The organism is Kitasatospora griseola (assembly GCF_014648555.1).
In the GTDB taxonomy this organism is placed as follows: Bacteria; Actinomycetota; Actinomycetes; order Streptomycetales; family Streptomycetaceae; genus Kitasatospora; species Kitasatospora griseola.
The window spans coordinates 1-46,921 of sequence record NZ_BMRI01000014.1 but is presented as its reverse complement, the minus strand read 5'-3'; the positions used below and the strand labels follow the sequence as shown (position 1 = coordinate 46,921).

Sequence of the window (46,921 nt, the reverse complement as noted above, 5' to 3'; positions counted from 1 at the left end):
CTGTGGGCGATGCTCGCCGCCGGCGGCGTGGTGCTGCTCACCCTGTTTGGCCACGGCGAGTCCGGCTCCAGCCTGGACCCGGTCGGCCTGGCCTGCGCCTTCGGTGCGGCCGCCTGCTACGCCGGCTACATCCTGTTCACCGACAAGGTCGGCGCGGCGTTCCGCGGGTTCGAGGGCCTGGCGGTCTCGTTCACCGTCGGTATGGTCGTGCTCGCCCCGTTCGGCGCCGCCGAGGCGCTGCACGGCCTGTCCGGCGCCTCCTCCCCCGCGCTGCTGCTGCTCGCCGTCGCGGGTGTCGCGCTGCTCTTCCCGGTGCTGCCGTACGCGCTGGAGATGGTCGCGCTGCGCCGGATGTCCCAGCGGGTGTTCAGCGTGATCGTCAGCCTGGACCCGGCGGTCAGCGCGCTGGTCGGACTGCTGGTGCTCGGCCAGGTGCTGGGCCTGCCGCAGCTGATCGGCATCTGCTGCGTGGTCGCCGCCAGCGTCGGGGCGACCCTCACCGCCCGACGGTAGGGCGGCTCCTCCGGTCGGAAAACCCCTCGGGGGCGCGGCGGTCGCCGCGCCCCCGAGGGGTTTTCCGTTCGTCTGTGCTGCCCCGAGGCGGGTGACCCTTTCCACTCCCGGGTGCTCCGGCGGCAGGTGCTCCGGCCGGTCCGGCGCCCCCGCCGGTCCGGCCGCACCTCCCGCCGGGAGGTCAGTGGCGATGGACCGGCGCGAGGACGGCGCCGGCGTCGGAGGCCGCACCGCCGATCGGGCCGTGGCCTGCGGCCGGGCGGGTGGTGCGTAAGTGCGTCATGGATTCCTCCGTGCTGCCGATGGTCGCTCCGGTCACTGCCGATGACCGTGAATCGCTGCCATTCACTTCCGAGGACCAGAATTCCGCAACAAATCGACAAAGCACCAGCACCGCTGGGCCTTTTCCCTCATTAGCGTGATCCGCGCACCCCTGCGCATGCCCCTGCACGGGGGCTCCGGGCCTGCGGAACACCTGCACGGAGCTGGCCTTTTGCCCGACCTCGGGCGATCGGCGGCCCCGGCCGGGCGGGAGCGCGAGCCGCCGGTCCACGGCGAGTCGCGCCACCCCTCGGGCGCGCGCACGGCGCACCCGCGCCCCGTTCCGGTGCGCCGACCGTCGAATGTCGATATTCCAGCGGGGTGGTCGGCCCGGCCTGATTCCAGGGAAATCCGATCCGAATTCCGAACGATCCTCAGATCATCTTTCCCGGGTTGAGCAGGCCCAGCGGGTCGAAGACCGCCTTGATCTGCCGCTGCAGCTCCAGGCCGACCGACCCCAGCTCCCGGGCCAGCCACTCGCGCTTCAGCAGCCCGATGCCGTGCTCGCCCGTCACCGTGCCGCCCAGCTCCAGGCCGAGCGCCATGATCTCGTCGAAGGAGACCCGGGCCCGCTCCGCCTGCTCCGGATCCCGGGCGTCGAAGATCACCACCGGATGGGTGTTGCCGTCGCCGGCGTGCGCGACCATGCCGATGGTCAGCCGGTGCCGCTCGGCGATCCCGGCGACGCCGTTCAGCATGGCGGCCAGCGCGCTGCGCGGCACCGCCACGTCGTCGATCATCGTGGTGCCCATCCGCTCCAGCGCGGGCAGCGCCAGCCGGCGGGCCTGGAGCAGCAGTTCCGACTCCGCCCGGTCCTCGGCCGGCACCACCTCGATGGCCCCGGCGGCCGTGCACAGCTCGCCGACCGCGGCCAGCAGCTCGCGCTGGTCCGGGCCGTCGAAGGCGACCAGCAGCAGCGCCCGGGTGGACTCCGGAAGGCCCATCTGCGCCATCTCGTTGACCGCGCGGACGGTGGTGGCGTCCATCAGCTCCATCAGCGAGGGCGTGAACCCGGCGGCCATCACGTCGCACACCGCCCGCCCGGCGGCGTCCACCGAGTCGAACTCGGCCGCCAGCACCAGCTGCGGGCCGGGCGCGGGGCGCAGCGCGAGCACCGCCTCGACCACCACGCCGAGGGTGCCCTCGGAGCCGACCAGCAGCCGGGTCAGGTCGTAGCCGGCCACGCCCTTGGCCGTTCGCCGTCCGGTGCGCAGCAGTCGGCCGTCGGCCAGCACCACGTCCAGGCCGAGCACGTACTCGCCGGTCACGCCGTACTTCACGCAGCACAGGCCGCCGGCGCCGGTGCCGATGTTGCCGCCGATGGTGCAGGACTCCCAGCTCGACGGGTCCGGCGGGTAGGCCAGCTGCCGGGCTTCGGCGGCCCGGGACAGTTCGGCGTTGACCACGCCGGGCTGCACGATCGCGATCCGGTCGACCGGGTCGAGGTGCAGGATCCGGTTCATCCGGGTCAGCGAGAGCAGGATGCAGCCGTCGACGGCGTTCGCGCCGCCGGACAGCCCGGTGCGCGCGCCCTGCGGCACCACCGGGACGCGCAGTTCGGTCGCGGTGCGCATCACGAACTGCACCTGTTCGACCGTCTCCGGGAAGACCAGCACCGCCGGCTCGCCCGCGTCGCAGAATCCCGCCATGTCGCGGGCGTACGCGCCCGTGACGTCCGGGTCCACCGCGACGGCGCCGTCCGGCAGTCCCGCGCGCAGCCGTTCGACCAACTCACCCACGACGACCTCCACTCGTTCCGCCCGCACTCTCCTCCCCCGTCCGGCTCCGAGCAAGCGTCGCCGCCCCCTGTCGGGCTGTCGGTCGGTTCGGGCACCCTGGTACCCATGCGCGCACCCCGTGTCCAGTGCCCCGCCTGCGACCGCCCGGTCGCCCTGATGCCCACCCGCCGCACCGGCTACGGCGTCATCCACGACCACAAGCGCGACCGCCGCTCGTTGCAGCTGTGCGACGGCAGCATGCGCCAACTCCCGCTCACCGACGCCGCCCTGTGGCAGGACGCGCTCCCCGGGCTGCCCGCCCCGGACGGGCCGCCGACGCTGTTCTGACGGCCCGTCGGCCCGGGGGTGGTCAGCGCCGGACGCCGCAGGTAGCGTCCCGGTGCGACGGCTCGTCCTGGGGGGACACGGCATGGTGTACGACGACGGCAGGCAGTACCAGTATCTGGAGTCGCTCGACTCGGCCCGGACGGCCGGGCCCGGGGACGGCCGGGGCGAGGAGCTGCAGCTGCAGATCTTCACCGAGGTGCTGATGACGCTGGCGCTCGGCCGCGAGGTGGTCGTCCCGCAGTCGTTCGCCTTCGACTCGTTCGGGTTCCACCGGGTCGCGGCCACGGTCCTGCGTGCCCGGGACAGCAGCGCACCGGGCGAACACCCGTTCCGGCTCCACCTGTTCGGTGCGCGCTCGTACGAGGAGGCGGTGGCGGGCATGCTCGCCAGGACGGTCGATCCGGCCGGCCCGTTCCTGAGCCTCCTGCTGCCCGAACTCAGCGACCCCGCCGCCCACGGCCTCGACCCCGGCGAGGTGCGGGAGCAGGCCGCCGACTTCGACCGGCTGCTGAGCGCCGAATGGCTCGACCCGGAACGGGCCGACGGGCTGGCGGTGGTCCGCGACGAGTTCCGGCACCTCCCGCGGGTGGCGGCCCGGCCGCCCGCCCGGCTGTACGCCCTCGGCGAGCTGGTGGTCGCCGCCGTCGACCCGGCCTCGCCGATGGGACGGGCAGTGGCCGACCTGCCCGAGCCGTACCGGGAGGTGCACGCCACGCTGGCCACCGCGATCCGCCGCCTCGGCGTCGACCGGCCGCAGGCCTTCCACCACCGCAGCCGGCTGCGGCTGGCCCGGCCGTGGCCCGGCGACGCCGCCGGGCGGACCCCCGAGGAGATCGTCGGCGGGCCGGAGACCCTCGGCCTGGTGATCGAGTTCGTCGACACCCTCTACAACCTGATCGTGGTCGACTCCATCGGCGTCGCCGACACCACCCTCAGCACCGGTCAGGGCCTCGACGACGGCCGACTGGCCGCCCGCGCCACCGCCCAGGAACTCGCCCTCGCCCAGTACCGCCACCGGGCCGGGCAGACCCTCCCGGAACCGGACCGGGCCGGCTCGGGGCCGCTGTTCGAGGTCAGGCTCGGCGCGGCGGCCGGCCTCGCCGACGACCGGGTGCGCGCCCGGATGGCGGCGCTGCGCACCGACGCCGGCGACGCGATCGCCGCCCTGATGCAGGCCCGTGCCGAGCGCGGCCGCACTGCCGAGTCGCCGTTCTGGAAGGGCATCGAGCGGTTGCGGACGGCCGAGGACCCGCTCGCCGCGCGCAAGGCGCTGGACGCCCACCTGGCCCGGGTCGCCGCCGTCCTCGGCGACCGGACCGGGCTGGCCCCGATCGGCGGGTTCGCGATCGAACTGGTGCTCACCGCCGCGGGCGCGGTCGGCCCCGCGCTGGCCACCGAGGTGTGGCGGCTGCCCGGGCTGGTCGGCTACCCGGCGATGGCGGCCGGCGCGGTCGGCAACGTCCTGTACCGCAAGGGCAAGGACAGCGTGGCGCGCCGACTCTCCACCAGACGGCTGGCCTGCGCGCTGGGACGAGTCGTCGACCTGAGGAGCTGACACCGTGACAGAGCCCGAGCACCCGGACGCGATCCGCCGCACCCGGGAGGTCCTCGCCTACCGCAACCGCTTCGTCGACGTCTACGACGACGAGGTCGCCTTCCCGAGCGGCTCCGCCGGCCGCTACCTGAGGATCCGTCACCGCACCGAGGGCCTCGGCGTGGTGGTCCTCCCCGTCCACGGCGAGCTCGTCGGGCTGGTCCGCACCTACCGCTACCCGCTCGGCCGCCTCCAGTGGGGCCTGCCCCGCGGCTTCGCCCAGGACGCCGACCCGCTGGTCACCGCGCGCGCCGAACTGCACGAGGAACTCGGCGTCCCCGACGCCGAGTTCCACCTCCTGGGCACCATGACCCCGGACTCCGGCCTGCTCGCCGGCGCCGTCGCCGTCGTCCACGCCACCGTCCCCGCCCCCGTCCCCGCCGGCGCCCCCCGCGACCCCGACGAAGTCGTCGAGACCCGCTGGCTCCCCCTCCCCGACCTCCACCACTGGATCACCACCGGCCGCCTCGACGACGGCATGACCCTCGCCGCCCTCACCCTCGCCCGCGCCCACGGCCGCCTCCCCTGACGCACCGTCACCCGCGAACGCCGAACGGCCCCCGACCGGATGCACAGGTCGGGGGCCGTTCTCAGGCGCGGAGGGTGTGGGATTTGAACCCACGGTGGCGCGAAGCCACGACAGTTTTCAAGACTGGTCCCTTAGGCCGCTCGGGCAACCCTCCTCGGCGGAGGCCAGCCTAACGGGTCGGGGCGGGTTCGGTGCACACCGTTCCGGTGGGGTGGGTCAGTTGTCGCCCTTGCGTTCGCCGAGGGTGACGGTGGTCTTGGCGGCCTTGCCGTCGCGGGTGTACTCGACCTCGACCTTCTCGCCGGGCTTGTGCGTCCAGATCTCGCTGACCAGGGTCGGGCCGCTGTCGATGGCGATGCCGCCGAGCTTGGTGATGACGTCGCCGGCCTTCAGGCCGGCCTGGTCGGCGGGGCCGCCGGGGGTGACAGCGGGGGTGTCGCGGACCGGGGCGGTGGCGATCTGGGCGCCGTCGCCGCGGTAGTCGTCGTTGCGCAGGACGCCGAGGATCGCGTAGACCGGCGTGCCGTCCTTGATCAGGGTCTGGGCGACCCACTTGGCCTGGTTGATCGGGATGGCGAAGCCGAGGCCGATGGAGCCGGCCCGGCCGGAGCCGCTGGTGTTGGACTGGATCGCCGAGTTGATGCCGATGACCGAGCCGGAGCCGTCCAGCAGCGGGCCGCCGGAGTTGCCGGGGTTGATCGAGGCGTCGGTCTGCAGGGCGTTCATGTACGAGGACTGGGCGCCGGTCTCGTCGCCGGAGGCGACCGGGCGGTCCTTGGCGGAGATGATGCCGGTGGTGACGGTGCCTTCGAGGCCGTAGGGCGCGCCGATGGCGATGGTGGCGTCGCCGATGGCGACCTTGTCGGAGTCGCCGAGCGGCAGCGGGACGAGCTTGTCCTTGGGCGGGTTCTCCAGGCGGATGACCGCGACGTCGTAGCCCTCGGCGCGGCCGACCACGGACGCGTCGTAGGAGGAGCCGTCGGAGAACTTGACGCTGAGCTTGCCGCCCTTGGCGGCGGGCGCGACCACGTGGTTGTTGGTCAGGATGTGGCCCTCGGTGTCGAAGACGAACCCGGTGCCGGTGCCGGACTCGCTGGAGTTCGAGGCCTTGATGGTGACGGTGGACGGCAGCGCCTTGGCGGCGATCCCGGCGACGGACTCGGGAGCCCGGTCCAGGTTCTGGTGGGTGTTGCCGACGGTGACGGTGGTGCTGCTGTGACTGGCGCCGGTGCCGCCGCTGCCGCCCTTGTCGGAGACGGACGCGCCGATCGCGCCGCCGGCCAGGCCGGCCACCAGGGCGACCGCCGCGACCAGGGCGACGAATCCGCCGCGCTTGCCCTTGCCGGACCCGCCGGGGGCGGGCTGCGGGCCGCCCCACGGCGCACCCGGCTCGCCCGGTCCGCCGACACCGCCGGTGCCGCCGGACGGGTGGCCCCAGCCGCCCACCGGGTGGCCGGCGCCGAACGGGTGCTGCGGCTCGCCGGGGACGCCGGGCGTACCCGGGGCGCCGGGCGCACCGGCCTGGGCGAGCGGCGGCGGCACGGCCGGGGCGGCCGCGGTCGGCGCGTAGGGGTTGACCGGCGCGTCGGCGGCGGGCTGCGCGTAGGGGCCGGCCGGTGCGGCGACGCTGCCGTACGGGTTCTGGAACGGCGGCGGCGCGTCCACCGGGGCGGCGGGCGGGGCGGCCGGCGCCTCGGGCACCTTCCCGAGCTGCATCGTCCCGTCGGAGACCGGCGCGGCCGGGGCCGCCGGCAGCACCGGCGGCGGCGCGTCGAGGTAGGCGGGAGCGGGCGCGGGCGTCCCGGAGCCGGCGGAGGCCGCCTCGGTGCCGGTGGCCTCGGGGGCCTTCTCCGGCGGGGTGGTACCACTCGCGTGCTCGGTGCTCACGGACGACCTCCATCGCTGACAGAACCTTGGGCGGTGGTCCGTCGCGCCGGCGGCGCGGCCACAGCCTCGGGGCACAGTTTTTCCTATGCCGGATTCGGACACCGTAAGCGGGCCCCTGAAGAAATCATGAGAAGCCTTAGGCCTCGCTGACATGCACATCAGTGGTCCCGCGGTGCGGACGCCGATCCCCCCGGCCTTGGCGTTCCCCAGCCCGGAGGCTAGCCTGTCGCTCCTGTAAACCGAAGAACGTCGCGGGAGCTTGGACCAGCCAGGCTGAGAGTGCGCCGGATCGACCGTAGGGCATGGCGGTGACGCCGCCCCGGTCGAGGGGGCGCTGACCGCCTGAACCTGTCCGGATAATGCCGGCGTAGGGAGTATCGGCCATGACGGCTGTTCCGTCTGCCCAAATTTCCGATCATGAGGCTGCCGCGCGGGCCGAGGCCCCGCTGACCCTCGACACGGCGCCGCCGCGCACCCTGGACTTCCGGGCGCTGTTCGCGCTGTGGGCCAACCTCGGGGTGAGCCTGATCGGCTTCACCAGCGCCGCGACGGTGCTGGGCAAGCAGGGCCACGAGCTGGGCTTCACCGCGGCGGTGACGGCGATCGTGGCGGGCACCGCGATCGGCACCGCGATGCTGGCGGTGGCGGCCCTGGTGGGCGCCCGCACGGGTGCGCCGGCGATGGCGGTGCTGCGCGGCCTGTTCGGCACCCGGCTGTCGTACGTGCCGACGGTGCTGAACATCCTGCAGTGCGTCGGCTGGGGCGTGTACGAGCTGACGGTGATCGCCTGGGGCGCCCAGACGGTGGCCGGCACCGAGGGCTGGCGCTGGCTGTTCGTGCTGCTGGCGGGCGTGCTGACGACGGTGCTGACGATCTGGCCGCTGGGCGCGATCGCGGTGCTGCGCAAGTACGTGGCGGTCGCGGTCGGCGTGGCGATGGTCTACTTCACGGTCCAGTTCGCCCGGCTGGGCTTCCCGGACCCGGGCGCGGGCAACTGGGACGGCTTCCTGTCGGCGACGGACGCGGTGATCGCGGTGTCGATCTCGTTCGTGCCGCTGGCCGCCGACTACACCCGGCACGCCCGCAGCTCGGCGAAGGCGTTCTGGGGGACGTTCTCCGGCTACACGGTGGCCCAGGTGTGGTGCTACGTGCTGGGCGTGGTGGCGCTGCTGCAGTCCGGCGGCGACCCGGACAAGATCCTCGGTTCGTTCACCGGCGTGGCCGCGGGCTGGGCGTTCCTGCTGGTGCTGGTGCTGCGCGAGTCGGACCAGTCGTTCGCGAACGTGTACTCGACGGCGATGTCGATCCACAACCTGTGGCCGAAGGTGGACCGGCGGGTGCTGACCGGCGGCATCGGCGTGCTGGTGACGGTGCTGGCGCTGCGGATCAAGGAGTTCACCGAGTCGTACTACGCGTTCCTCGGCCTGATCGGTTCGGTGTTCGTGCCGCTGTTCGCGGTGCTGGCGGTGGACTATTTCCTCGGCGCGGGCCGGCGCGGCTGGAACCTGGCGCAGGACGCCCCGGCCCGCTGGGTGATGCTGCTGCCGTGGGCACTGGGCTTCGCGGTGTACCAGTTCCTGGCGCCGACGGCGGTGGCCGGCTGGTGGACCGACCTGTGGGCGAAGGCGCAGGAGGCGGTGCACTTCACCCCGCAGGCGTGGAGCTCGGCCTCGCTGTTCTCGTTCCTGGCGGCGGCCCTGGCGACCGGCGCGGTGACGGCCCTGGAGCGCCGGCGGGCCTGACCGCCCGCGGGCGGTCGACGAGCCGCCCGGCGAGCTGACGGACCGCCACCCGGCCGCCCCCGGCGAGCTGTTCACCGGAGCGTTGCCGTGCCGGAAGCGGGCCGTCATCCGGTGCCGCGTAGGGTGGTTGACGTGAACACCCAGCACAGCGCCTCGGCCCCGCTCCCCGCTCCGATCGACCGCTCGTCGGTCAAGGTGATCGCCCACCGCGGGTCTTCCGCGGCCCTCCCGGAGCACACCGAGGAGGCGTACCGGCAGGCGCTGGAGGAGGGCGCGGACGGCCTGGAGTGCGACGTCCGGGTCACCGCCGACGGGCAGCTGGTGTGCGTGCACGACCGGACGGTGGGCCGCACCTCCGACGGGCAGGGCGTGGTGTCGACCATGACGCTGGCTCAGCTGTCCGAGCTGGACTTCGGTTCGTGGAAGCACCCGAAGCAGCCGCAGCGCAGCGCGGTGCTCACCCTGGAGCGGCTGCTGGAGCTGGTCGCGGACACCGGGCGGCGGGTGGAGCTGGCGATCGAGACCAAGCACCCGGTGCGGTACGCGGGCCGGGTGGAGTCCGAGCTGCTGCGGGTGCTGGGCCGCTTCGGTCTGCTGCCGGCCGCGCCGGAGGAGTCCACGGTGCGGGTGATGAGCTTCTCGGAGCTGGCCCTGCACCGGGTCCGCCGGGCCGCCCCGGCGGTGCCCCGGGTGTACCTGTGGGAGCGCTCGGTGCCGCTGCTGGGCCGGACCAGGTCGCTGCCGGGCGGGGCGTCGATCGCCGGCCCGGGCATCTCGCTGGTGCGCCGCGACCCGGGCATGGTGGCGGCGCTGCGCCGGGCCGGGCACCGGGTGCACGTGTGGACGGTGGACCGCCCGGAGGACGTCGAACTCTGCCTGGAGCTCGGCGTGGAGGCGCTGATCACCAACCGACCGGCAGACGTGCTGGCCCAGTTGGGCCGCTGAGCGGGCCGGTCGGCCCGGCGCCCGCCGGGTGGCACGCGGGCTCCATTGACGTGGCATAAATACCGAACGGGGTATTTCCCGTTGCCCATTCGGACAACCCTCGGGACGCGACAGAAAGGTGAGACGCTCCTCACCTTTCGGCCGCGAGCCGTGCGGATCCCGTTAATGCCGCGATCGGATCGTCGAACGCCCGTTTCCGATGCATTAACGGCGGGCATCCATCCCTCGGCAGAAGCTGAAGGAGGTCCGGGGGTGGCGTTGATGGTGGCGCGAGCTGTGCCAGTTCAGGCCGGGTCGACCTCATCGGCCATGGCCGTTCCGCACGGTCCGGCCAGTGTCTCGACCGCGCGGCGGAGGCTGCGCAACGATCTCGGTGATCGCTCGATACCGGATGCGGTGATTGACGACGCGGTGTTGATCCTCTCCGAACTGCTCAGCAATTCCTGTCGTCATGCCAGGCCGCTGCAGGCCGAAGATCCGGAGCCCGGCGACAGACCCGGAAGATCCGCAGACCGTCGCCCGCACGTCGCCGACGACGACGCGGAGATCGGTACCGTGCTGGTGAGTTGGCGGATGCGCGGGGACGGCCTGCTGACCCTGGAGGTCACCGACGGCGGGGCGACCACCCGGCCGGTGCCGGCCAGTCCCTCGGTGTCGGCGCACGGCGGCCGGGGGCTGAGCATCGTCGGCAAGCTGGCGAGGGACTGGGGAGTGCGGCACGCCCCCGGTCAGGTGACGGTGTGGGCGGAGCTGCCCGCGTTCGAGCAGGTGAGGGGCGGCGGGGAGCGGCGCAGCGCCTGAACGGCGGGCCGCGGGCGAAGTAGGCTGCGCGGTGCAACGTCCGACGTCCCCGGGAGAGCCGCACCATGGCCAAGAAGGCCGCGAAGAAGCAGCCCAGCCAGTCCACCGTCGTCGAGGGCGAGATCCCGGTCGTCGGAGCGCGCGAGGCGTGCCCGTGCGGCTCGGGCCGCCGGTACAAGGCCTGCCACGGCCGTCAGGCGGCGCACGCGGTGCAGGAGTTGGTGCACCGCCCGTTCGAGGGCCTGCCGGGCGAGGCCGACTGGGTGGCGCTGCGCGAGCTGGTGCCGGCCGCCACGGTGCCGCTGACGCTGGCCGCCGGGGTGGCCGAGCAGGCCGTCGGCGAGGTTCCGTCGGTGACGCTGGCGACGGTGCTGCCGCTGGCCTGGCCGGCGCTGCGGCGCGCCGACGGCTCGATCCTGCTGGGCCTGCAGACCCAGTCGTCCTCGGGCGACCTGAGCCGTGACCTGGCGGACGCGCTGGAGCTGGCGCTGGCCACCGAGCCGGGCACCCCGGTGCCGGCCCGCCGGACCGACCCGGGCGCCCGCCGACTGCAGGAACTGCTGGACACCACGGCCGAGTTCGTGCCCGCCGTGCACACCGGCTTCGAGTTCTGGCTGGAGGACGCCGAGTCGGCGACCGGCGAGGTCGCGGCCTCGCTGGAGCGGGCGAACGCGTCGGCGATCCCGACCGAGAAGCTGGCCGGGGTGGACTCCGCGTACTGGTGCGGCACGCCGGACAAGAACCACCTGCGCTGGGTGATGACGGTGCCGGAGGAGCAGCTGCTGGACGCGCTGGCCCGGCTGTCGGCGTCCGGCGAGAGCTCGCTGGGCGAGGGCACCAAGCTGGTCGGCTCGTTCCGGGCGCACGGCCTGACCGTGCCGGTGTGGGACCTGCCGGTCGACATGGCCGCCGCCGAGGTGGAGAAGCCGGCCGTGGAGTTCGCCGCGAAGCTGGCCGAGGTGCTGGCCGCGCCCGCGCCGCTGACCGCCGACGAGCGCCGCGCCCGCGCCAACCTGGTGAACCGTCAGATCACCCTCAACTAGCCGGAAGTGACCCGCGTCACATTCGCGTCCGGGCGCCAAAAATCCCAAGGGCCTTTCGGCGTGGACAAATTGGCGCGGAGCCGGATCTTTGTTACTGTTTGAACAGTCCGACCGCTGGTGCATCCCCCGTCGCCAGCGGTCGGGCCTTTTCTGTTTCCGGGCCTGTGGCGCAACTGATCTGACGATCGGTCAGCAGTGCGGCAGGGTGACGGCACTGGCGGTGATCAGCCCGCCCAGCAGGGTGCCCACCTCGGGCAGCCAGGGCCGGCCGGGGCCCGGGCGGCGCACCCAGTGCACTTGGCCCTCGCCGGTCCGCGAGGGCGGCAGCACCAGGTAGCCGCCCGCCCCGTGGTACCGCAACACGCCCGGCACCCACGGCCGTTCGGACAGCAGCGCGCCGAGCTCCGGCAGCGTGTAGGGCGCCGTCAGCAGCACGAACCGGCCGGGCGTGCCGAGCACCGGGCCGTACGGGACGCCGGTCTCGTCCAGGTGCCGCAGCAGCCACGGACCGGCCGGGCGGGGCAGGCTCACCGCGCACAGCGACCGGCCGGTGGCGGCCAGCACCGGCGCGCCGGGCGCGCGCAGCTCCCACCAGTGCCGGACCATCCGCGGATCGGTGGTGGCCGCCTCCAGCGGCGGGTCGCACGGGTGCGCGCCGGGCGTCGGGCAGAGCCGGTCCGGGCACGAGCAGGCCGGGCCGCGCAGCGCCCGCGCGCCGGGCACCACCGGCCAGCCGCAGCCGACGGCGGCCTGCAGTGCGGCGGTCAGGGCCAGCGTCCGGCCGCGGCGGCCCGGCCACCACTGGCCGACCCGCTCGGTCAGCAGCTCTCGGCGGTGTCGGCGCATGGCGGCTCGTTCCTCTCCGCGTCGGTCGGCCTGGGCCGGGGGTGCGGGCGGTGCGGTTGCGCTCAGGGCCTGTTCGGCCGAGCCCGCGCTGCGCCGCTGGAACGAGAATCCCCCATACGTCCGGATGGACGCGGGTCGGTCGACACCGGTTCCACCGTACGAGTGAGTGCCCGGCGCCCCGGGTGGCACCTGCGGGGCCCCGCCGTACGATCCCTGGCACGTTCGGCCCGTCGCTCTCCTGGACATGCCCCGATCGGCCTGTGTACAAGTGGGGGAATCGTGCCGAGTAGTGAGTAAAGACATCGTTTTCGGTCGGTCTCGGGGGTCCTGCGTGACACGTTCCGGATTGTGGGGAGTTGCGACATGACCGACGTCCAGCCGCTGGCGGCGGAGGCCCTGAGGTTCGAGCAGGCGCTGCTGCCGGAGCTCGGCGAGGCGCCCTCGGCGGACCTGCAGGACCGTTTGGCCGGATGGCTGTCCGATTTCACCAGCCTCCAGGAGCACCTGGAGCTGCTGGCCAGGGCCGACGGGCTGGCCGGCACCCTGGACGCGCTGCTGGACTCCGGCGCGGCGCTGCTCGGCGCCCGCCGCGGCCTGGTGGTCACGCTGCGGCCCGGTCCGGCCCGCACGCTGGCCCGGCCGGTCGGCCTCGGACTGGACCCGGCGACGCTCGGCCAGCTGGAGACCATCCCGGCCGAGCACGGCCCGTTCGCCGACCTGCTCAGCCTGCCCGGCGCGACCGGCCGGCTGCTGATCTCCGACCTGGCCACCGACCCGACGGTGGGCCCCCGGTTCCGCGAGATCGCCGCCCAACTGGGCCTCGGCGCCTGCTACGCGCTGCCGCTGGCCACCGAGCGCGAGGGCGCGCTCGGCGCCGCGGCCTGGTTCTACGAGGAGCCGGGCCGCCCCGGCGAGCGCCGCGAGCACCTGGTGCGCCGCTACTGCGAGTTCGCCGCCCCGCTGCTGGCCCGCCAGTTGGAGGCCGACCGGGCGGTGCGCGCCACCGCCGCGCTGCGCCGCTCGCTGCTGCCCGACCACCTGCCGGTCCGGCCCGGCCTGCGGATCGCCGCCCGCTGCGTGCCCGCCGCGCTGGAGCACTCCGCGGGCAGCGACTGGTACGACGCGGTCCCGCTGCCGGACGACACCCTGGCGCTGACCGTGGGCAGCGTGCTCGGCGGCGGCCCCAGCGCCGGTCCGGGCGCGGGCGCCTGCGCGGCCGCCGCGATGGGCCGGGTGCGGGCGGCGCTGCGCGCGTACGCGGTGCTGGAGGGCGAGGACCCGGTGTCCGTGCTCGGCGACCTGGAGCTGCTGCTGAAGACCACCGAGCCGACCCGCTCGGCGACCGCCGTGTACGCCAACGTCGACCCGGCCGAGCGCCGGATCGCGCTGGCGGGGGCGGCGAACTGCCCGCCGGTGCTGCTCACCCGGTACGGGGCGAACTTCGTGGAGACCTCGCTGTCCGCCCCGCTGGGCATGCTCAGCTGCTGGGAGGCGCCCGGGGTGGAGCTCACCGCGGAGCGCGGCGACGTGCTGGTGCTGTACACCGAGGGCCTGGCCCGCCGGTTCGGGGCCAACCTGCACGCCGGGCAGAGCGCGCTGCGCCGGGCCGCCGCGGACGCCCCGCGGGACGTCCGGCTGGATCCGGAGCGGCTCTGCGACCACCTGCTGGCCGAGGCCGGCGGCGAAGGCCAGGGCGAGGACGACCTGGTACTGCTGGCGGCCCGCTTCGAGTGACCGCGGGCCGGCCGCGAACCGCAGGTCGAACGGCCTTTCTTCCCTCGAACGGCCCTACGTACCATGGGGGCGACGTCCGCCCTCGCGCCCCGCGACCCGGGGAGTGCGGGGCGGTACCACGCGCAAGGAGGCGACGTACGTGACCGAGGACCGCAGCCCGGCGGTGTCCGAGAACCCCGAAGGGGCCGCCGAGGGCGAGGAGGACGAGCCGATCAAGAGCCGCAAGAACGGCCTGTACGGCGACATCTCCGACGAGCTCGCCGCGTCCATGCGCACCGGCTGGGCCGACACCGAGCTGCACGGCCTGCAGCCGGTCGCCCAGGCCCCCTACGCGGCCGAGCGCCGCGCCAAGCTCTCCGCCGCCTTCCCCGGCGAGCGGCTGGTCGTGCCCGCGGGCAACCTGCGCACCCGCGCCAACGACACCGAGTACGCGTTCCGCGCCGCCAGCGAGTACGTGCACCTGACCGGCAACCAGACCGAGGACGCGGTGCTGGTCGGCGAGCCCGTCGAGGGCGGCCACCGGTTCGCGCTCTACCTGCTGCCGCGCTCCGACCGGGAGAACGGCGAGTTCTGGCTCAGCGGCCAGGGCGAGCTGTGGGTCGGCCGCCGCAACTCCCACGCCGAGGCCGAGAAGCTGTACGGCCTGCCGGTGCGGGACGTCCGCAAGGCCGCCGAGGAGCTGGCCGCCGACACCGTCCCGACCCGCCTGGTGCGCGGCTACGACGCCGGCCTGGAGGCCGCCCTCGCCGAGCAGCTCGACGAGGAGAAGGACCAGGAGCTGACGGTCTTCCTGTCCGGGCTGCGCCTGGTCAAGGACGAGTGGGAGATCGGCGAGCTGCGCGCCGCCTGCACCTCCACCGTCAACGGCTTCACCGACGTGGTGCGCGAGCTCGGCCGGGCCGTCGCCACCTCCGAGCGCTGGATCGAGGGCACCTTCTGGCGCCGCGCCCGGGTCGAGGGCAACGACGTCGGCTACGGCACCATCGCCGCGGCCGGCCCGCACGCCACCACCCTGCACTGGGTGCGCAACGACGGCGACGTCCGCCCCGGCGAGCTGCTGCTGCTGGACGCCGGCGTGGAGACCCACACCCTCTACACCGCCGACGTCACCCGCACGCTGCCGATCAACGGCACGTTCACCCCGCTGCAGCGCAAGATCTACGACGCGGTGTACGACGCCCAGGAGGCGGGCATCGCCGCGGTCCGGCCGGGCGGCAACTTCCGCGACTTCCACGACGCCGCGCAGCGGGTGCTCGCCGAGCGCCTGCTGGAGTGGGGCCTGATCGACGCCTCGGTGTACGACGTGGAGAAGGTGCTGGAGCTCGGCCTGCAGCGCCGCTGGACCCTGCACGGCACCGGCCACATGCTCGGCCTGGACGTCCACGACTGCGCGCACGCCCGCCGCGAGAACTACGTGGACGCGGTGCTGGAGCCCGGCATGGTGCTGACCGTCGAGCCCGGCCTGTACTTCCAGGCCGACGACCTGACCGTCCCCGAGGAGTACCGCGGCGTCGGCGTCCGGATCGAGGACGACATCCTGGTCACCGCCGACGGCAACGAGAACCTCTCGGTGGGCCTGCCCCGGCAGGCCGACGAGGTGGAGGCCTGGATGGCCTCGCTGAACAGCTGACGCAGCCTCGCACCGAAGCCCCCGTCCGATCCGCCGGCGGGGGCTTCGGCGCGCTCAGTGCCGTCGGCCCCACCCGGAGCGGGCGGCGGCGAGCACGACAATCTTCTCGAAACGGGCACGACCGGGCGTGAACATGGCTGCTCTCCGGGAAAAGGGTGTGGTGGACGTCCGCGGGAGGCATTCTGCGGCCTGCGCGTGTTGACGCTCCCATCCTCCCGGGAGGTTGCAGATCAGTTCCAAAGGTTTTCCGCCCCCGTCCGATCACCCGTCGCCGCCGCCCGTACGCACCCGGTCCGCCCCGGCCCGGCGCGCGGCACGGCGATGGGGCGGACGGCTACACTCGCCGCGAACCCGCCACCGGCCGCACCTGGAGCACCACATGGCCGAGCCCGTGCCCGTCACCATCGGAAAGCGTCCGGCTCCCGTGCACACCGTCGCGGTGTACGCCTTCGCGGGCATGGCCCCGTTCGAACTCGGCGTGGTGGTCGAGGTGTTCGCCCTCGCCCGCCCCGAGCTCGCCGGGCTGCTGGCCGCCCCCTGGTACGACGTGCGGGTGTGCGCGGAGCGGCCCGGGCACCCGCTGGAGGCGGTCGGCGGATTCACCCTGACGCCCCGGCACGGCCTGGAGGAACTCGCCGCCGCCGACACCGCCGTGGTGGTCGGGGTGCCCGACCCGTACGGCCAGGTGCCGCCCGCCGTGGTCGCCGCGCTGCGCACCGCGCACGCCCGCGGCGCCCGGGTGGTGTCGATCTGCTCCGGCGCCTTCGCGCTGGCCGCCGCCGGCCTGCTCGACGGCCTGCCCGCCACCACGCACTGGCGGTGGGCCGAGGAGCTGCGCCGCCGCCACCCGCAGGTCCGGGTCGACCCGGACGTGCTGTACGTGGACAACGGCCAGGTGCTGACCAGCGCGGGCAGCGCCGCCGGCATCGACCTGTGCCTGCACCTGGTCCGGCAGGACCACGGAGCCAAGGTCGCCAACACCGTCGCCCGCCGGTTCGTCGCCCCGCCGCACCGGGACGGCGGACAGGCCCAGTACGTCGAGGCGGCGGTGCGCCCGATGGACGAGCCCGAGGACGGGGTGGCCCGGTCGATGCGCTGGGCGCTGGAACACCTCGCCCGGCCGCTGACCGTGCCGCTGCTGGCCCGGGCGGCCGCCATGTCCGACCGCTCGTACCTGCGGCACTTCACCGCCCGCAACGGGGTCAGCCCGATGCGCTGGGTGGCGATCCAGCGGATCGCGGCCAGCCTGCCGCTGCTGGAGTCGCCGGAAGGCAGCGTCGAGGAGATCGCGGCGGCGGTCGGCTTCGAGTCGGCGGCAACCTTCCGCCACCACTTCGGCCGCACCATGCGCACCTCGCCCACCGCCTACCGGCGCACCTTCGGCCGGGCCGCCTGACGATGCGTCAGGACTGCTCCTGCCGGTCCGCGTTGGCGTGGATCGCGTCCCGCAGCCACCCGGCGAGGCCTGGGGCGAGCTGCTCGTAGGTGGCGGTGAACCGCGGGTCGGCGACGTACATGTCGCCGAGGCAGCGGTGCATCTGCGGGGCGCACTCGTAGAAGTTCAGGCCGATGTGGCCCCGGTGCTGCTCGGCGGCGTCCATCGCCTCCGGGCTGTCGGGGGCCGCGCCGGCCGTGAACGCCGCCACCAGGGCGTCGTTGACGGCGTCCGTCTCCTCCTTGATCCGCTCCCAGTCCGCCTTGGTGTACTTCGCCGTCCGCTGCTGGGACTGCTTCCAGGCGTCGGTGTCGCCCCAGCGCTGCTCGGCCTCGTCCTCCCAGTCCTCCTGGTAGTCCTTGCCGAACACCTCGAACTTCTCCTCCGGGGTCAGCTGAATGCCCAACGTCCTTGCCTCCATCGCTCGTTCGACTGCCGCGGCGAGGTTCTCCAACTTCCTGATCCGGTCGCCGATCAGCTCGCGCTGCCGGCGCAGGTGCTCGGTCGGGCTGACCGAGCGGTCGTCCAGGATCGCCGCGATCTCCTCCAGCGGGAAGCCGAGTTCGCGATAGAACAGGATCTGCTGCAGCCGGTCCAGCTCGGCGTCGTCGTACCGCCGGTAGCCGGCCCGGGTGCGTCCGCCGGGCGACAGCAGCCCGATCTCGTCGTAGTGGTGCAGGGCGCGCACCGTCACTCCGGCGAGCTGGGCGAGCTGCCCGACGGTGTACCCGCTCATCGCGTCGCCTCCTTTCCTTCCCGCTGCGCACCAGCCTCCGGCCTCACGTCGCGTGAGGGTCAAGTCGGCCCGGCTGGACGGCTATTCGGACGCGCCGTAGCGGACCAGGTAGTCGGCGAACCGGTCCAGGTCCTCGTCGTCCCAGGAGGTGAAGCGGTCGGTGAAGGCCCGCCGGCGCTGCTCGTACGCCTCCGCCAGCAGCTGCTCGCCGGCGTCGGTCAGGTGCAGCAACTGCCCGCGCTGGTCGTCCGGATCGGCCTGGCGGCCCAGCAGCCCGAGCCGCTCCAGCGCGCCGACCTGCCGGCTGACGGTGGACTTGTCGAGCATGAAGTGCGCCGCCAGGTCCGCGGCCCGGCAGGACCCGCGCTCCTTGACCAGGTCGAGCATGCTGTACGTGACCAGCGAGAGCTCGGGGTGCAGCTGGGCTGCCTTGTGGCGGGCCCGGCGGGCGAACGCGGTGAGCTCGCGCTGAATGGTCTCCAGCGCGGCGTCGCGGTCGGGCATGGCGGTGGCTCCTTCGTCGTGCGGTGTTGCGACCCACGGTAGGGGCAGCAGTCCTCAGACGCCGACCGCCTCCTCCATCTCCTCCTCCGCCGGCTCCCCGGCGTCCGGGCCGGGGGCCGCGGCGAGGGCCCGGGCCCGCTCGGTGCGGGCGGCCAGGACGAGCAGCGCCGCACCGGCCGCGAGCCAGCCGAACAGGGTGGCGACGTGACCGCCGAGCCCGGCCCGGCCGCCGAAGTGGACGTGGTCGCGGACGCCCTCCAGGAAGCCCGCGCCGTTCCAGAAGGAGTGCAGGGCGCCGTAGAAGCCGTTCTGCAGCTCGGGCTGGAAGATGCCGCCGGAGCTGGTGAAGTTGAGCATCACGAACAGCACCATCATGGTCAGCGTGGTCCACCGGCCGAGGAAGGTGTGCAGGGCGGTGCCGATCGCGATGATGCCCGCCGAGTACAGCCAGCCCATGGCCCAGAGGCCGAACAGGCCGTGGTCGACCAGGTGGAACACCGGCCCGGCCAGCGCCGCGCCGAGCAGGCTGACCACCAGCGCCACGCCGAGGCCGAGCAGCGCCCGGGCCCGCATCGCCAGCGCCGCACCGGCCGCGCCGAGCACCGCGACCGAGCCGTAGGAGCCGATGCTCAACGCCACCAGCAGGAAGAACAGGCCCTGCCCGGTCGGGTCGCCGGCCGGCAGCGGGGTCAGCTCCTGGACGGCCAACGGCTTGCCCTGGTGGGCGGCGACCGTGGTGAACACCTTCTCGGCGGCGCTCGCCGAGGTCTCCGAGTTCGCGGTGGCCACCAGCAGGGTCGGCGCGTCGCCGCCCGGCACGTACGCGGCGACCAGCTCCCGGTCGAGCAGCCGGGTGCGGGCCGCGTCGGAGTCGGCGACGGTGGTGACGTCCAGCCGGTCGCCGGCCTTGTCCTGGAGCGTCTGCGCCAGCTCCCGGGCCTGCGGGCCCTGGCCGACCACGGCGACCGGCAGCCGGTGCGGGGCGGGGGCGTGGAAGGCGGAAAGGTACGCGACGCCCATGCCGAGGCACATCAGCAGCGGGGTGACCAGGTGGGTGAGGACGTGCCGCAGGGCGAGGCGGGACGCCGCGGGCAGCGAGGACATCTCTGACTCCATGGTTGATAAATACAACTAATATCTAGTTGCACTTTACAACGCACAAATGCTTCGCACCCAGACTCCCGCCCGCCCCGTGACACAGCTCACCCGCCTACAGCAGGTCGTCCAACTCCCGCAGCAGTCGGGCCTTGGCGCGGGCCCCGACCATCGAGCGCACCGGCTCGCCGCCCCGGAACACCATCAGGGTCGGCATCGACAGCACGCCGTACGCGGCCTGGGTCTCCGGATTCCGGTCCACGTCCAGCGCGACGACCTTCAGCCGGCCCGCCTGCTCCTCCGCCACCTCGACCAGCACCGGCGCCAGCTGGCGGCACGGCGGGCACCAGTCGGCGGTGAACTCCACCAGCACCGGGCCCTTCGCCCCCAGCACCTCGCTCGCGAAGTCCTGGTCGGTCACTTCCTGTACGCCGCTCATCGGGTCCCCTCTCCTCGTTCGATCGTTCGGTCGTCCGTGCGGGCCAGCTCGCAGCGCGGCTCCCGGTCCGCCGCGGCCAGCGCGTCGCGCGCCGCCTCGGCCTGCGTCAGCTGGGCCGCCACCTGCTCCCGGACCTCGGTCAACCGGGCCACCATGGCGTCCAGTTCGGCCAGCTTCGCCCGGTACACCTCCAGCGAGGCCGGGCAGGAGTCGCCGGCCGGATGCCCGGCCTGCAGGCACTCCACGAACGGCCGGGTCTCCTCCAGCTCGAACCCGAAGTCCTGCAGCACCCGGATCTGCCGCAGCAGCCGCAGGTCCTCCTCGTCGTACGCCCGGTACCCGTTGCCGCCGCGCCGCGCGGGCAGCAGCCCCCGCGACTCGTAGTACCGCAGCGCCCTGGTGGTGGTCCCCGCCCGCTGTGCCAGCTCGCCGATCCGCATGGCCACGACGCTAGACCTTCACCCCGGCGTCAACGCCAGGGGCAGTCCCGGGCGGCCCCGGTCCGCAGAATGGCCGGAAAGCGCTTGCCAAGATCCTCTACCCTCGCCTGATGACCGACCTGAACAAGGCCCTGCTCGCGGCCTACGACGAGCACCTGCGCGGCCTCGGCCCCGTCCGCGACGGCGAGATCCGGGACGCCGACGGCCCGCTGCTGCGCAAGTGCGGCGGCTTCCGCGGCTTCGTCACCTCGCCCGCCGCCGACCTCGGCCTGCGCGGCGCCGAACTCGACGACCTGATCGCCCGCCAGCGCGACTTCTTCGCCGCCCGCGGCGAGTCCGTCGAATGGAAGACCCGCGGCCACGACCTGCCCGCCGACCTGCCGGAGCGGCTGACCGCGGCCGGCTTCGTCGCCGAGGACCCGGAGACCGTCCTGGTCGGCCTGGCCGCCGAACTCGCCACCCAAACCCCCGCCCCCGAGGGCATCACGCTGCGCCGGGTCACCGCCCGCACCGACATGCGGCGGATCGCCGCGCTGCAGACCGAGGTCTGGGGCGAGGACTGGAGCTGGCTGGTCGGCGACCTGACCGACAACGCCGCCGCCGACCCCGAGGGCTTCCTGGTGGTGGTCGCCGAGACCGACACCCCCACCCCCGAGGTGGTCTCCGCCGCCTGGCTGACCCGCACCCCCGGCACCGAGTTCGCCGGCCTGTGGGGCGGCTCCACCCTCGCCGCCTGGCGCGGCCGCGGCATCTACCGCTCGCTGGTCGCCCACCGCGCCCGCTGGGCCGTCGAACGCGGCATCCGCTACCTCCAGGTGGACGCCTCCCCCGACAGCACCCCGATCCTGCGCCGCCTCGGCATGCACGCCGTCACCACCACCACACCGTACGTGTGGACCCCGCCCGCCTCCTGAGAATCTCTCGAAGACTCCGCTCCGCCGTGTAGAGGAGCCGCTCCCGGCTCCGACCACCGGACGCAAGCACCCGACGAGCACAGAGGACGTGGTCCCCGTGAAGTACCTGCTGATGACGTACGGCAACCAGGAGAAGTGGGCGTCCGTCTCGGCCGAGGAGTGGCCGGAGGCGATCGCCCGGCAGGACGCGTTCAACCACCGCTACCGGGAGACCGGGGAGCTGATCGGCGCGTACGGCCTGGGCGACGCGGCCGCCAGCCGGCTGGTGCGCCGCCAGGACGGGCTGCCCGCGGTGAGCGACGGCCCGTACCTGGAGACCAAGGAGTACATGGCCAGCTTCTACCTGCTGGACTGCGAGAGCGAGCAGCGGGCGCTGGAGATCGCCGCCGACATGCCGTGGGCGGACCAGGAGCCGGTGGAGCTGTGGCCGATCCTGCACGAGACGCCGATGGAGGACTGAGCCGCGTGGACGACCGGACGGCCGCCGACCAGGACCTGCTGCGCACCCTCGCACCCCAGGTCCTGGCGGCGCTGCTGCGTCGCCACCCCGGCGCGTTCGACAGCTGCGAGGACGCGGTGCAGGAGGCGCTGCTGGCGGCCGCGGTGCAGTGGCCGCAGCAGGGCCGTCCGGAGAACCCGCGCGGCTGGCTGGTCACCGTGGCCTCGCGCCGGCTGGTGGACCTGGTGCGCGCCGACCGGGCCCGGCGCGAGCGCGAGGAGCGGCTGTTCCTGGCGACGCCGCAGTCGGAGCTGCTCGGCCGGGCCGCCGACGCCGGCCCCGAGGCCGACCGGGACGACTCGCTGACGCTGCTGTTCCTGTGCTGCCACCCGGCGCTGACCTCGCCCAGCCGGATCGCGCTGACGCTGCGCGCGGTCGGCGGTCTGAGCACGGCGCAGATCGCGGCGGCGTTCCTGGTGCCGGAGGCGACGATGGCGCAGCGGATCAGCCGGGCGAAGCAGACCATCCGCTCGTCGGGGCTGCGGTTCGTACGGCCGGAGCCGGGCGAGCAGGCGGAGCGGCTGCGCGAGGTGCTGCAGGTGCTGTACCTGGTGTTCAACGAGGGTTACACGGCCACCTCCGGCGAGGACCTGACGACCCCTCGGCTGTCCGACGAGGCGATCCGGCTGACCAGGCTGCTGCACCGGCTGCTGCCCGAGGATGCGGAGGTGATGGGCCTGCTGGGGCTGATGCTGCTCACCGACGCCCGGCGGCCCTCCCGGACGGGCCCGGCCGGGGAGCTGGTGCCGCTGGCCGAGCAGGACCGGACGTGCTGGGACGCGGCGGCGATCGCCGAGGGCGTGGCGCTGGTGGAGCGGGCGCTGCCGCACGGCCGGGTGGGGCCGTACCAGTTGCAGGCGGCGATCGCCGCGCTGCACGACGAGGCGCCGGACGTGGCGACCACGGACTGGCCGCAGATCCTGGCCCTGTACGACCTGCTGGTGCGGGTGGCGCCCGGTCCGATGCCGGAGCTGGGCCGGGTGGTGGCGCTCGCGGAGGTGCACGGCGCGGAGCTCGCGCTGAAGGAACTCCACGCGCTGGAGGCGGCGTTGGGCCGGCACCACCGCTTCCTGGCGGTTCGGGCCGAGCTGCTGGCCCGCACCGGCGAGGCGGCTTCGGCGGCGGAGGCGTTCCGCCGGGCGTCCGCGCTGGCGCCGAGCCTGCCGGAGCGGCGTTTCCTGGCGGAACGGGCCCGGACGGTCGGCTAGTTGGGGCCGACCGCGGCGGCCACCGCGGCGTCGACGGCTCCGTACAGTTCGGAGCGCAGGCCGAGCCGGCTGGCGCGGATCTCGACGGCCTCGGCGACGGCGGGCTGCGCGTAGCGGTCGACGGACTCCCGGATGCCGTTGATCAACGGTGCTCCGGCCAGGCCGAGTTCGCCGCCGATCACGATGGCGGCGGGGTTGAGGCAGTTGACCAGGTCGGCGAGGACGCGTCCGATGGTGCGGCCGGCTTCGCCGATGACGCGGGCGGCGGCGGGGGTGCCGGCGAGTTCGCCGAGCGGCGGCAGGTCGACGGCGTCGTCGGGGCGGGCGCCGGGGGCGAGCACGTGGGCCAGGCGGCGGCGGACCTCGACGATGGAGGCGACGGACTCCAGGCAGCCGCGGTTGCCGCACCGGCACCAGGTGCCGGTGTCGGGGAGCTGGATGTGGCCGATCTCGCCGGAGATGCCGCTGGCGCCCCGGTAGATGCGGCCGTCGAGCAGCAGGCCGGCGCCGATGCCGGTGGAGGCCTTGACGTAGATCAGGTCGTTGACGGCGTGTCCGCCGCTGTGGGCGCGTTCGCCGCGGGCACCCATCTCGGCGTCGTTGCCGACGGTGACGGGACGGTCGAAGAGCCGGCCGAGTTCGGCGGCCGGGTCCATGCCGATCCACTGGGAGAGGGTGGAGGGCGCGCGGACCACGTTGGTGCGGGTGTCGAGGGCGCCGGGGATGCCGGCGGCGACGGCGGCGATCGCGTCCAGCGGGTGCCCGGCGGCGGCGAGCGCCCGGTCGGCGAGGGCGCGGGCGGCGGCCAGGACCTCGCGGGGGTGGTTGTCGACGTCGAGGTGGGCGGTGGCCTCGCCGAGCACGGCGCCGGTGGTGTCGGCGACGGCGGCGGTGACGTGGGTGTGCCCGAAGTCGAAGGCGAGGACCAGGGCGTGGGCGCGACGCAGGGTGACGGCGGCGGCGCGGCGGCCGCGTCCGGTGGTGGCGGCGGCGGTGGTCTCGCCGGCGAGCCCTTCGTCGATCAGGTCGGTGACGGCGCTGCTGACGGCCGAACGGGAGAGCCCGGTGAGCCGGCTGATCTCGGCGCGGCTGAGCGCGCCGTGTTCGCCGAGGACGGCGAGCAGGGCGGCCCGGGTGCGCAGGCGGCGGGCCGAGGGGGCCGGGTGGGCGGGGGCGGTCATGCCGGGAACGGTAGCGGACAGCGACCGGATATACACCGTTGAACGGATTATTTACTGGACGACTTGTCCTCTTGACGGAGGAATTGGCCTATACCTATGGTCGAAGCCAGCTCCCTGTCGCCCAGGAGAGCAGCAGCACCTCATGTGCGGGAGAGGAAGGCCGATGGACGCCCCCCAGAGCCGGCACCGCTGGTGCGTCGAGATCCCGCACGCCAACGAGATCCGCGCCGGCCGCCACCTGTTCATCGTGGACGCCCCCGCCGAGGACGACGCCCGCCGCGCCGCCATCGAACGGGCCGAGTCGGTCGAGGCCCGCCGCCACCGCCGCGGCGCCACCCTGGACCTCGCCCGGGCCACCGTGGTCCACCTGGCACTGCTGCGCGTGCACTGACCCCCCCGCTTCCCGATCCCCCGACGGCCGCCCGCCGTCGGGGGATCGTGCGTTTCCGCCGGGGTGTGACTTCACTGGACCGAATTTGTATGCTTCGCTGAACCTCTACAGCTTTGTAGAAGTTCGGGTCGGCGCACCGTCGGCCACAACGGGGAAGGGTGCGTCATGTCTGCACGCAGGGCGGGGGGCCGCGGCACCGGATCCGGGCGCGGCCGCAGGATCCGCCGGATCGCCCTGTGGAGCACCGCCGGCGTCGCCGCGCTCGCCGTCACCGCGGGCGGCCTGGTGTACTACCGGCTCAACGGCAACCTGAGCACCTTCGACTCCTCCGGCATCAGCAAGGACCGTCCGGACGCGGCCAGCGCCGACGCCCAGGGCCGGGTCCCGGTCAACCTGCTGCTGATCGGCTCCGACTCGCGCTCCGGCGGCAACAAGGACCTCGGCGGCGGCGAGGAGGACGGCGCCCGCTCGGACACCGCGATCCTGCTGCACGTCTACGCCGACCACAAGCACGCGGTCGGCGTCTCCATCCCGCGCGACTCGCTGGTCGCCGTCCCGCCCTGCCTGCTGCCGAACAAGAGCTGGACCAAGCCGCAGGCCGGCGCCATGTTCAACAGCGCCTTCTCGGTCGGCGACAGCGAGCAGGGCAACCCGGCCTGCACCCAGAACACCGTGGAGAAGCTCACCGGGCTGCGCATCGACCACACCATGGTGATCAACTTCCAGGGCTTCTCCGACATGACCTCCGCCGTCGGCGGCGTCGACGTCTGCCTGCCCAAGCCGGTCTACGAGGGCGACCTCAACCCGAACCTCGGGCACCGCGGCAAGCTGCTCTTCAACCAGGGCCACCAGAAGATCTCCGGCCAGGCCGCCCTCGACTACGTCCGGATCCGGCACGGCCTCGGCGACGGCTCCGACATCGGGCGCACCAAGCGCCAACAGGCCTTCCTCTCCTCGCTGATCAAGCAGGTCAGGGCGGAGGGCATGAACCCCGTCGCGCTGCTGCCGCTGGCCGACGCCGTCACCAAGTCGCTCACCGTCGACGAGGGCCTCGGCTCGGCGCAGAAGCTCGTCGACTTCGCGATGTCGCTCAAGGACATCGACCTGCACGACATCAAGTTCCTCACCGTGCCCTGGCGCTACCAGGGCGAGCGGGTCGCCCTGGTGCACCCCGACACCGACCAGCTGTGGGCGGCCCTCAAGGCCGACCGCACCCTGGACGGGCAGGACGCCTCGGCCGGGGCGAGCGCCCCCGCCGCCGAGAGCCCGAGCCCCGGCCCGACCACCGCACCGGTCAAGGTCGACGGGGCCGGCATCCGGGTCTCCGTCTACAACGGCACCGACACCTCCGGGCTGACCTCCAAGGCCGCCGAGGCGCTGGAGGGCTCCGGTTTCACCGTCACCGGCCGGGCCAACGCCTCCTCCCGCACCCACGCCACCACCCTCGTCGAGTACGGGCCGGGCGAGAAGGCCAAGGCCGAGAAGGTCGCCGAGCTGTTCCCCGGCGCCACCCTGCAGGCCGGCAGCCACGCCGGCATCGCCGTCACCCTCGGCGCCGACTACGCGGCGGGCAACGGCACCACCGCCGCCCCGCCGCTGCCCACCGGCCCGCTGCCCACCAGCGTCAGCCAGGCCCGCTCCGCCGCCGACGACGTCTGCTCCGACCTCACCTACGGCTGACCGGCACTCGACCTCCACGGGGGACAGCAGCGATGGACCCGCTCACCGGCCACGGCCCCACCCAGCAGGACCGCGCCGACTTCGAGTACGCCCTCGGCCGGGCGCTCGCCGACCCGGCGGTGCGCGCCGCACTGGCCGCCGACACCGCGCAGGCCGCCCGGCTGCGGACCCTGGCCCGGCAGCGCACCGCGGAGATCCTGGCCGCCGCCGAACCCGAGTACCTCGCCTACCGCCGGCTCCGCGGCACCGCGGCGGACGCACCGGACCCCGCCGCCGCACCCGGCGAGCGGCTGTCCGGCTGGTTCGGCGCACTGGCCCTGGTGGCGCCGATCGTGATGGGCAGCGCCGCCGCAGTGTTCTTCCTGCTCGGCGCCGTCATCGGCCTGTCCGGCCCGCACGCCGCCTCCGCCGACGTGCTGCGCACCGCCGCCTGGAGCACCGTCGCGGCCGCCGTCGCCAGCGCCCTGATCGGCCTGCTCGGTCTGCTGTTCAGCGCCGCCCGCCAGCGCGCCGTGCCCGGCGAGGAGCCGCAGCACGCCCAGGACCTGTCCGCCGCCCGCACCGCCTGGCGCACCGCGCTGCTCCACCGCGGCCTGATCCCCTTCCTGCTGGCCGACCTGCGCACCGCCGGCCCCGGCCGCTGAGAACGCCGACCGCACCGGCCCGGGCGGGCGCTGCGCAGGGCTCCGCACGGGCTCGGCACGGGCTCGGCGCAGGCTCCGCGCGGGCGATATGGAGGCGATAACGCGGTGATGACGTGCCCTTCTAGGGTCGGCCCGTAGGCGGTCCCGGAGTGGGCCCGCACCGGGCAGGGAAGAGGGCGACGCCATGGAGTTCCGGATGCTCGGTCCGGTACACCTGCTGGCCGACGGCCGGGAGGACACGCTGAGCGGCACCAAGCAGCGGACGATGTTCGCCACGCTGGTGCTGGCCGCCGGCCAGGGGGTCTCGGACGAGCACCTCGGGCGGATGCTCTGGGACGAGCGCCCGCCCGGCACGGCCCCCGCGCAGCTCCACACCTACGCCTCACGGCTCCGGCGCCGGGTCGGCCCGGACGTGCAGCTGGTGCGGATCCGATCGGGGTACCGGCTGCTCGCCGAGCACGTGCCCTGCGACCTGACCCGGTTCACCGATCTGTCGGGCGGCGGCTTCCGGGCGCTGCGCGAGCAGCGCTTCGAGGCGGCGACCGACCTGCTGCGAGCGGCGCTGGAGTGCTGGAACGGCGAGGCGCTGGCGGATGTGACGGACCATCTGGCGGCCGCGGAGCGCCCGCGGCTGGAGGAGGCCCGGCTGGCGGCCCTGGAGGCCCGGATCGAGGCCGACCTGATCACCGGCCGGCACCGTCGGCTGATCTCCGAACTGACCGGCCTGGTCGCCCGGCACCCGATGCGGGAGCGGTTCCGGGCGCTGCTGATGACGGCGCTGTCCCGCTCGGAGCGGCAGGCCGAGGCGATGTCGCTCTACCTGGACGGTCGGCGGCTGCTCGCGGACGAGCTCGGCGTCGAGCCGGGCCGGCTGCTGGTGCGGACGTACCAGGAGATCCTGAGCGGCGAGGCGCGGGCCGTCATGCCGCATCGGCCTGCGCACTGATCTCGTCGACGGTGCGGAAGGTGAGCAGCCGGGCCCCGGCGCCGAGCGCGATGGCCAGCAACTCCTCGGCCGGGTAAGGGTCGAGGACCGGAGGCGGCTCCAGCAGCAGTCGGTGCAGGCGGACCAGCAGGGCGCGCAGGGCGGTGCGCAGCCACAGCGGTCCGACCGCCACGCCGGCCGCCCACAGGGTGAGGCAGGCCGTCGCGGCGTACAGGGTCTCGTAGGCGGCGGCCAGTTCGCGCCCCGTCGGGCTGCCGGCCGGTTCGGTCGGCAGTTCGGCCATCCGCCGGTGCAGCTCGTCACCGGCGACCAGCAGCGACTTGGCCAGGCCCTGCACCTCGGCGCCGGCGGCGTCGAGCGCGGAGCCGCCGACCAGTCGGGGCAGCGCCTGGACGGGGCTGCAGCCGCCCCGGGGGCGGGCGTCGGCCCCCGGGGCGTCCACCGTCGCGGGCAGCGGCGCGCCCAGCCGGACGGCCTCGGCGAGCCCCGCCCCGTCCACCGTCTCGGAGGCGAACCCGTGGACCAGCCAGGGGAATTGGGCGGTCAGCGCGCCGCGCAGGCGTTCCGCCTTCGCCGCCTGGGGGGCGGCCGGGTGGTCCAGCGCGGACGTCGCCTCGGCGACCAGGGCCGGTACCAGGGCCGAGACCGCCGTGAGGGTGAGGTCCGCCTCGGCGGGGAGCACGTGCGCGCTGCGGGCCGCCAGCACGGTGGCGGCCTCGGCGGCGCCGAGCAGGGCGGCGGCCCGGCCCAGCGCGTGCGCGCCGGCCGCGCCGACCGCGCCGTCGTGCAGCGCCGCCCGCAGGGCGCGGTCGCCGGCGTCCAGGCTCTGCGCCCAGCCCGGGACGTGCAGCGGGAGCGGGCCGCCGCCGGTGGCGGCCGGGTCGAGGCCGAACAGCGCGTGCAGGCTGCTCGTGGTGCGGGGAGCGGACGGCGGGTCGGCGGGATGCGGCTCGGAGGCGCTGGTCATCGCCGGCTCCTTCGGGGAACGGGGCAGCTGCGTCCCACTGTGCCCCGGCGGCCTATACGCCGCCGATATCGCCGCCGGGCGCTTCGCCCGCGGCCGGCCCGAGGGCTGCCAGCTCCTGTGCCGCCAGCTCCAGATCGCGTTCGGCACCGCCGGCCCGGAGCAGCTCGGCCGCACGGTTCAACCGCTCCCGCGCCTCGTCGGTGCGGCCGAGGGCGGCCGCGGCCCGCCCGAGCGCCACGCCGACCCGGCCCTCCGCGACGACGGTCCGGCACCGGCCGACCAGGTCCAGGGCGATCAGCAGCTCGGCGTGCGCCTCGGCGGCCCGGCCGCGCCGCAGCATCGTCTCGCCCAGGCCGAGCCGGGCGTGGGCGGAGCCCAGCAGGTCGCGCCTGGCCGTCACGACCCGGAGCACCACCTGGAGTTCGCGCTCCGCGTCCGCGAACCGCTCCAGCTCCGACAGCACCCGGGCGTACCGGAAGTGGACCTGGGCGGTGACCCCGGTCTCGCCGATCCGCCGGGCGACCGCCACCGCCTGCTCGGCGTACGCCAGCGCCGCGTCGGGCCGGCCGAGGTCCAGCTCGCCCTGCGCCAGGAAGCCGAGCACGTGCGCCTCGCAGGACAGGTCGCCCGCCGCCCGGAACAGTTCGACGGCCTCGGCGAGCCGGGCCCCGGCCGAGGTCGGATCGCCCTGGACGCGGGCCAGCACGGCCAGTGAGCGCACCGCCAGGGCGCGCCCGTGCTCCTCCCCGATCTGTTCGAACAGGGCCTGGGCGCGGAGCAGCGGTTCGGCGGCCGCGGAGACGTACTGGGTGCCGATCCAGCGTTCGCCCAGCGACTCCAGCACGGCGGCCTCGCCGCGCAGGTTCCCGGCCGCCCGGGTCGCGGCCAGCGCGCGGTCGCAGCTGTCCTGCCAGTCGTCGAGGTACGCCCTGGTCCGGAACAGCACGACGGTGCAGCCCAGCAGGTCCCAGGCCAGCTCGTCCAGGCCCAGCCGGGCGGCCTGGTGGATCGCGGCGACCAGTGACAGCCGCTCGGCCTCGAACCACTCCAGCGGGTCGGCCGTCAGCTCCTCCAGCAGCAGGGCGTCCAGTTCGAGGCGCGGGGCGGAGCCGTGGATCAGCGCGAAGTCCCCGCCGTACTCCACCCGGTGGGCGTGCTCGGCGACGGTCAGGTAGCCGCGCAGTGCCCGGTGCAGGCTCTGCGTCCGCTCGTCCTCGCCGTCCTCCGCCGCGGCCCGCTCGCGGGCGAACAGGGCGAGCAGGTTCTGCTGCCGGAAGCGCAGCCGGCCGGTGCCGTCGGTGCCGGTGACCTCCAGCAGTTGGACGTCGACCAGGTGCTCCAGCAGCCGTTCCGCCTCGAACAGGTGGACGTCGATCAGCGCGGCGGCCGTCCAGACGGTGACGTCGGGCGCCTCCAGCAGCGCGAGGCGGCGGTACAGCCGGGCCGCGTCCGGTGCCAACTGGCGGTAGCTGACGGCGAATCCGGCCCGGACCTGCGACTCGCCCTGGCTGAGCTCGTCCAGTCGGCGGCGCTCGTCGGCCAGCCGGGCCACCAGGTGGGGCACGCTCCAGTGCGGCTTCGAGGCCAGCCGGGCCGCGGCGATCCGCAGCGCCAGCGGCAGCCGGTCGCACAGTTCGGCCAGCCGCTCGGCCTGCTCGGGGTCGGCGGCGATCCGGTCCTCGGGCACGATCCGGCCCAGCAGTTCGACGGCCTCGCCCGGTGGCAGCACGCCGAGCTGGACGCGCACCGCGCCGTAACGGAGCATCAGCTGCTCCATCGGCTGGCGGCCGGTGACGATCACGCAGCACTGCCCGGTGCCCGGCAGCAGCGGGTCGACCTGCGCCGCGTCGCGGGCGTTGTCCAGCACCACCAGGGCCCGGCGGCCCGCCAGCAGGCTGCGGTACAGCTCGGTGCGTTCGCCGGTGTCGGCCGGGATCTGCTCGCTGGGCACGCCGAGGGCGCGCAGGAAGCGGCTCAGCACATCGGCGGCGGTGGTCGGCTCCCGGGTCCCGTCGTGGCCGCACAGGTCGACGTACAGCCGGGCGTCCGGGAACCGGGCGGCGACGCGGTGCGCCCAGTGCACGGCGAGGCCGGTCTTGCCGACGCCGGGGACGCCGGTGATCAGGCCGATGCCTGGCGGCTGCTCCTCCGCCCGGCCCTCCAGCAGCCGGTCGAGCGTCGCGGTCTCGGCGGCCCGGCCGGTGAAGGCCGGCACGTTGGGCGGCAGGAAGGACGGCGTCGGGCGGGATCCGGCCGCCGGCGCGGGCGGCAGCGGGATCGCCGGGAGCGGCGCCGGCGGCGGGCCGTCCTCGGGCGGGGCGAGCGCGGGGTCGTCGCGCAGGATCGCGTCGTGCAGTTGGAGCAGCGCGGCGCCCGGTTCCAGGCCGAGCTCCTCGACGGACTGCCGACGGCCCTCGCGGAAGGTCTCCAGCGCCTCCGCCCGCCGCCCGGCCAGGTACTGGGCCCGCATCAGGATGTGCCGGGCGCGCTCGCGCAGCGGCTGCTCGCGGACCGCCGCCGCCAGCGACCCGATCACCTCCAGGTTCCGTCCGAGGGCGAGGTTGAGTTCGGCGAGCGCCTCCTGGCAGCACATCCGCACCTCCTCCAGACGTGCGGTCTCGTCCTCGACCTGCCGCCCGGTGACGCCCTCCAGCACGGGCCCGCGCCACAGTTCGAGCGCGCGTTCGTAGCAGGCGGCGGCCTCGGCCGTCCGCCCGCCGCCGACCGCCTGCTCGGCCCGCTGGACGAGGTCCTGCAGGACCAGCAGGTCGATCCGGTGGCCGGCCGAGTTGAGCTGGTAACCGGGGTGGACGGTGGTGATCAGATCGTCGCCGCAGCCCTCCGCCCGGAAGACCTTGCGCAGGCCCGCGACGCAGATCGCCACCTGGGTGCGGGCGGTGGCCGGCGGGACGCCCTGCCAGACCGCCTCGACCATCGCGTCCACCGAGACCACGGAGTCCGGGGACAGCAGCAGCAGGGCGAGGATGGTGCGCTGGCGCGGACCGCCGACGGCCGTGCGCCGGCCGTCGGCGGTGACCGACAGCGGGCCCAGCAGGCCGAATTCGATCCGCGCGTCCAACCGATCCCCCGTTCGCCGGACGCCTCTCCCCGGTACGGGCGCCTGTGCCGGGAAGCTTCACCCCTCCCCCTGCACTTGATCACAGTACCGGCGCGCTTCCCGTCCGCCGCGTCCGGCCGCTCGCGCGGTCCAACGGCCGGATCCGCGGCGAAGGTTGGACCGGGACCAGGGACTTCGACCGGCGGGCGGGCCGACGCCCGGGCCGGCTCAGGCGCGGTCGGGGACCCGGGTCAGGGTGCGGATCGGGCGGGTCAGCAGCAGGGCGGTGGCGGTGAGGGTGGCGACGACGAGGCCGGCGAGCAGGACGGGGGTGCTGCCGAAGGCGTGCACGGCGGGGCCCGCCAGGGCGCTGCCGAGCGGGTAGAGGCCGACGGAGCCCGCCACTTCGTACGCGTGGACGCGGTTGAGGACCTCGCCGGGGACCTGGGTCTGCACGCTGGTCGCCCACATGACGCCCCAGATGCCGATGCCCGCGCCGACCAGGACCTGGGTGGCGGCGAGCAGCCGGACCGGGGCGTCGAGGACCAGGGCGAGGGGGTAGAGCGGGTAGGCGAACATGGCGACGGCGCCGGCGGCGAGCGGCCGGGCGGGCTTGTACCGGATGGCGATCAGCCCGCCGGCCACGGTGCCCGCGCCGAGCGCGCAGTTGACCAGGCCGAACGCGGTGGCGCCGTGCCGGGGGACGATCAGGCCGGCGGCCAGGGAGAGCTGCGGGCCCCAGGCCAGCACGGCGTAGACCGTCCAGATCACGATCACGCCCCAGAGCCAGCTGCGAGCGCGGAACTCGTGCCAGCCGACCACCAGGTTGCGCCACAGCCCGTCGCCGGCCGGCGGGGCGGGCACCCGGCCGAGGCGCAGCGCGAACAGGCAGCTCGCGCTGGTCGCGTAGGCGAGGGCGGAGATCGCCATCACCCAGCCGGTGGAGCCGAATCCGACCAGCACACCGGCCAGCGCGGGCCCGCCCAGCCCGGTGATCGCTTCGGAGGTGCGCAGCACCCCGTTGGCGCCCTGCACGTCCCGGGCGATCAGCGGGACGGTGGACGAAGCGCCGGGCTGGAACAGGGCGTTGGCGGTGCCGGCCACCGCCAGCAGGGCGTACAGCTGCCACAGGTGGTCGATGCCGTGCAGGAAGAGGACGGCGAGCAGGACGTGCGCGGTGAGGTTGGCCAGGTCGGCGACGATCACCATCCGGCGGGCGGTGAACCGGTCGGCGAGCACCCCGCCGAACAGCACCAGGCCGGCGAACGGGCCGACCAGGAAGGCCATCGCGTAGCCGGCGGTGTCCAGGCCGTGGCCGCTGTCGATCAGGCCGGCCGAGACGGCGACCGGGAGCATCGCCCAGCTGAGCAGGCCCGCGCTGCGGGCGGTGAACCAGTAGCGGAAGTTGCGGGACCAGATCGCCGGTTCGGCGGGCCGGTCGAGGGCCGGCGCGGGGGCTTCGGCCAGGCGTTCGGACACGGGTGGTTCAGTCCTTCGGGTCGGTGCGGACGGCGGCGAGTTCCGCGCGCAGCGCGGCGTTCTCCGCCTCCAGCCGGGCGAGGCGCTCGCGGACCGGGGCGAGCGCCCGGTCGAGTTCGTCCTGGCTGAAGCGCGGGGTGATGTGGTTGGGGCAGTTCCAGGCGAACGCCTCCACCCGGACGGTGACGACCTGTTCGACCCGCCCGTCGGTGCGCGGGGAGTCGAGGCGGGCGACCAGCTCCGGGCACCGGTCGGCGGGGACGGCGGTGGCCCGGCCGAACAGCTTGAGCCGGGCCTGCCGGGCGTGGTCGAGGAAGAACAGCGACACCCGGTCGTCGGCGCGCAGGTTGCCGGTGGTCAGATACTGCCGGTTGCCGCGGACGTCCAGGTAGCCGACGGTGTGCTCGTCCAGCACGTGGACGAAGCCCGGCGGGCCGCCCCGGTACTGGAGGTACGGCCAGCCGTTCTCGTTCACGGTGCCGACCAGGAAGCCGTCGAGACTGCGGATGAACGCGGCGGCGGCGCCGGTGAGCGGCTCGGGCTCCCCGGCGGGCTCCCGCAGTCGGCGGCCGGCCGCGGCGGCGCTGCCCAACTCCTGCTGGACGCGGCGCACCGCCGGGGTGGACGCCAGCAGGTCGTAGCGGCTCATGCGGGGTCCGGGAACAGGGGCACGGTGTCACCTCGGGGTGTCGGCGCGGTCGGTGCGCCCACCGTACGGAGGCGGCCTGTACGCGCCCCTGCAGCCGGACCAGAGACTGCCATCACGACCCTGACCTGCGGTTATTGACTCTCCGTCACGGCCGACCGGCAGAACGTCGGAAGTGCCGGGACTGCCGCTCAGCGCAGCCGGGTGACGCCCATCGCCCGGGACAGCCGCAGTGCCTCCCGCCAGTGCCCGACGGCGAGGCCGGGCGCCCCGAGGGCGGACTGTGCGCGGCCGAGCGCCAGCAGGGCCCGCACCTCCCCCGGCAGGTGGCCGGTCTCCCGGTGCACGGCGAGCGCCCGGTGGCCGCTGTCCAGCGCCGCCCGCGGCTGGTCCAGCCTGGTGCGGACGCAGGTCAGGGCGGTGAGCGCGTTGCCTTCGAGCATTCGGAAACCGGCCGCACGGGTGAGTCGGAGAGCGCTTTCCACGTGCGCCAGCGCGGCCTGCGGATCGGAGTCGGAGCGGGTGGTGGCGAGGCCGATCAGGGCGACGGCCTGCGGGTGCCGGTCGTCGGCGGCCTCGGCGAGGCGCAGCGCCTCCCGGTAGCCGGCGGCCGCGTCGGCCCGGCGGTGCGCGCGTTCCTGTGCGGCGGCCAGCGCGAGGTGGGCGCCCGCCTCCAGCGCGGAGTGGCGCACGCTGCGGGCGGCGGTGATCGCCGCCCGGGCGAGCAGCCGGCCGGCGGCGGGGTCGCCGAGGTCGGTGCGCGCCCCGGAGAGGCAGGTCAGCGCCACCGCCTCGCTGAACGTGTTGCCGGTGCTGCGGTGCATGGGCAGCGTCGCGTCGAGCAGCCGGACGGCGTCGGCGGGGCGGCCCAGGGCGCGGCGGACGACGGCCAGGTTGGTGCGGTCGATGGCCTCCTCGGCGTAGGCGCCGCACTCGTGGTGCAGCCGGGCGGCCCGGGCGAAGTGCTCGGCGGCCTGCCGGAGCCGGCCGAGCTTCCCGCAGATCAGTCCGAGGACGGTGAGGTCGTCCGGGTGCCCGGCCTCGGCCGCGGTGAACTGCCGTGCGGCGTCGGGACGTTCGGCGTAGGCACGTTCGGCATCGCGGCGTTCGGCATCGCGGCGTTCGGCGAGCCGCCGGGCGGTGTCGGGGAAACCGGTGTCGCAGGCCTGCCGGACGACGGCGGCCAGGTCCCCGGTCCCGGCGCCCGTCAGGTACCGGTCGAACAGCCGCTGCCGCGCGGCGTCCGACTCCTGACGTTCGGTCAACTTCCGGGCGTGGGCGCGCAGCAGCCCGGGCTGCGCGTACCGGCCGGCCGGGTGCTCGCGCAGCAGGTGCGCGTCGGCCAGCGTGCGCAGCAGCGCGGCGGCCTCGGCGGGGTCGGTCTCCGCGAGGGCCGCGGCGCCGTCGACGGTGGTGTCCGGCCCCGGGAGCAGGCCGAGCAGGCGGTACAGCCGCCGGGCGGGGCCGGGCAGCGCCCGGTAGGACAGGTCGAACGCGGCCCGGACGGTCGAGCGCGGGTCGCCCTCGACGTGCAGCAGGTCGAGCAGGTCGTCGCCGGCCAGCCGGGCGCAGTGCTCGGCGATCGTGCCGTCCCGGGCGACCAGGTCGGCGCCGGCGGCGCGGACGGCCAGCGGCAGCCCGTCGCAGAGTTCCACCAGGCGGCGGGCGGCGTCGGGTTCGGCGTCGGTCCGGCACTCGCCGACGACGCTGCCGAGCAGGTCGCGGGCCTCGTCCGGGTCGAGCGCGCCCAGCGTGAGGCGGCGGGCGCCGTCGCCGGCGACCAGCCCGGTCAGGCGGTGGCGGCCGGTGACCACGACGGCGCAGCCGCGGGCGCCGGGCAGCAGCGGCCGGACCTGCTCGGGGTCGCGGGCGTTGTCCAGCACGATCAGCGCCCGGCGGTCGGCGAGCAGTGTGCGGTAGAGCGCGGCGGCCTCGTCCTGGTCGGCGGGGAGCCGGTCGGGCGGGGTGCCGAGGGCGCGCAGGAACCGGGCGAGCACCTCGGCGGGCCGCAGGGCGGGCTGCGCGGAGTGGCCGTGCAGGTCGATGTACAGCTGCCCGTCGGGGAAGTGCTCGCGGCGGGTGTGCGCCCAGTGCACGGCGAGGGCGGTCTTGCCGACGCCGGGCGGGCCGACCACCGTGACCAGGCGCGGCTGCGAACCCGGGGAGACCAGGGTGTCGAGGACCTGGAGCTGGGCCCGGCGGCCGACGTGACGACCGGTCTCGGCGGGCAGCTGGGCCGGGGGGCCGCCCACGGGCCGCACCGGCCCTCTCTCCGGCCGTACCGGTAGCGGGAGTTGACGCCGGAGCACCCGCAGGTGGGCGTCGTCGACCTCCGGGCCGGGGGCGATGCCGAGTTCCTCGTCGAGGCGCTCGCGCAGCCGGCGGAACACGTCGAGCGCGGCGGCCTGTTCGCCGTCGCCGGCCAGCGCGAGGATCAGCCGGGCATGCAGTCCTTCGTGCAGCGGCTCGGCGTGCACCAGCTCCCACAGCCGGGGGACGGCGTCGGCGGGCCGGTGCAGCAGCAGGGCGGTGTCGGCGTACAGCAGCGCGGCGCGGATCCGCCGTTCGCCCGCCGCGACGGCGGCCGGGTGCCCGCGCAGCGCGAGGTCCGCGTCGGCCAGCACCGGGCCGCGCCACCAGCCCAGCGCCCGGGCCAGCGTCTCGTGGACGGTCGCCGGGTCCGGCGCGTGGTGCGTGCAAACGGTGCGGGCCAACAGGGTGTCGAAGCGGCCGAGATCGGTGTCCTCCGGGCCGGCCGTCAGCCGGTAGCCGACCGGCGTGCGGACCACCCCGCCGGCTCCGAGCAGGCGGCGGACCTGGCTGACGTAGGTGTGCACCAGGCTCTGCCGCGACTCCGGCGGGCCGTCCGGCCAGAGCGTGTCGGTGATCTCCTCCGGGGTGGCCGGCTCCGGGTGCTTGAGCGCCAGCAGTCCGAGCAGGCGGCGCAGCATCGGGCTGGTGACGGGAACGGTCCCGTCACCCTGCCGGAGCGCCAGCGGCCCGAGGACCAGCAGCCGCGGCGATCCCGCTGGGCCCGCCAACTCGTCCTGACTGTCGGCGAGTTCGGCCATCTCCTCGCCGGTCAGCGCGAACGCCTCGGCCAGCTTCCGGAGGGTGCCCGCCCGCGGCCGCCCGACCCGTCCCTGTTCGAGGTCGCGCAACGCCCGCGCACTGAGCCCGGCCCGCTCGGCGACCACCTGCTGGCTCAGCCCGGCCCGACGGCGCAACGCCCGCAGCCGGGGACCGAACGGAGCCCCGCCGACCGCCGCCGGTCCTGCCATCGCATCCCCCTCGTCCGCCCCGGACGGCCAGTCTGGCCGGGCCGTTCGCCCCCGGGCAAGGGAGGACCGACGGGCGGTCGGCTCAGCCCTTCAGCCGGCCGAGCAACCGACTCCAGCGACCGGGCCCGCACCCACGACGCCGCCCGCCAGGTGCCCTTCACCGACCCGCCGGTGAGCTTCGACGCCGGGCCGAACAACAAAAATCCCCAGGTCATCGACCTGGGGATTCCTTGAAGAGCGGGCGACGAGAATCGAACTCGCGCTCTAAGCTTGGGAAGCTCATGTTCTACCATTAAACTACGCCCGCACTGACGGTCCGTCAGGGACGGATCGATCAAGCACCACTGTACCCCATGCGGCAGGGCCGGGTTCCGGGTGGCGGCGAGCCTCGTGGGGTGGTGTCCGGTTGATCCCCTAATGTGACGCTGTCTGCGGAACTGTGGGAAGGGGACCGATGGAGCAGCGCACCGTGGTTCGTTGTGCCGAGGGGCATGTGTTCAGTACGGCGGCGTTTCCGATGCAGCAGTTGCAGGCGGGCCGGCTGGGGCCGGGGCGGTTGTTGCGGTGTCCGGGGTGCGGGCGGCTGCGGAATTCGGTGCCGGCCGACGTGTCGGAGCTGTCGGCGGCCCAACTGGGGCGCGGCGCGCGGCGGTAGGCCCTCCGGGCGGCCGTCGCAGCAGGTCCGCGGGCCGGTCGCTTTTGGGCGGCCCGGCCCGGGGCACGTACCCTCGGGGGCGTGCTGCTCTCTGACAATGACATCCGTGCCGAGATCGACAAGGGGCGGGTCGTCGTCGACCCGTTCGACCCGTCGATGGTCCAGCCGTCGAGCATCGACGTCCGCCTCGACCGGTTCTTCCGGGTTTTCGAGAACCACCGCTACCCGCACATCGACCCCTCCGAGGAGCAGCCGGACCTGACCCGGCTGGTGGAACCGGAGGGCGACGACGCGTTCATCCTGCACCCGGGCGAGTTCGTGCTGGCGTCCACCTACGAGGTGATCACGCTGCCGAACGACGTGGCGTCGCGGCTGGAGGGCAAGTCCAGCCTGGGCCGGCTCGGCCTGCTGACCCACTCGACCGCGGGCTTCATCGACCCGGGCTTCAGCGGCCACGTGACGCTGGAGCTGTCGAACGTGGCGACGCTGCCGATCAAGCTGTACCCGGGGATGAAGATCGGCCAGCTGTGCCTGTTCCGGCTGTCCTCGCCGGCCGAGCACCCGTACGGCTCGGAGCGCTACGGCTCCCGGTACCAGGGCCAGCGCGGCCCGACGCCGTCCCGGTCGTTCCAGAACTTCCACCGCACCCAGGTCTGAGCCGCTTCGGCAGAGCGCACGGACAGCAGGCAGACGCCAAGGAGGGCCGGTCCCGCAGCCGCGGGGCCGGCCCTCGTCGTGCGTCAGGCGCGCTTGGGGCTGGTCCGGGCGATCAGCTCGGTGCCGTCCGCGGAGAGGGTCAACTCGGTGCGCAGTTCCACGAGTTCGCCGAGGTGGTGGAGGTGGGTGCCGCCGCAGGGGATCTCCGCGGCGCCGTCCGGGAGGTCGGCGTGCCAACGGCGGCGGGCGGTGAGCTCGGGGCCGGGGACGTCGATCCGGACGGCCGCGTCGGCGGCGACCCAGGCGGCCAGCCGGGCGTTGACGTCCGCGGTGAGGGCGGGCAGCGCGTCGGCGAGGGCGGGGAGCTCCTCGGTGGCGTCGACGGTGAAGCCCTTCTTCTTCAGCGACTTGCCGATCCGGTAGGTGTCGGTGCTGGCCTCGGTGTCCATCACCGAGGTGTCCATGGCGAGGCTGTCGAAGTCCGGGTTCCCGAAGGCGTCGGCGCGGCCCGGGTCCTTGCGCCAGCGCGGCGCGAGCGCGGCGTTCAGGGCGAGCGCCAGCAGGTGGCAGCCGGTGTGCGCGGCGGACAGCAGCGCCCGGCGCTCGGCGTCGACGGCGAGTTCGGCGGTGCGGCCGACGGCCTCCGGCCCGAGGGCGCCGGCGGGCAGCACGTGCAGCACCAGCCAGGACCACTCCTCGTCGCCGCGCCGGACCGGGATGTCGGCGCCGGCCGCGAACTCGCCGGCCGGACCGTGGCCACCGGTGAGGCAGTCGACGACGGGGTGCGCGGCGCCGTCGACGGTGAGGGTGCCGAGGTCGGCGGGCTGGTCGGGCCAGGTGTGGTCGACGGGGTGGAACGGAGTGGCCTCGGTGACCACGGCGGTACGCCCGTCCGGCAGGGTGTGCACGGCGAGGATCGGCGAGGCGCCGGTCACCGCCCCGGCCGGGAAGCTGACGTGGGTGGTGGGCAGGCTCATGCGCGGGCTCCGGACGGGTTCTGAGGGTGGGCCGAACACCCCACCCTACAAAGATCCCGCCATCCGGACGGCCGGGGCTCCGCGGCGGCTGCGGCTGCGGCGGCTGCGACCGCGGCGGCCGCGGCTCAGCCCAGCGTGGGCAGCTTGATCAGCACCAGCAGCGCGAGCAGCTGCACCGCCGCCGCCCCGGCCGCCTTGCCCCAGGGCAGGTCGTGGATCCGCCGCACCAGGATGGTCAGCAGCGCCGCACAGCCCACCCAGGTCGCCCAGCCGACGGCCTGCACCACCAGGTTGTCGGCGGGCAGGAACAGCGCGAGCAGCAGCCGCGGGGCGTCGGTGGTCCAGCTGACCAGCACGGACAGGCCGATCGTCGACTGCCAGGGGCCGTCGCCGCCGAACTGCCGGGCCAGCGCGTAGGTGACGGCGCTGAGGATGCCGCCGGCCACCGTGAAGCCGATCGCGGCGGCGGCGATCGCCCACAGCGCGACCGCGAAGGTGGAGTGCACCACCTCGTCGTAGGTGCTGTCGAGGGCGAACACTGCGAGCACGCCGTACAGCAGCGACACGCACAGCGCGGGCAGCCAGACCTGGTGGTCGCGCATCCGGTCGAAGGTCGCGCTCGGGCGGCGGTAGATCCCAGCGAGCAGCTCCCGCCAGGGCAGCCGGGGCCCGCCGAGGTGCGGCGCGGCCTGCCCGCCGGCCCGGTAGACGGCGACGTTGTCCTCGACCGGCCGGCCGCCCTGCTCGTACGGCTGCTGGTAGTAGCCGTCGTCCGCGCCGCCGTACGGCTCGCCGTAGGGCGCGTCGTACGGCTGCTCGCCGACCGCGAAGGCCCGGGTGTGGCCGGGCTGGTCGCCGTAGCGGTCGCCGGGCTGCGCGGGCGGGGGGCCGGGGTAGCCGGGGGTCGGGGCGGTGAAGTACTCGGGGACGCCGGTGGGCGCGCCGCGGTACGGGTCGCCCTGCGGGGCGCCCGGTTGGGGTGCCGCCCAGCCGTACTGGGGGTCGGCACCCCGTCCGTCGTCGTGTCGATTGCCAGCCACGCCATGACGGTACCCGCAAGGGGCCGGCCCCGGTCGGGTGATCATGACGGCGGGGCCGGATTGCAGCCGTCCTGTGACGCGGCCGCGTGGGGCGTGCGTCAGCCGGCGACGCGGCTGCCGGGCGCGTGCACCGCGGCGGCGTTGCTCAGGCCGGCCTCGCAGCCGCCGGGGCCGGCGGACAGGCGCACGGCGCCGACCGGCAGGCGGGTGCCGCAGGCGATCCGCAGGCCGTTGGAGAGCTCGTTCTCGGCCTCCAGGGCGGCGCCGTCGCCGATCACCACGCCGTCCAGCGAGCAGCGCTCACCGATCTCGGCGAAGGCGCCGACGATGGAGTCCTTGACGTACGCGCCGGCCTTGATCCGGGCGCCCTGGAGCACCACGCTGCCCTCGACGATGGCGCCGGCGGCGATCTCGGCGCCCGCCGAGACCACGGTGCCGGAGCTGAGCACGGCGGCCGGGTCGACCTGCGAGCCGGCCAGCAGCAGGGCCTCGCCGGTCGGGCCGGGGACGGCCGGGGAGTCGACCTTCCCGAGCACCAGGTCGGCGGAGCCGCGGACGAACGCGGCCGGGGTGCCGAGGTCCAGCCAGTAGGAGGTGTCGACGACGCCGCGCAGCAGGGCGCCGGTGGCGAGCAGCTCGGGGAAGGTCTCGCGCTCGACGGAGACCTCACGGCCGGTCGGGATGCGGTCGATCACCGAACGGGTGAAGACGTAGCAGCCGGCGTTGATCTGGTCGGTGACGATCTGCTCGGGGGTCTCGGGCTTCTCCAGGAAGGCGAGCACCCGGCCGCTCTCGTCGGTCGGGACCAGACCGAAGGCGCGCGGGTCGGCCACCCGGGTGAGGTGCAGGGTGACGTCGGCGCCGGAGGCGACGTGCTCGTCGCGCAGGCCGGCGATGTCCAGGCCGGACAGGATGTCGCCGTTGAAGATCAGCACCGGCTCGTCGGGGCCGCAGGTCAGACCGGCCGCGGCGTTGCGGATGGCGCCGCCGGTGCCCAGCGGCTCGTCCTCGGTGAGGTAGACCAGTTCGAGGCCGTACGGGCTGCCGTCCTTGAAGTGGTCGACGAAGACGTCGGCCAGGTAGGAGGTGGCGAGCACGACGCGGGTGACACCGGCGGCCGCGGCGCGGGCCAGCTGGTGGGCGATGAACGGGACGCCGGCGACGGGCAGCATGGGCTTCGGCGTGTGCGTGGTCAACGGGCGCAGTCGAGTGCCCTTGCCGCCGACCAACATGATCGCCTCGGTCATGTGCTATCTCCCCTGGTCAGATTCCGGCGGCCCGGCTCGACTGGGTCCGGTGCGCTGCTCGGTGACTGTGTCGGACCGGCATCAGGCGGCCTCCGACGGGAACCGGCACCTTACCTGGCCCCGCCGCATACTCTATTTGCTCGAACACCGTGTCAAAACCACTGCCCCCGTCGGGCAGCTGTACGGGGATCGACCGGGTCCGGGCCCCGTCCTCGCACCCGCGCCGCAGGCCACCGGGCCTGGCGCCGCAACTCCTACGGCAGCAGCCAGGAGCGTTTGGCGGTGGTTCCGGCGCTGGTTCCGCCGGATCCGTTCAACTGGGCGACGGCGGTGGCGGGCAGCGCCTGGTCCCAGACCTGCACGTCGGAGATGGCGCCGTCCCAGAAGTCGCTCCAGGCGTTCTTGTAGCGCACCCGGCCGAGCTGGAGACCGCCGGTGGTCTGCCAGACGCCCTGGACCGCGGTGGTCTGCTGGAGCACCCCGTCGACGTACAGCGTGATCTTCTTGGCGCCCGCGTCGTAGACGCCGGTGAGCAGCGTCCACCGGCCGGTGGTGGCGGCGCCGGCGGCGGTGGAGAAGGCCTGGTAGGTGGTGTTGTCCTGGGCTCCGGCGGCGGTCTGCACCTTGAACACCCACTGGTTGTGGGCGCCCCAGTCGTCCCGGCCCAGGTAGAAGGAGTAGTAGCTGTCGCCGCCCTGGGTGACCACGGCCCGGCCGCCGGTCGGCGCGTTGTTGCGGACCACCGCCGAGACGGTGAAGGACCGGGAGGTGTCGACCACGGGGCTGCCGCTGTCCGCCCAGCCGTCGGTGTTGCCGTGCAGGACCAGGGTGGGCCCGGTGTGGCCGGCGGTGCCGCCGACCGCGGCGCCGCCGCCGAGGGTGAGCCCGGGCAGCGTCGGCGCGGGCGCGTTCGGCTTTCCGGTGGCGCTCTCGGTGGGCTTGGCGCCGGTCCGGGCGGACGCCGAGCCCGAGGGCTGCGCGGAGCCGGACGCCGAGGCCGGGGCGGACGCGGACGCCGGGTCGGCCGGGCCGGGGCTCGGGTCGGCGCTCGGTGCGCCGGAGGCGGGGCCGTCGGGCTGGGCGGTGACGGCGGGCGCGGAGGTGTTCCCGGTGTTGTCGGACGGCCCGGAGAGCGCGACGGCGGTGGCGACCGCGCCGCCGATCAGGGCCACACCGAGCGCGCCGGCGCCGATCCGCAGCCGCAGGCGGCGACGCCGGTGCTCGCGTTCGTTGGCCTCGGCGAGCGCCGCCCAGTCGGGAGCCGTGCTGGTCACCGGCGGCAGTTGGTAGGAGGGTCTCCCGCCGAAGCCACCGGGCCCCGGTATTCCCCCGTCAGCAGTCATGCGGCAGATGCTAGGTCATCGTTGATCATCCAAAACGCCCGGACCCCGGAGCCGCAACGGGCGTCCGGGGTCCGGGGAGCGGGCGGGCGTCAGGCCTCGACCGGCTCCGCGTCGGCGGCGGGGAGGGCCTTGACCGACTCCAGCAGCAGCTGGGCGACGTCCACGACCTTCAGGTGCTCCTTGGCAGCGCCCTCGTTCTTCTTGCCGTTGACCGAGTCGGAGAGCATCACCAGGCAGAACGGGCAGGCGGTGGAGACGATGTCCGGGTTGAGAGACAGCGCCTCGTCCACGCGCTCGTTGTTGATCCGCTTGCCGATCCGCTCCTCCATCCACATCCGCGCGCCGCCGGCGCCGCAGCAGAAGCCGCGCTCCTTGTGGCGGTGCATCTCCTCGTTGCGCAGGCCGGGCACCCTGCCGATGATCTCGCGCGGCGGGGTGTAGACCTTGTTGTGCCGACCGAGGTAGCACGGGTCGTGGTAGGTGATCAGGCCTTCCACCGGGTTGACCGGCAGCAGCTTGCCCTCGTCGATCAGGTGCTGCAGCAGCTGGGTGTGGTGGATGACCTCGAAGTGGCCGCCGAGCTGCGGGTACTCGTTGGCGATGGTGTTGAAGCAGTGCGGGCAGGTGGCGACGATCCGCTTGGTCGGCGCGTCCTCCAGCGCGGCGTTCAGGGTCTCGACGTTCTGCGCGCCGAGCATCTGGAACAGGAACTCGTTGCCCAGGCGGCGCGGGGAGTCACCGGTGCAGGTCTCCTCCTTGCCGAGGATCGCGAACTTGACGCCCGCGGTGTGCAGCAGCTCGGCGAAGGCCTTGGTGGTCTTCTTGGCCCGGTCCTCCAGGGCGCCGGCGCAGCCGACCCAGTACAGGTACTCGACCTCGGCGGGGTCGATGTCCTCACCGATCACCGGCACCTCGATGCCGGTCTCCTTCTTCAGCTCCTTGACCCAGTCCAGGCGTGCCTTGGTGGCCAGGCCCCACGGGTTGCCCTTGTTCTCCAGGTTCTTGAGCATCGTCCCGGCCTCGGTCGGGAAGTTGCTCTCGATCATCACCTGGTAGCGGCGCATGTCGACGATGTGGTCGATGTGCTCGATGTCGACCGGGCACTGCTCGACGCAGGCGCCGCAGGTGGTGCAGGACCACAGCACGTCCGGGTCGATGACGCCGCCTTCCTCGGCGGTGCCGATCAGCGGGCGCTCGGCCTCGGCGAGGGCCTCGGCCGGCACCCCGGCGAGCTGCTCGCTCGACGCCTTCTCCTCGCCCTCCATATCCTTGCCGCCACCGGCCAGCAGGTACGGGGCCTTGGCGAAGGCGTGCTCGCGCAGGCCCATGATCAGCAGCTTGGGCGACAGCGGCTTGCCGGTGTTCCAGGCGGGGCACTGCGACTGGCAGCGGCCGCACTCGGTGCAGGTGGAGAAGTCGAGGATGCCCTTCCAGGAGAAGTGCTCGACCTGCGAGACGCCGAACACCGCGTCGTCGGCCGGGTCCTCGAAGTCGATCGGGGCGCCGTTGCTGGTCATCGGGCGCAGGGCGCCCAGCGCGGTGCCGCCGTCCTCCTCGCGCTTGAAGTAGATGTTGAAGAAGGCCAGGAAGCGGTGCCAGGCGACGCCCATCGACGGGTTGATGCCGATGGTGGTGGCCCACGCGAACGAGATGACGATCTTCAGCATCGCGAACAGGTAGATCAGGTTGACCAGGGTGCCGTGGGCGGTGCCCTCGAACGCGGCGACGATCGGGTACGAGATCAGGTACGTCGGGTCGTAGGAGGTGACGCCTTCGAGGGCGCCCTCCAGGCCGCGCAGCATCATGATGCAGATGCCGATGCCGAGGATCGTGTACTCGACGTAGAACGCCTGCCAGGCGATCGAGCCGGCGAACCGGGACTTGCGGCCGGACCGGGACGGCAGGCTGAGCAGCCGGATCACGATCAGGACGGCGATGCCCAGGGTGGTCAGCGTGCCGATCAGCTCGACGAAGATGTTCCAGATCAGCCAGTGGCCGATGATCGGCAGCGCGAACTCGGCGTCGAAGAGCTGACCGAACGCGTTGACCAGGGTGAGCACCAGCGAGAAGAAGCCGACCGCGACGAACCAGTGGGCGACGCCGACCACGCCCCAGCGGTTCATCCGGGTGTGGCCGAGGAACTCCTTGGCCACGGTGGCCACGCGCTGCGCGGGCTGCCCGAATCGGGTGCTGTCGGCAGAGCCGGTGCGCACCACCTTGTAGATGTACAGCGCCGCCCGGGCGGCGAGCGCGGTGCCGATCACAAAGGTGACCAGCGAGATGACGATCGCTGCTAGCTGCATCGGCTCTCCGTCTCCAGCGGCTATGGTCCGAGTCCTACCCGGAGTGTACTGGTCGGTAACTTTCCGGGTCGACGGGCCGGACATTACCGCGCGTTAACACCCACCCAGAAGATGCTCAAGGTATGGCGGCAGTCACTATGCCCGGACTCACCCGTCCGGAGCACACCGAAAGCCCACGTCGGACGGCTCGCGACATAAGCGCTCAGTAAAGTTGAGCGACAAGGACTCAAAGCTGTTGACGCTTCCGCGTCGGTCGTGCATCCTTGAGCCTGTACTGCTCAACTTCTCCCCGGAGGTATTCACGATGGCACGCGCGGTCGGCATCGACCTCGGTACGACGAACTCCGTCGTCAGTGTTCTTGAGGGCGGTGAGCCCACGGTCATCACCAACGCCGAGGGCGCTCGGACCACGCCGTCCGTCGTCGCCTTCGCCAAGAACGGCGAGGTGCTCGTCGGCGAGGTCGCCAAGCGCCAGGCGGTCACCAACGTCGACCGGACCATCCGTTCGGTCAAGCGCCACATGGGCACCGACTGGAAGATCGGCATCGACGGCAAGGACTTCACGCCGCAGCAGATCTCCGCCTTCGTCCTGCAGAAGCTCAAGCGGGACGCCGAGGCCTACCTGGGCGAGACGGTCACCGACGCCGTCATCACCGTCCCGGCCTACTTCAACGACTCCGAGCGCCAGGCCACCAAGGAGGCCGGCGAGATCGCGGGCCTGAACGTCCTGCGCATCGTCAACGAGCCGACCGCCGCCGCCCTGGCCTACGGCCTGGACAAGGACGACCAGACCATCCTGGTCTTCGACCTCGGTGGCGGTACCTTCGACGTCTCCCTGCTGGAGATCGGCGACGGCGTGGTCGAGGTCAAGGCCACCAACGGCGACAACCACCTCGGCGGTGACGACTGGGACCAGCGCGTCGTCGACCACCTGGTGAAGGTCTTCCAGTCCGGCCACGGCGTCGACCTGTCCAAGGACAAGATGGCCGTCCAGCGTCTGCGCGAGGCTGCCGAGAAGGCCAAGATCGAGCTGTCCTCCTCCTCGGAGACCTCGATCAACCTGCCCTACATCACGGCCTCCGCCGAGGGCCCGCTGCACCTGGACGAGAAGCTCACCCGCTCGCAGTTCCAGCAGCTCACCGCCGACCTGCTGGACCGCTGCAAGGTCCCGTTCCACAACGTCATCAAGGACGCCGGCATCCAGCTGTCCGAGATCGACCACGTGGTCCTGGTCGGTGGCTCGACCCGCATGCCGGCCGTCGCCGAGCTCGTCAAGGAGCTGACCGGCGGCAAGGACGCCAACAAGGGCGTCAACCCGGACGAGGTCGTCGCCATCGGCGCGTCCCTGCAGGCCGGTGTCCTGAAGGGCGAGGTCAAGGACGTCCTGCTGCTCGACGTCACCCCGCTGTCCCTGGGCATCGAGACCAAGGGCGGCATCATGACGAAGCTGATCGAGCGCAACACCACGATCCCGACCAAGCGCTCCGAGATCTTCACCACCGCCG

Annotated in this window: 39 protein-coding genes, 2 tRNA genes and 1 pseudogene; 21 read left to right on the top strand and 21 right to left on the bottom strand. The window is 74.0% G+C overall.

Annotation, left to right across the window (positions count from 1 at the left end; translation table 11 throughout):
- Nucleotides 1-513 (top strand): EamA family transporter (locus tag IEZ12_RS19305; protein ID WP_189273118.1); only part of this gene is annotated, 513 nt, incomplete at its 5' end.
- 695 nt (nucleotides 514-1,208) lie between these two features.
- On the opposite strand, the gene IEZ12_RS19300 is transcribed toward IEZ12_RS19305, so the two are convergent.
- Entirely contained in the window at nucleotides 1,209-2,573 is a 1,365-nt protein-coding gene (locus IEZ12_RS19300; protein WP_189273117.1) for an FAD-binding oxidoreductase, read from the bottom strand.
- A 105-nt stretch (nucleotides 2,574-2,678) separates the two neighbouring features.
- Between IEZ12_RS19300 and IEZ12_RS19295 the strand changes: the two genes are divergently transcribed.
- The 3 genes from IEZ12_RS19295 (at nucleotide 2,679) to IEZ12_RS19285 (ending at nucleotide 5,023) form a co-directional block, all read left to right on the top strand.
- Nucleotides 2,679-2,900, top strand: a complete 222-nt coding sequence (locus IEZ12_RS19295) for a hypothetical protein (RefSeq protein WP_189273116.1) — start codon at nucleotides 2,679-2,681, stop codon at nucleotides 2,898-2,900.
- 82 nt (nucleotides 2,901-2,982) lie between these two features.
- Nucleotides 2,983-4,455: a hypothetical protein gene (locus IEZ12_RS19290; protein WP_189273115.1), complete on the top strand. Its 1,473-nt coding sequence runs from the start codon at nucleotides 2,983-2,985 to the stop codon at nucleotides 4,453-4,455.
- A 4-nt stretch (nucleotides 4,456-4,459) separates the two neighbouring features.
- Nucleotides 4,460-5,023: an NUDIX hydrolase gene (locus IEZ12_RS19285; protein WP_189273114.1), complete on the top strand. Its 564-nt coding sequence runs from the start codon at nucleotides 4,460-4,462 to the stop codon at nucleotides 5,021-5,023.
- 68 nt (nucleotides 5,024-5,091) lie between these two features.
- Here the strand turns inward: IEZ12_RS19285 and IEZ12_RS19280 are convergent.
- Nucleotides 5,092-5,177: transfer RNA gene (locus IEZ12_RS19280), tRNA-Ser, on the bottom strand.
- 62 nt (nucleotides 5,178-5,239) lie between these two features.
- Complete coding sequence (locus tag IEZ12_RS19275; RefSeq protein WP_189273113.1) at nucleotides 5,240-6,910, bottom strand: S1C family serine protease; 1,671 nt, start codon at nucleotides 6,908-6,910, stop codon at nucleotides 5,240-5,242.
- 383 nt (nucleotides 6,911-7,293) lie between these two features.
- On the opposite strand from IEZ12_RS19275, the gene IEZ12_RS19270 reads away from it, so the two are divergent.
- From IEZ12_RS19270 to IEZ12_RS19255, 4 genes are all read left to right on the top strand, one after another.
- Nucleotides 7,294-8,652 carry a purine-cytosine permease family protein gene (locus tag IEZ12_RS19270; RefSeq protein WP_189273112.1) on the top strand — a complete coding sequence of 453 codons (1,359 nt, stop codon included), beginning with the start codon at nucleotides 7,294-7,296 and terminating at the stop codon, nucleotides 8,650-8,652.
- A gap of 132 nt (nucleotides 8,653-8,784) precedes the next feature.
- Complete coding sequence (locus IEZ12_RS19265; protein ID WP_229847692.1) at nucleotides 8,785-9,597, top strand: glycerophosphodiester phosphodiesterase; 813 nt, start codon at nucleotides 8,785-8,787, stop codon at nucleotides 9,595-9,597.
- Nucleotides 9,598-9,858: 261 nt separating this feature from the next.
- Nucleotides 9,859-10,398 carry an ATP-binding protein gene (locus tag IEZ12_RS19260; protein WP_189273285.1) on the top strand — a complete coding sequence of 180 codons (540 nt, stop codon included), beginning with the start codon at nucleotides 9,859-9,861 and terminating at the stop codon, nucleotides 10,396-10,398.
- A gap of 65 nt (nucleotides 10,399-10,463) precedes the next feature.
- Nucleotides 10,464-11,441 carry a DUF5926 family protein gene (locus tag IEZ12_RS19255; protein ID WP_100589161.1) on the top strand — a complete coding sequence of 326 codons (978 nt, stop codon included), beginning with the start codon at nucleotides 10,464-10,466 and terminating at the stop codon, nucleotides 11,439-11,441.
- 189 nt (nucleotides 11,442-11,630) lie between these two features.
- Here IEZ12_RS19255 and IEZ12_RS19250 read toward each other — a convergent pair whose 3' ends face one another.
- The gene (locus tag IEZ12_RS19250; protein ID WP_189273111.1) at nucleotides 11,631-12,287 is read right to left on the bottom strand and encodes a bifunctional DNA primase/polymerase; all 657 of its coding nucleotides are present in this window, start codon (nucleotides 12,285-12,287) and stop codon (nucleotides 11,631-11,633) included.
- Between the two features lie 363 nt (nucleotides 12,288-12,650).
- On the opposite strand from IEZ12_RS19250, the gene IEZ12_RS19245 reads away from it, so the two are divergent.
- The 3 genes from IEZ12_RS19245 to IEZ12_RS19235 all read left to right on the top strand — a co-directional run bounded on the left by IEZ12_RS19245 (nucleotide 12,651) and on the right by IEZ12_RS19235 (nucleotide 17,047).
- Entirely contained in the window at nucleotides 12,651-14,021 is a 1,371-nt protein-coding gene (locus tag IEZ12_RS19245) for a PP2C family protein-serine/threonine phosphatase (RefSeq protein WP_189273110.1), read from the top strand.
- 139 nt (nucleotides 14,022-14,160) lie between these two features.
- Nucleotides 14,161-15,651, top strand: a complete 1,491-nt coding sequence (locus tag IEZ12_RS19240; RefSeq protein WP_189273109.1) for an aminopeptidase P family protein — start codon at nucleotides 14,161-14,163, stop codon at nucleotides 15,649-15,651.
- Nucleotides 15,652-16,030: 379 nt separating this feature from the next.
- Entirely contained in the window at nucleotides 16,031-17,047 is a 1,017-nt protein-coding gene (locus IEZ12_RS19235) for a helix-turn-helix domain-containing protein (protein WP_189273108.1), read from the top strand.
- Nucleotides 17,048-17,054: 7 nt separating this feature from the next.
- On the opposite strand, the gene IEZ12_RS19230 is transcribed toward IEZ12_RS19235, so the two are convergent.
- The 5 genes from IEZ12_RS19230 to IEZ12_RS19210 all read right to left on the bottom strand — a co-directional run bounded on the left by IEZ12_RS19230 (nucleotide 17,055) and on the right by IEZ12_RS19210 (nucleotide 20,300).
- Nucleotides 17,055-17,822, bottom strand: coding sequence for a MerR family transcriptional regulator (locus tag IEZ12_RS19230; RefSeq protein WP_189273107.1), 768 nt, complete (start codon nucleotides 17,820-17,822; stop codon nucleotides 17,055-17,057).
- Between the two features lie 81 nt (nucleotides 17,823-17,903).
- A complete protein-coding gene (locus IEZ12_RS19225; protein ID WP_189273106.1) occupies nucleotides 17,904-18,326 on the bottom strand; it encodes a MarR family winged helix-turn-helix transcriptional regulator in 423 nt (140 codons plus the stop codon).
- Between the two features lie 54 nt (nucleotides 18,327-18,380).
- Nucleotides 18,381-19,442, bottom strand: coding sequence for a YhgE/Pip domain-containing protein (locus tag IEZ12_RS19220; protein ID WP_189273105.1), 1,062 nt, complete (start codon nucleotides 19,440-19,442; stop codon nucleotides 18,381-18,383).
- Nucleotides 19,443-19,536: 94 nt separating this feature from the next.
- Nucleotides 19,537-19,860: a thioredoxin family protein gene (locus IEZ12_RS19215; protein ID WP_043915256.1), complete on the bottom strand. Its 324-nt coding sequence runs from the start codon at nucleotides 19,858-19,860 to the stop codon at nucleotides 19,537-19,539.
- Entirely contained in the window at nucleotides 19,857-20,300 is a 444-nt protein-coding gene (locus IEZ12_RS19210; protein ID WP_100589238.1) for a MerR family transcriptional regulator, read from the bottom strand. Before IEZ12_RS19210 ends, IEZ12_RS19215 begins: the two co-directional genes overlap by 4 nt.
- Before the next feature lie 110 nt (nucleotides 20,301-20,410).
- Between IEZ12_RS19210 and IEZ12_RS19205 the strand changes: the two genes are divergently transcribed.
- From IEZ12_RS19205 to IEZ12_RS19195, 3 genes are all read left to right on the top strand, one after another.
- Complete coding sequence (locus IEZ12_RS19205) at nucleotides 20,411-21,214, top strand: GNAT family N-acetyltransferase (RefSeq protein ID WP_189273104.1); 804 nt, start codon at nucleotides 20,411-20,413, stop codon at nucleotides 21,212-21,214.
- Between the two features lie 97 nt (nucleotides 21,215-21,311).
- On the top strand, nucleotides 21,312-21,674 hold the full coding sequence (locus tag IEZ12_RS19200) for a YciI family protein (protein WP_043915259.1): 363 nt from the start codon (nucleotides 21,312-21,314) through the stop codon (nucleotides 21,672-21,674).
- Between the two features lie 5 nt (nucleotides 21,675-21,679).
- Nucleotides 21,680-22,921, top strand: coding sequence for an RNA polymerase sigma factor (locus tag IEZ12_RS19195; RefSeq protein ID WP_189273103.1), 1,242 nt, complete (start codon nucleotides 21,680-21,682; stop codon nucleotides 22,919-22,921).
- Here IEZ12_RS19195 and IEZ12_RS19190 read toward each other — a convergent pair.
- Nucleotides 22,918-24,102: an ROK family transcriptional regulator gene (locus IEZ12_RS19190; protein ID WP_189273102.1), complete on the bottom strand. Its 1,185-nt coding sequence runs from the start codon at nucleotides 24,100-24,102 to the stop codon at nucleotides 22,918-22,920. The genes IEZ12_RS19195 and IEZ12_RS19190 overlap by 4 nt on opposite strands.
- A 163-nt stretch (nucleotides 24,103-24,265) precedes the next feature.
- On the opposite strand from IEZ12_RS19190, the gene IEZ12_RS19185 reads away from it, so the two are divergent.
- The 4 genes from IEZ12_RS19185 to IEZ12_RS19170 all read left to right on the top strand — a co-directional run bounded on the left by IEZ12_RS19185 (nucleotide 24,266) and on the right by IEZ12_RS19170 (nucleotide 27,763).
- Nucleotides 24,266-24,493 (top strand): hypothetical protein, encoded by a 228-nt coding sequence (locus IEZ12_RS19185; protein ID WP_043915261.1) that lies wholly within the window; start codon nucleotides 24,266-24,268, stop codon nucleotides 24,491-24,493.
- A 165-nt stretch (nucleotides 24,494-24,658) separates the two neighbouring features.
- A complete protein-coding gene (locus IEZ12_RS19180; protein ID WP_189273101.1) occupies nucleotides 24,659-26,173 on the top strand; it encodes an LCP family protein in 1,515 nt (504 codons plus the stop codon).
- A 32-nt stretch (nucleotides 26,174-26,205) separates the two neighbouring features.
- A complete protein-coding gene (locus IEZ12_RS19175; protein WP_189273100.1) occupies nucleotides 26,206-26,817 on the top strand; it encodes a hypothetical protein in 612 nt (203 codons plus the stop codon).
- A 196-nt stretch (nucleotides 26,818-27,013) separates the two neighbouring features.
- Nucleotides 27,014-27,763: an AfsR/SARP family transcriptional regulator gene (locus tag IEZ12_RS19170; protein WP_189273099.1), complete on the top strand. Its 750-nt coding sequence runs from the start codon at nucleotides 27,014-27,016 to the stop codon at nucleotides 27,761-27,763.
- Here IEZ12_RS19170 and IEZ12_RS19165 read toward each other — a convergent pair.
- The 6 genes from IEZ12_RS19165 to IEZ12_RS19140 all read right to left on the bottom strand — a co-directional run bounded on the left by IEZ12_RS19165 (nucleotide 27,738) and on the right by IEZ12_RS19140 (nucleotide 37,501).
- Nucleotides 27,738-28,730 carry a hypothetical protein gene (locus IEZ12_RS19165; RefSeq protein WP_189273098.1) on the bottom strand — a complete coding sequence of 331 codons (993 nt, stop codon included), beginning with the start codon at nucleotides 28,728-28,730 and terminating at the stop codon, nucleotides 27,738-27,740. The genes IEZ12_RS19170 and IEZ12_RS19165 overlap by 26 nt on opposite strands.
- A 52-nt stretch (nucleotides 28,731-28,782) precedes the next feature.
- Nucleotides 28,783-31,809: an AfsR/SARP family transcriptional regulator gene (locus tag IEZ12_RS40095; protein WP_189273097.1), complete on the bottom strand. Its 3,027-nt coding sequence runs from the start codon at nucleotides 31,807-31,809 to the stop codon at nucleotides 28,783-28,785.
- 207 nt (nucleotides 31,810-32,016) lie between these two features.
- Nucleotides 32,017-33,267: an MFS transporter gene (locus IEZ12_RS19155; RefSeq protein WP_189273096.1), complete on the bottom strand. Its 1,251-nt coding sequence runs from the start codon at nucleotides 33,265-33,267 to the stop codon at nucleotides 32,017-32,019.
- A 7-nt stretch (nucleotides 33,268-33,274) separates the two neighbouring features.
- Nucleotides 33,275-33,916: a pyridoxamine 5'-phosphate oxidase family protein gene (locus IEZ12_RS19150; RefSeq protein WP_043915269.1), complete on the bottom strand. Its 642-nt coding sequence runs from the start codon at nucleotides 33,914-33,916 to the stop codon at nucleotides 33,275-33,277.
- 188 nt (nucleotides 33,917-34,104) lie between these two features.
- Entirely contained in the window at nucleotides 34,105-37,194 is a 3,090-nt protein-coding gene (locus IEZ12_RS19145; protein WP_229847691.1) for a BTAD domain-containing putative transcriptional regulator, read from the bottom strand.
- A 236-nt stretch (nucleotides 37,195-37,430) separates the two neighbouring features.
- Nucleotides 37,431-37,501: transfer RNA gene (locus tag IEZ12_RS19140), tRNA-Gly, on the bottom strand.
- Between the two features lie 147 nt (nucleotides 37,502-37,648).
- Here IEZ12_RS19140 and IEZ12_RS19135 point away from each other — a divergent pair.
- Together IEZ12_RS19135 and dcd are read left to right on the top strand one after the other, a co-directional pair.
- Nucleotides 37,649-37,849 carry a hypothetical protein gene (locus IEZ12_RS19135; RefSeq protein ID WP_043915270.1) on the top strand — a complete coding sequence of 67 codons (201 nt, stop codon included), beginning with the start codon at nucleotides 37,649-37,651 and terminating at the stop codon, nucleotides 37,847-37,849.
- Nucleotides 37,850-37,930: 81 nt separating this feature from the next.
- Nucleotides 37,931-38,506, top strand: a complete 576-nt coding sequence (gene dcd / locus IEZ12_RS19130) for a dCTP deaminase (RefSeq protein ID WP_100589142.1) — start codon at nucleotides 37,931-37,933, stop codon at nucleotides 38,504-38,506.
- A gap of 83 nt (nucleotides 38,507-38,589) precedes the next feature.
- Here dcd and IEZ12_RS19125 read toward each other — a convergent pair whose 3' ends face one another.
- From IEZ12_RS19125 to IEZ12_RS19105, 5 genes and pseudogenes are all read right to left on the bottom strand, one after another.
- Nucleotides 38,590-39,483: an alanyl-tRNA editing protein gene (locus IEZ12_RS19125; protein WP_189273095.1), complete on the bottom strand. Its 894-nt coding sequence runs from the start codon at nucleotides 39,481-39,483 to the stop codon at nucleotides 38,590-38,592.
- A 125-nt stretch (nucleotides 39,484-39,608) separates the two neighbouring features.
- Nucleotides 39,609-40,523, bottom strand: coding sequence for a Yip1 family protein (locus tag IEZ12_RS19120; RefSeq protein ID WP_229847690.1), 915 nt, complete (start codon nucleotides 40,521-40,523; stop codon nucleotides 39,609-39,611).
- Between the two features lie 173 nt (nucleotides 40,524-40,696).
- Nucleotides 40,697-41,770, bottom strand: a pseudogene (gene manB, locus IEZ12_RS19115) (mannose-1-phosphate guanylyltransferase); the annotation flags it as partial.
- 254 nt (nucleotides 41,771-42,024) lie between these two features.
- On the bottom strand, nucleotides 42,025-43,113 hold the full coding sequence (locus IEZ12_RS19110; RefSeq protein ID WP_189273093.1) for a LamG domain-containing protein: 1,089 nt from the start codon (nucleotides 43,111-43,113) through the stop codon (nucleotides 42,025-42,027).
- Between the two features lie 89 nt (nucleotides 43,114-43,202).
- On the bottom strand, nucleotides 43,203-45,416 hold the full coding sequence (locus IEZ12_RS19105) for a (Fe-S)-binding protein (RefSeq protein WP_189273092.1): 2,214 nt from the start codon (nucleotides 45,414-45,416) through the stop codon (nucleotides 43,203-43,205).
- 304 nt (nucleotides 45,417-45,720) lie between these two features.
- Between IEZ12_RS19105 and dnaK the strand changes: the two genes are divergently transcribed.
- On the top strand, nucleotides 45,721-46,921 hold a 1,201-nt coding region (gene dnaK, locus IEZ12_RS19100; protein WP_189273091.1), incomplete at its 3' end, for a molecular chaperone DnaK.

Bases quoted from the DNA above. Each gene is read 5' to 3' on its own strand.
- IEZ12_RS19295 (WP_189273116.1), top strand. From the start codon at position 2,679: ATGCGCGCACCCCGTGTCCAGTGCCCCGCCTGCGACCGCCCGGTCGCC.
- IEZ12_RS19290 (WP_189273115.1), top strand. From the start codon at position 2,983: ATGGTGTACGACGACGGCAGGCAGTACCAGTATCTGGAGTCGCTCGAC.
- IEZ12_RS19270 (WP_189273112.1), top strand. From the start codon at position 7,294: ATGACGGCTGTTCCGTCTGCCCAAATTTCCGATCATGAGGCTGCCGCG.
- IEZ12_RS19260 (WP_189273285.1), top strand. From the start codon at position 9,859: ATGGTGGCGCGAGCTGTGCCAGTTCAGGCCGGGTCGACCTCATCGGCC.
- IEZ12_RS19255 (WP_100589161.1), top strand. From the start codon at position 10,464: ATGGCCAAGAAGGCCGCGAAGAAGCAGCCCAGCCAGTCCACCGTCGTC.
- IEZ12_RS19250 (WP_189273111.1), bottom strand. From the start codon at position 12,287: ATGCGCCGACACCGCCGAGAGCTGCTGACCGAGCGGGTCGGCCAGTGG.
- IEZ12_RS19245 (WP_189273110.1), top strand. From the start codon at position 12,651: ATGACCGACGTCCAGCCGCTGGCGGCGGAGGCCCTGAGGTTCGAGCAG.
- IEZ12_RS19235 (WP_189273108.1), top strand. From the start codon at position 16,031: ATGGCCGAGCCCGTGCCCGTCACCATCGGAAAGCGTCCGGCTCCCGTG.
- IEZ12_RS19230 (WP_189273107.1), bottom strand. From the start codon at position 17,822: ATGAGCGGGTACACCGTCGGGCAGCTCGCCCAGCTCGCCGGAGTGACG.
- IEZ12_RS19225 (WP_189273106.1), bottom strand. From the start codon at position 18,326: ATGCCCGACCGCGACGCCGCGCTGGAGACCATTCAGCGCGAGCTCACC.
- IEZ12_RS19220 (WP_189273105.1), bottom strand. From the start codon at position 19,442: ATGGAGTCAGAGATGTCCTCGCTGCCCGCGGCGTCCCGCCTCGCCCTG.
- IEZ12_RS19215 (WP_043915256.1), bottom strand. From the start codon at position 19,860: ATGAGCGGCGTACAGGAAGTGACCGACCAGGACTTCGCGAGCGAGGTG.
- IEZ12_RS19210 (WP_100589238.1), bottom strand. From the start codon at position 20,300: ATGCGGATCGGCGAGCTGGCACAGCGGGCGGGGACCACCACCAGGGCG.
- IEZ12_RS19205 (WP_189273104.1), top strand. From the start codon at position 20,411: ATGACCGACCTGAACAAGGCCCTGCTCGCGGCCTACGACGAGCACCTG.
- IEZ12_RS19190 (WP_189273102.1), bottom strand. From the start codon at position 24,102: ATGACCGCCCCCGCCCACCCGGCCCCCTCGGCCCGCCGCCTGCGCACC.
- IEZ12_RS19185 (WP_043915261.1), top strand. From the start codon at position 24,266: ATGGACGCCCCCCAGAGCCGGCACCGCTGGTGCGTCGAGATCCCGCAC.
- IEZ12_RS19180 (WP_189273101.1), top strand. From the start codon at position 24,659: ATGTCTGCACGCAGGGCGGGGGGCCGCGGCACCGGATCCGGGCGCGGC.
- IEZ12_RS19175 (WP_189273100.1), top strand. From the start codon at position 26,206: ATGGACCCGCTCACCGGCCACGGCCCCACCCAGCAGGACCGCGCCGAC.
- IEZ12_RS19170 (WP_189273099.1), top strand. From the start codon at position 27,014: ATGCTCGGTCCGGTACACCTGCTGGCCGACGGCCGGGAGGACACGCTG.
- IEZ12_RS19165 (WP_189273098.1), bottom strand. From the start codon at position 28,730: ATGACCAGCGCCTCCGAGCCGCATCCCGCCGACCCGCCGTCCGCTCCC.
- IEZ12_RS19150 (WP_043915269.1), bottom strand. From the start codon at position 33,916: ATGAGCCGCTACGACCTGCTGGCGTCCACCCCGGCGGTGCGCCGCGTC.
- IEZ12_RS19145 (WP_229847691.1), bottom strand. From the start codon at position 37,194: ATGGCAGGACCGGCGGCGGTCGGCGGGGCTCCGTTCGGTCCCCGGCTG.
- IEZ12_RS19135 (WP_043915270.1), top strand. From the start codon at position 37,649: ATGGAGCAGCGCACCGTGGTTCGTTGTGCCGAGGGGCATGTGTTCAGT.
- IEZ12_RS19125 (WP_189273095.1), bottom strand. From the start codon at position 39,483: ATGAGCCTGCCCACCACCCACGTCAGCTTCCCGGCCGGGGCGGTGACC.
- IEZ12_RS19110 (WP_189273093.1), bottom strand. From the start codon at position 43,113: ATGACTGCTGACGGGGGAATACCGGGGCCCGGTGGCTTCGGCGGGAGA.
- IEZ12_RS19105 (WP_189273092.1), bottom strand. From the start codon at position 45,416: ATGCAGCTAGCAGCGATCGTCATCTCGCTGGTCACCTTTGTGATCGGC.